The organism is Rhizobium sp. NPDC090275, assembly GCF_044772225.1.
Classification (GTDB): domain Bacteria; phylum Pseudomonadota; class Alphaproteobacteria; order Rhizobiales; family Rhizobiaceae; genus Rhizobium.
In genome coordinates, this window is the sequence record NZ_JBIVYL010000005.1 from 331,768 (window position 1) to 386,936 (window position 55,169).

The following is a 55,169-nucleotide window of genomic DNA, read 5'->3' on the forward strand; positions in this document are numbered from 1 at the left end:
CGCCAAAAGACACGACGGCCGGGCGGACCAAACGGAAGTCGCCGACCAGCGTCCGCATCTTACGCATGCTGATCGCGGCCCTGCTTCTGGCGTTCGCCGTCTGGATTCCGGTCGAGATATGGAGCCGCTATCACCTGCCGCAGCCTGACGAGCCCACGAATGCGGAGCCCGCTCCGGCGCAAGGCGGTGGCGGACAGTCCGGCACCGAGGCACCGACGCCCGCCGGGCGCGCAAACGCGCCGCAGACAAACGCGCAGTAGGCGGGCCGACGCTTGCCCAAGCTTTCGGGCAAATGACGGGGTTGTATTTGTTCTGGACATTGCCGGCGCAGTTTTCGATAAGAAAGCGCACAGGCCGGTTGTCCTGCGCCGTTCGCGGCGCCTGCACCCGGATTGGATAGGGTGGAATCGATGGCGAAGACAGATATTGCACGGCGCGTTTACAACCACGCTTGGAAACTCGACCCGATCGTCCGCAGCCTGATCGATACGGACTTCTACAAGCTGTTGATGCTGCAGATGATCTGGAAGCTCTATCCCGACGTCAACGCCACCTTCACCGTCATCAACCGCACCAAGCGGGTGCTGCTTGCCGAAGAGATCGACGAGGGGGAACTGCGCGCGCAGCTCGACCACGCGCGCACGCTTCGGCTCTCCAAGAAAGAGATGATCTGGCTGGCGGGTAACAGCTTCTATGGCCGCGCGCAGATCTTCGAGCCGGAGTTCCTGGCCTGGCTCTCGCATTTCCAGCTGCCGGAATACGAGCTGTCGAAGCGCGACGGACAGTACAGGCTCGATTTCCACGGCTCGTGGAAAGAGACCACGATGTGGGAAATTCCCGCACTCGCTATTATCAACGAGCTGCGCTCGCGCTCAGCGCTACGCGCGCTCGGGCCGTTTACGCTCGATGTGCTCTACGCCCGCGCCAAGGCGCGCATGTGGGAGAAGGTCGAGCGGCTGCGCGAACTGCCGGGCCTGCGCATTTCCGATTTCGGAACGCGGCGGCGCCACAGCTTCCTGTGGCAGCGCTGGTGCGTCGAGGCCCTGAAGGAAGGCATCGGCGCCGGCTTTACCGGCACCAGCAACGTGCTGCTCGCCATGGACAACGACCTCGAAGCCGTCGGCACCAACGCGCATGAGCTGCCGATGGTGGCGGCCGCGCTTGCCGAGACCGATGATGAGCTGCGCAACGCGCCCTACAAGGTGCTGCGCGACTGGAACAAGCTTTACGGCGGCAACCTTCTGATCGTGCTGCCCGATGCCTTCGGCACCGCCGCATTCCTGCGCGACGCGCCGGAATGGGTGGCGGACTGGACGGGTTTCCGCCCCGACAGCGCGCCCCCGATCGAAGGCGGCGAGAAGATCATCGAATGGTGGAAGAAGATGGGGCGCGACCCCCGGCAGAAGATGCTGATCTTCTCCGACGGCATGGATGTCGATGCGATCATCGACACCTACAAGCATTTCGAGGGCCGCGTGCGCATGAGCTTCGGCTGGGGCACCAACCTCACCAACGACTTCGCCGGCTGCGCGCCGACCGAGATCTCCGGCCTCAACCCGATCTCGATCGTCTGCAAGGTCAGCGACGCCAACGGCCGCCCGGCCGTCAAGCTCTCCGACAACCCGCAGAAGGCGACCGGCGAGCCTGAGGAAGTGCAGCGCTACCTGAAGTTCTTCGGCACCGAGGATCTGGTCGATCAGGCCGTTCTGGTCTGAAACGCGTTACAACGCATGTGTTTGAGACAAGGGAACGGCCACGTGATCTCGTGACAGCGACGTGACGTCAATCTGCCGCCCGACCCCGTTCTTAAGTTAACGGCAGTCGCGTTCCGACGCTGCGTTTACAGCATATTGGCGGATACGCAAGGCGGCAGGCCGTGCTTGCCTCGTGATCCCGATCATTCGAGCCGACCGGGCGCCCGCTTTTGGGCGCCCGTAGCCACCTTACTTGACGACGAGGATCGCCTTGCCGCGGACTCTGTCGTAGAGGTCGATGATATCCTGGTTGAACATGCGCACGCAGCCGGAAGAGGCGTTCTTGCCGATCGAGCGCCATTCCGGCGAGCCGTGGATGCGATAGAGCGTGTCCTGGCCATCCTGGAAGATATAGAGCGCGCGGGCGCCGAGCGGATTGCTGAGCCCCGGCGGCATGCCCTCTTTCCACTCGCTGAGCTTCGGATTGCGGCCGATCATCGACGGCGTCGGCGTCCAGGTCGGCCATTTGCGCTTCCACTGGATCACCGCCCGCCCTTTCCAGGCGCGGCCCTGCGCGCCGAGGCTCACGCCATAGCGGATCGCCCGGTCGTTCTTCAGGATGAAATAGAGGAACTTGGTCTCGGTATCGACGACGATCGAGCCCGCCGGCTCGTCGCTGTGATAATCGACCTCCTGGCGCAGATAGCGCGGATCGACCTCTGAATAGCTGATGGCCGGGAGACGATAGTTGCTGTCATCGAGATCGGCATAGATCAGCGGATAATCCGGCCTGTCGACCGGGCGCTCCGGCTGCGAAACGACGGCCTCGGCGACAGGTGCCGCGGCCTCGACGGCCGGCGGCTTGGGCATGGCGACGTCGACCGGTTGGGAGGGAAGCTGCGTGCAGGCCGCAAGCAGCGAAACGCCGGCCGCCGCGACAAGCGACCGAAGAATGGAGAGGCTATGCAATTTCAGGGTATCCAATGCGAGAGGTAAGCTGTGATCCCTCTCCCTGGCCGGGCATCGGTGACCAAATTGTGTTCGCTGGGGCAAATATAGAAGAGCTTGGGAGCTTCGGCGCGGGCCTGTTGGCGGAATGCAACACGGGGCGTGAAGCGCGTTACATAGGGCGCAGAAAGCCAGCTTTGACTAGCCGATCACACGTCAATGGGGAGACGGAGATAGCAGCATCGATTTCCGAGGAAATGGCGGACAAGGTGGGATTCGAACCCACGGTACGCTTTCACGTACACACGCGTTCCAGGCGTGCGCCTTAAACCACTCGGCCACCTGTCCTGCTGCTTGATTTGGCACCCTTCGGCGCAAATCGTTGGAACGGCGCGATATATACCGAGGAATTTTCAGGGATCAACCTAAATCTAACAGTTTTTTGACTTCTTCCAGCAAAAGTGCCGGAATGCGGTCCATTGCGGTTCCGGCGGCAGGGCACTAGTGTCTTGATGTCTTGGAGAATGGGCGCAACTGGCCGGGCCAAATCCGGCGGATCGGTGGCGGAGAGTGTAATGCGTTTCCTTTTGCGTTTGGCGAGCCTGATCGCGCTGGCGGTTGCGGTGATTGCCGGAACGATCGACAGCATCCAGTCCGTGGCGGCATCCTCGGTCGTCATCACGCCGATGGGCGATGCCTGGCAGGACATGAGCGCATCCTCCTTCGAGGCGCTGCAATCGACCATCGCCTACTATATCCATCCCCGCTTCTACACGATCGCCTTCCAGTGGCTGATGATGCAGCCGGCTTTCGCGGTGTTTCTCGTGCTATCGCTCCTCCTGTGGATGGCCGGGTACAAGAAACCGCCGGTGGCCGGCCGTTTCGCGGCTTAGGCCAAGACGCCGGTCTCAAGCGTACTTGCCCGCATTTATGCTACCTGACGTGGCGGTGAATGCCCTTTGGCGGCCATGCGCGCATGATGCGGACACGAGGTTCAGCGCGGTTGGAGGTGCATGGCGGCGTCTCAAATGACTAGAAAAATCGCATTTTAGCGGTGCTTTTGCGTAAAAAACGATTGCACTGGCCGGTTTTTACGCAATGTCGGCAATTTTTTACCAGCCGAAAAATTTCTCGTGAATTTTCATTGGAGCCATGCAAGGATGCGCGAAGCCAGGCCTCCGGGGGGAGGTCGGTGGTTCCGCAGACATGCCTGAAAACGGGCTTGCGGGAGGACCCCTAACAAATAGCAACAACAGGGCTGCACAATGAAAAAATCCCTTCTGACCGTCCTTGCCGTGGCTGCCATGTCCACGACGGCGCTCGCTGCCGACGTCAAGCCGGCACTGGTCTACGGCACCGGCGGAAAGTTCGACAAGTCGTTCAACGAAGCCGCCTACAATGGCGCCGAGAAGTTCAAGAAGGAAACCGGTATCGCCTACCGCGACTTCGAGCCGACCGGCGACACGCAGGGCGAACAGGCCATCCGCAACTTCGCCAGCCGCGGCTTCAACCCGGTTGTAGCAGTCTCCTTCGCCTGGACCTCGGCGATCGAGAAAGTTGCCGCCGAATTCCCGGACACCAAGTTCATCATCGTTGATGCCGTTGTCGACAAGCCGAACGTCCGCTCGGTCGTCTACAAGGAAGAAGAAGGTTCGTACCTCGTCGGCGTTCTCGCCGGCATGGCATCGAAGACCGGCAAGGTCGGCTTCGTCGGCGGCATGGACATTCCGCTTATCCGCAAGTTCGAGTGCGGCTACGAGCAGGGCGCACGCGCCGCCAACGCCAAGATGGAAGTGTTCCAGAACATGACCGGCACGACGGGTGCTGCATGGAACGACCCGGTTCGCGGCGGTGAGCTCACCAAGAACCAGATCGACCAGGGCGCTGACGTGATCTACGCAGCAGCCGGTGCAACCGGTCTCGGCGTTCTGCAGACCGCCGCCGACAACAAGAAGTTCTCGATCGGCGTCGATTCGAACCAGAACCACCTGCATCCGGGCTCGGTCCTGACCTCGATGGTCAAGCGCGTCGACCTCGCCGTCTACAACGCCTACACCGACACCAAGGCCGACAAGTTCACCGGCGGCGTGCAGTCGCTCGGCGTCAAGGAAGACGGCGTTGCTGCTGCCATCGACGACAACAACAAGGCGCTGATCACGCCTGAAATGCTGGCCGCCGTCGAAAAGGCCAAGGCAGACATCATCGCGGGCACCGTCAAGGTTCACGATTACACCTCGGACAACGCCTGCCCGAAGTGATCCGCGCCTGAAATTGGGCGTATGGCGGAATTGATTTTCGCCATACGCCCTTTTCGTATCTGGAGCCTGCTGTGACTGACACGCCCGCTATCGAACTTGTGGGCATCGACAAGAAATTCGGTGCCGTCCACGCCAACAAAGACATCAACCTCACCGTCGCCAAGGGATCGATCCACGGCATCATCGGGGAAAACGGAGCCGGAAAATCGACGCTGATGTCGATCATCTACGGCTTCTACCACGCCGATCAGGGCGAGATCCGGGTCAACGGCCAGGCCGTGACGATCAAGGACAGCCAGACGGCGATCGCAACCGGTATCGGCATGGTGCACCAGCACTTCATGCTGGTCGACAATTTCACGGTGCTCGAGAACATCATGCTCGGCGCCGAGGGCGGAGCGCTGCTCGCCAGAGGCGTAGCGTCTGCACGCGCCGAGCTGAAGCGGCTGGAAAAGGAATACGGCCTCGAGGTCAACCCGGATGCGCTGATCGAGCAGCTCCCCGTCGGCCTGCAGCAGCGCGTCGAAATCCTGAAAGCCATGTATCGCGGCGCCGAGATCCTCATCCTCGACGAGCCCACGGGCGTTCTGACGCCGGCTGAGGCCGACCACCTGTTCCGCATCCTCAAAGTGCTGCGCGACCAGGGCAAGACGGTCATTCTCATCACCCACAAGCTGCGCGAGATCATGGCGATCACGGATACGGTGTCCGTCATGCGCCGCGGCGAGATGGTGGCGACCCGCAAGACCGCCGAGACGACGGTCGAGGAACTGGCCGAGCTGATGGTGGGCCGGCGCGTGCTCCTTCGCGTGCAGAAGGGCGAGGCCAATCCCGGCAAGGTCATCCTGTCGGTGCGCAATCTGACGGTGAAGGACGACCGCGGCGTGGTCATGGTCGACAACGTGTCGTTCGACGTACGCGCCGGCGAGATCGTCGGCGTGGCGGGCGTGGCCGGCAACGGGCAGTCGGAGCTTCTCGAAGCCATCGCGGGCATCCGCAAGCCGCATTCGGGCGAGATCCTGCTCGACGGGCAGCCGATCGACAAGGCCGATCCGGCGCGGCTGCGCGAGCTCGGCCTCGCACACATCCCCGAGGACCGCCACCACATGGGCCTCGTGCTGAAGTTCGAGGAATACGAAAATTCGGTGCTCGGCTATCACCGCAAACCTGAATACAGCAAGGGCCCGCTGCTCGATCTCGAAGCGATCCGCAAGGATGCGATGGAAAAGATCGAGAAATACGACATCCGGCCGCCGAACCCACGGCTGAAGACCGCCAACCTCTCCGGCGGCAACCAGCAGAAGATCGTCGTCGCCCGCGAAATCGAGCGCGACCCGACGGCGCTGATCATCGGCCAGCCGACGCGCGGCGTCGACATCGGCGCAATCGAATTCATTCACCGCCGGATCATCGAGATGCGCGACGCGGGCAAGGCGATCCTGCTCGTCTCCGTCGAGCTCGACGAAATCCGCGCCCTTTCAGACCGTATCCTTGTCATGTTCGCCGGCCATGTCGTCGGCGAGAAGACGCCCGATGCCGGTGAACAGACCCTCGGCCTGATGATGGCCGGCATTGCCGCGTGAGGCCTTGATGAGCACTGCTTCCACTCCCCTACCCCGCTGGATCAACTACGGCCTCATCCCGATCCTGAACCTTCTCACCGCCTTCCTGATATCAGGCTTCGTCGTCTGGCTGATCGGCGAAAGCCCGATCGGGGCGCTGCAGCTTCTCATCGAAGGCGCGCTCGGGAGCGGCGAAGGCATCGGCTTTACGCTGTACTATGCCACCAGCTTCATCTTCACCGGCCTTTCGGTGGCGGTCGCCATCCATGCCGGGCTGTTCAACATCGGCTCCGAGGGACAGGCCTATCTCGGCGGTCTCGGCTGCGCGCTTGTGGCGCTGGCGCTCGACAAGTTCGTGCCGTGGTACGTGACCATGCCCGTGGCCGTGATCGGCGCCGGCCTGTTCGGTGCGGCCTGGGCCTTCATTCCGGCCTGGCTGCAGGCCAAGCGCGGCAGCCATATCGTCATCACCACGATCATGTTCAACTATATCGGCGCGGCGCTGATGGTCTATCTGCTCGTCCACGTGCTGATCGTGCCGGGCAAGATGGCGCCCGAGACCCGCACCTTCCTCGAAGGCGGTCAGTTGCCGAAGCTCGGCTGGATCATGGACATGTTCGGCGCCAAGCTGGGTGCGGCACCCTTCAACGTCTCCTTCATCATCGCGCTGGTGGCGGCTTACTTCGTCTGGCTGCTGATCTGGCGCACCAAGCTCGGCTTCGAGATGCGCACGCTCGGCGTCAGCCCGAGTGCGGCGGCCTATGCCGGCATTCCCTATGCGCGCATCGTCATCATCGCCATGCTGCTTTCGGGCGCGCTGGCGGGCATGATGGCGCTCAATCCCGTCATGGGCTCATCGGCCCGCCTGCAGGTCGAGTTCGTCGGCGGCGCCGGCTTCGTCGGCATCGCGGTGTCGCTGATGGGGCGCAACCATCCTGTCGGCATCGTGCTCTCGGCCATCCTGTTCGGTATTCTCTACCAGGGTGGCGACTGGATCTCGTTCGAGATGCCCAACATCACCCGTGAGATGATCCTCGTGATCCAGGGTCTGGTGATCCTGTTTGCCGGCGCGCTTGAATACATGTACCGGCCGGCGATGGTGCGTCTCTACCAACAGTTCAAGCGGGCGTAAGGAGCGCGACGATGGAATATTACGACATCTTCATCAGCGTTCTGAGCTCCACCATTCGCCTGTCGATCCCACTGATCTTCACGGCGCTGGCGGGCCTGTTTTCCGAACGCGCCGGCGTCTTCGACATCGGGCTCGAGGGCAAGATGCTGGGCTCGGCGTTTGCCGCCGCCTGTGTCGCCTACCTCACCGATTCCGCCTGGGCGGGACTTTGCGCCGGTATCGTCTGCTCGGTCGCGCTGAGCTTCGTGCACGGCTTTGCCTCGATCACCAATCGAGGCAATCAGATCATCTCCGGCGTCGCGATCAACTTCTTCGTGGCCGGTATCACCATCGTGCTCGGCCAGGCCTGGTTCGGCCAGGGCGGGCGCACGCCGCAGTTGGCCGGCGACGCGCGCTTTACGCCGATCACGCTTCCGGGCGCTGATGCGGTGCGCGAGGTGCCGATCCTTGGGCCGCTCTATGCCAACGTGATCTCCGGCAACAATATCCTGACCTACCTCGCCTTCCTGGCGGTGCCGCTCTCGTGGTGGATCCTCTACCGCACGCGCTTCGGTCTTCGTCTGCGCGCCGTCGGTGAAAATCCAGGTGCTGTCGATACCGCCGGCATTTCGGTCAGCTGGCTGCGCTATCGCGCCGTCATCTGCGCCGGCATTCTCTGCGGCTTCTCCGGCACCTATCTGGCGATCGCGCAATCGGCCGCCTTCATCAAGGACATGTCGGCAGGCAAAGGCTATATCGCGCTCGCCGCACTCGTCTTCGCCAAGTGGAAGCCGGTGCCTGTCATGTTCGCCTGCCTCCTCTTCGGCTTCCTCGATGCGCTTGGGAATTTCATGCAGGGCAAGCCGATCCCCGGGATCGGCGAGGTGCCGGTGCAGATCTTCCAGGCCCTGCCCTATATCCTCACCTGCGTGCTGCTCGCGGGCTTCATCGGCAAAGCCATCCCGCCGAAGGCCGGCGGCACCCCCTATGTCAAGGAGCGCTAAGACCATGTCCCACGACCTCTTCGAAGCCGCCCGCGGCGCCATGGCATTCGCCCACGCGCCCTATTCGAAATTCCCCGTAGGTGCTGCGATCCGCGCCGAGGACGGCAAGGTCTATACCGGCGCCAATATCGAGAACCTCTCCTTCCCGCAGGGTTGGTGCGCGGAGCCGACGGCCATCAGCGCCATGATCATGGGCGGGGCGAAGAAGATCGTCGAGATGGCCGTGATCGCCGAGAAGCTGCCGCTCTGCCCGCCTTGCGGCGGCTGCCGGCAGAAGATCTCGGAATTCGCCTCCAAGGACACGAAGATTTATCTCTGCGACGAAGCCGGCGTGCAGAAGACCATGACCATGGACGAACTGCTTCCCTTCAGCTTCGAGACCGAACTCTGATGCAGGCGGCGCTCGACCTGCTGAAGGCGCGTCTCGGCGGGCTTTCGCCGCGCTACGGCGTGATCCTCGGCTCCGGGCTCGGCTCGCTGGTGGCGGAGCTCAAGGATGCGGTTCGGATACCCTATCAGGATGTGCCGGGCTTTCCCGTCAGCGCCGTCTCAGGCCATGCAGGCGAGGTCGTGGCCGGCACGCTTGGTGGCGTGCCTGTCATCATGCTGTCGGGGCGTGTGCACTTCTACGAGAAGGGCGACGCCAACGCCATGCGGCGGCCGATCGAGGTGTTGAAGGCGCTCGGCGTCGAAGCGCTGATCCTGACGAACTCGGCGGGATCGCTGCGCGAGGATCTGGCGCCGGGATCGGTGATGCAGATCACCGACCATATCAACTATTCCGGCATCAACCCGCTGATCGGCGAGGAGAGCGACCGCCGCTTCGTGGGCATGACGAATGCCTATGATACCGAGCTTGCTGACGCGATGCGGCGGGCGGCGGAGACGACGGGAACGGCGCTATCGCAGGGCGTCTACATGTGGTTCTCCGGCCCGAGCTTCGAGACGCCGGCGGAGATCCGCATGGCGCGCATTCTCGGCGCCGATGCCGTGGGCATGTCGACCGTGCCTGAAGTGATCATCGCGCGAATGCTCGACATGAGGGTTGCGGCTGCTTCCGTTATCACCAACTATGGGGCCGGAATGACCGGTTCGGAACTGAGCCACGACGAAACCAAGGAGATGGCGCCCATCGGCGGTGCCCGTCTTGCCGCCATCCTGAAAGAGATGATCGCGGCTGGAGGAAATGACGCATGAGCAATCACTCGCTGAAGGAAACGGCGGCCGTGGCGCTGTCGTTGCTTGATCTCACCAACCTCAAGGACGACTGCACGGAAGCGCAGATCGAGGCCTTGTGCGCACGCGCGCAGACGCCCTACGGCAATAGCGCCGCGATCTGCATCTGGCCGCGCTTCGTCGCGCATGCGCGCTCGATCCTCGGCAGCGGCCATCCCGTGAAGATCGCCACCGTCGTCAACTTCCCCTCGGGCGACATGGAGGTCGCCGACGTGGCGGCGGAAACGCGCGAAGCGATCGCCGACGGCGCCGACGAGATCGACCTCGTCATTCCCTATCGCAAGTTCATCGCCGGCAGCGGCCGGGCGGTTACCGACATGGTGGCAGCCGTGCGCGCCGAATGCGGCGAGGCGGTGCTGTTGAAGGTGATCCTCGAGACCGGCGAGATCAAGGATGCGGCGATGATCCGCCGCGCCTCGGAGCTGGCTATCGAGGCAGGCGCCGATTTCATCAAGACCTCGACCGGCAAGGTGTCCGTCAACGCCACGCTTGAAGCCGCCGACATCATGCTGCGCGCCATTCGCCAGAGTGGTCGCAAGGTCGGCTTCAAGCCGGCGGGCGGCATTGCCTCTGTGGCGGATGCGGCGCTCTATCTGAGCCTTGCCGAGACGATCATGGCGCCCGACTGGCCGATGCCCTCGACGTTCCGCTTCGGTGCTTCGGGCGTGCTCGACGATATCCTCGCGGTTCTCTCAGGCACGCAATCGGCACCGGCGACCGCCGCGAGCTACTGAGATGATCCCGCAGGAGATCATTCGCCGCAAGCGCGACGGCGCGGTGCTGTCCGATGAGGATATCCAGGCGTTCATCGCAGCCCTTGCGGCGGGCAAGCTCTCCGAGGGGCAGGTCGGCGCCTTTGCCATGGCCGTGTGGTTCAAGGGGATGCGCCGCGAGGAGACCGTTTCGCTTACCATGGCGATGGCGCGCTCCGGCGACATGCTCGACTGGAGCGATCTGGACCGCCCGATCGCCGACAAGCATTCGACCGGCGGCGTCGGCGACAATGTCTCGCTGATGCTGGCGCCGATCGCGGCGGCCTGCGGGCTGGCGGTGCCGATGATCTCGGGGCGCGGGCTCGGCCATACCGGCGGGACGCTCGACAAGCTGGAATCCATATCAGGCTATACGGTTACCCCTGATGCCGTGCTGTTTCGCAAGGTGGTGCGTGAGGCGGGCTGCGCCATCATCGGCCAGACGGCGGCGCTGGCGCCTGCTGACGGCAAGCTCTACGCGGTGCGCGACGTGACGGCGACCGTCGATTCCATTCCGCTGATCACCGCCTCGATCCTGTCGAAGAAGCTGGCCGCCGGGCTGCAGACGCTGGTGCTGGACGTCAAGGTCGGCAACGGCGCCTTCATGGCCTCATCCGAGGAGGCCGAGCAACTGGCGCGGTCGCTGGTCGAGGTCGCGAATGGAGCCGGGCTGAAGACGTCGGCTGTCATCACCGACATGAACCAGCCGCTGGCAGATGCCGTCGGCAACGCGCTGGAGATCCGCAACGCGATCGCGTTCCTCGCGGGCGAGAAGAGCGGCACGCGGCTGGAGACGGTGGTTCTCGCCTTCGCGGCCGAGATGCTCGTCCAGTCGGGTGTCGCATCCTCGCGTGAGGGTGGCGAGGCGCGGGCGGCCGAGGCGCTGTCATCTGGTAAGGCGGCGGAGATATTCGGGCGTATGGCGCATATGCTGGGCGGGCCGTCCGACCTTCTGGAGAAGCCTGACAGCCATCTGCCGGCTGCCCCAGCCATCCGGCATGTCGTGGCCAAGCGCAACGGCTGGCTTGCTGCCTGCAACAGCAGGGATATCGGGATGAGCCTGATCGATCTCGGTGGCGGGCGGCGGCATCCGGATGACCGGATCGACCATCGGGTCGGGTTCAGCGATATCCTGCCGCTCGGCACGCGCGTCGAGCGCGGCGAGCCGATCGCCTTCGTGCATGCGGCGAGCGGTGATGCGGCGGAGATAGCGGCTGCGGCGTTTCAGGCGAACTACGTGATCGGCGACAGCGCGCCGGCGCTGCCACCAGTCATTTCATCGCGCTTCTGATCGATTACTGCTTCATGCTGAGCGAGCCGTCGGCGACCGCATAGGAGGCGAGCTTCTTCAGGAAGCTCATGCCGACAAGCGTCGAGGACAGGGCCTCGTCCTTGAGGACGAAAGCCTCGACATCGCGCACGCGGATGCCGCCGATCTCGACGCGGTCGAGCATGATATGCGCGGCCTTGGTCTGGCCGTTGGCGGTGTTGACCGAATAGCGGAAATCGAGCTGGTTGGCGGTGTAGCCGAGACGGCGGGCCATGGTCTCGTTGAGTGCGACATAGGTGGCGCCGGTGTCGATCAGGCCGGAGACCGACTTGCCGTTGATGCGGAAATCGCCGGTGTAGTGGCCCTGCTGATCGGCCTGCAGGCGCATGCTGGTGCCATTGCCTGAGATTGCGGTCGTGGGGGTGGGATCGATCGCGCCGGAGACGAAATTGGCGGAGATCGGGCCTTCCGGGCGCGTAGGCGTGCTTCCGATGAAGGAAGGAACCTGTGTGGCAAGCACCGCGGCGATGCCTGCGAATATGACTGTACGCAAGAGCATGGAAACAGAAATCCTTCCTGTATAAACCGTGCATCATGCGCGGCCGTATCTTTAGCAGCTAAGCCACAATTGCTGAAAAGTTGCTAACGGCGGAAGGAGATAAGGCCTGGAAACATAGTCCAGGCCCCATGTAACATTTCAAATGGTAAACGGCTCGTTAATTACTTCGTGCCGTACATGCGGTCGCCGGCATCGCCGAGGCCGGGCATGATATAGCCCTTCTCGTTGAGATGGCTGTCGATCGAAGCCGTGTAGATCTTCACGTCGGGATGGGCCTCCTGGAAGTTCTTGATGCCCTCGGGGGCGGCAAGCAGGCAGAGGAAGCGGATGTTGGTCGCGCCGCGTTCCTTCAGCTTGTGAATGGCGGCGATCGAGGAATTGCCGGTCGCTAGCATCGGATCGACGACGATCATCAGGCGTTCGTCGAGCGCTTCGGGCGCCTTGAAATAGTATTCCACCGGCTGCAGCGTGTCGTGATCGCGGTACATGCCGATATGCGAGACGCGGGCGGAGGGGACCAGCTCCAGCATGCCTTCGAGCAGGCCGTTGCCGGCGCGCAGGATCGACACGAAGACCAGCTTCTTGCCTTCGAGGATTGGCGATTCCATCGTCTGCATCGGCGTTTCGATGGTTGCCATCGTCAGCTCGAGATCGCGCGTCACCTCGTAACACAGCAAGGTGGAGATTTCGCGCAACAGCCGGCGGAAGCTGCCCGTCGACGTTTCCTTGCGCCGCATGATGGTGAGTTTGTGCTGCACGAGCGGATGATCGATGACCGTTACGCCGTTCATGGCCGAGCCCTTTCTTTGGCTGTTCTTATAGCATGTTTCTTCCACGGAATTTGTCTCCGCCGCAAGAGCGGAGGGCAAATTGCCCCTATGATCCCCAATCTGGGATCCCCAATCCGGCCCCGATCGGGACGGATCAGAGCCTGCCCAGAAGCTCACTACGGGTGGCTTCGTCGACGAAGGCGGCCTCGATGCCGGTGCGGGTGATCGCATCGATCTCGGCGTCGCTGAAGCCGAAGACGGAGGAAGCGAGCTCGTATTCCCGCTCGAGCGAGGTGTGGAAGAAGGGCGGATCGTCGGAGCTGATGGTGACGCGCACGCCTTCATCTTTCAGCGCCCGCAGCGGGTGCGACTGGAAATCCGGGAAGACCTTGAGCGCGATGTTCGAGCCCGGGCAGACCTCCAGCACCGTGCCGAGATCGACCAGCCGCTTGACGAGATCTAAGTCCTCGATAGCGCGCACGCCGTGGCCGATACGGGCCGGGCGAACGGCATCGAGCGCATCGGCGACGCTGAAGGCGCCGCAAACCTCGCCGGCGTGTATGGTGAGGCCGAGGCCGGCGTCGCGGGCGATGTCGAAGGCGCGGGCATAATCCGCCACGCGGCCCATGCGCTCCTCGCCCGCGAGGTTGAAGCCGGTGATAAGAGGGTTGCGGGCGCTTGCGGCATATTCGGCGGCGCCGATGACGCTCTCGGGACCGAAGTGGCGTTCGCCGGTGACGATCAGCCGCGCCTCGATGCCCGATGCTGCCTTGGCGCGGCGGATGCCCTCGCACACGCCTGCGATATAAGCGTCGGCGCCGAGGCCGATGCGCTTGCCGTGATCGGGCGAGACGATGAGCTCGCTGTAGATCGTGCCGATCGCGGCGAGTTCGGCCAGATAGGTTTCGGTCAGCAACGCATAGTCCTCGTCGGTCTTGTAGACCTCGGAGATCTTGTCGTAGCACTCGAGGAAGCTTGCGAAATCATGCCAGACATAGGCGCCGTCCTTCAGATAGGCGCTGATGTCGATGTTGTACTTGCGGGCCTGCGCCAAAGTGAGCGCCGGGGGCGCGGCACCCTCCAGATGACAGTGCAGCTCGACCTTCTTCAAATGTGACGTCAAAGAAAACTCCTCCCGTGCGGGCCGGCGGGGATACGCAGGTGCTGCGCGATGGTCTCGCCGATATCGGCGTAGCTCGAACGAATGCCGAGATTGCGCGGGCGATGGCCGGGACCGTAGGCGATGATGGGAACCCGCTCGCGGGTGTGGTCGGTGCCGCGCCAGGTCGGGTCGCAGCCGTGATCAGCGGTAATGATGACGAGATCGCCGGGCTTCAGCTTGCCGCCGACTTTCGACAGGCGCGCGTCGAAGGCCTCGAGAGCCGCGGCATAGCCCGGCACGTCGCGGCGGTGGCCGTAGAGCATGTCGAAATCGACGAAATTGGTGAAGACGAGATCGCCATCCTCGGCGACATCCATGGCTTCCAGCGTCGCGTCCATCAGCGCCGCATTGCCGTTGGCCTTGACGACACGCGACACGCCCTGGTGGGCGAAGATATCGCCGACCTTGCCGACGGCATGGACGGTGCGGCCTTCCTTCACCAACCTGTCGAGCAGAGTCGGTTCGGGCGGCGGCACGGAGAAATCGCGGCGGTTGCCGGTGCGCTCGAAGCTCGTCCTGGTTTCGCCGACGAAGGGGCGCGCAATGACGCGGCCGATGTTTTCGCGGTCGAGAAGGGCGCGGGCGATGGCGCAGAAGGTCATCAGCCGCTCGAGGCCGAAATGCTTCTCGTGGGCGGCGACCTGGAAGACGGAGTCAGACGAGGTGTAGCAGATCGGCTTGCCGGTGCGGATGTGTTCCTCGCCGTAGCGGGCAATGATGTCGGTGCCGGACGCGTGGCAATTGCCGAGGATGCCGGGCACTTCGGCGGCGCGGCACAAGGCTTCAACCAATTCGGGCGCGAAGGCATCGCCCTCGGTCGGGAAGTAGCCCCAGTCGAAATTGACGGGCGTGCCAGCGATCTCCCAATGGCCTGATGGCGTGTCCTTGCCGCGGGAGACCTCGTTGGCCGAGCCGAAGCTGGCGTAGACCTTCTCGGCCATCGGCATGCCCACGGGGACCTTGCCGGATGCCGCCTTGGCGAGATGCAGGAGGCCGAGCGCGGACAGGTTCGGCAGCTTCAGCGGTCCCGATCTCAGGCCCTCGCGGTCGCCCAGGCCGGCGGCACAGAATTCGGCGATATGGCCGAGCGTATCCGCCCCCTCGTCACCATAGGCGGCCGCATCCGGCGCGCCACCGACGCCGAAGGAATCCATCACGAATAGAAAGGCACGCGGCATGTTTCACCCGACACTAAAAAGCTGGCGCGCCGGATTGCCGGCCGCAGGGTCACAAGCCTTATAACGGAGACGGGAGGATGGCAAATGCGAGCGCGGCGCGGCCGTGCTCAGCAGTCGCTGCAGAGCACGTTGTCGCCCTGGCGCTGCCGGTAATAATAGGTGCGGCTGATGGTGAGAGTGCTGTTGTTCGGCATGAGATTGGGCGCGAAGAGGAACAGCTTGTAGGGTATGGACAGCTCTGAGCGGACGAGGAAGCTGTTGGCCTTCTTCAGATCGGTCGGCACGGTCACGGCGGAATTGACCGTGTAGGGGCGGCTGTTGTCCTGCGCCCAGGACCATTTGACGGTTGGGTTGGCGGCAGCATCGATCTGGATGCCTGTTATCTTCAAGCTCAGCGTCGTTCCGGCATTGTAAGGCACGAAGATCGCGGCTGCGGCATTGGGCATGTCCGCGAGCCAGGACTTCGTCACGGTCTGCTGCTGGGTGACGATATCCGCCACGGTGGCGGCTGCACGCGAGGCGCGCTTGCTGACGCTGAGACCGATGGTGATCTCGAAGGCGCCGACATAGAGCATCACGAGGATCGGGAAGAGAATGGCGAACTCGATCGCACCCATACCATCGCGGTCACCCGCGAAGCGACGAGAAAGGGCCTTTAGCTTGGTGATTGCGCTGCGGATCCTCATCACGGGTATTGCTCGTTCTGGAACGCGGCGGTTGCGACAATCAGGAAGTAGGCCGAGGATCCGTCGGATGGCCTGACATTAGAGATGTAAGGGCGGATGAGATCGCCGATGACCTGCCATTTGTAATAGGCCCGCACCATGTTGATGGTCCCGGCACCGCCAGGCGCGTATTGAAGCGCCGATGTGTCGAGATCCGAAAAGGTGGCCGTCGATTTCTTCGGGATGGTGGTCGGAATGGCCGCAAAGGTAGAAAACTTCTGGACATCGACGAATAGTTTGCTCGGCGTAGCCGCCTCCGTCGAAGAGCAGGTGATCAGGATCGAGATTTCCTTGCAGAAGGCGGTGCGAAATGCCGTGCGGTCGGTATTGGCAGCCGTGATCTGGCCGGTCCGGATCTTGCGGCTCATCGTATCGACAGCGTTGGACACGAGCTCTTCGCCAGCGAATGCAATGAACGTCTCGATGATCGCGAAGACCACCATGAAATAGGGAATGGCAAGAAGCGCGAATTCGATCGCCGCGGCGCCGTCACGCGAGCGCCTGAAAGCGGCAATGGACCACCGCCGCCTGCATTCGCGCCGATCCGTCCGTTCCGCTGTTTGATCCAATTCCGTCATGGCCTGCATCCGACACAGCTTCGATCACGCACTTTTAAGTGCCGAACGTTGATTTTCCGTTTCAAGCCGGTTCAGAAATTTAACAACAAGTAAAAGAGAACTGTTTGCTCAAGGCCCAGCCGTGGCGGCGCCGGCGCCCGCTGCCGCCGTCGTGTCGCTGTGCTGTTCGCAGTTCGGCGTGCACGAGAGCACCGTGCGCTCGGTCTGGCGGAATACGCGCACCGTGTTGGCTTCATCGATGGAGACGAGAATGCTCTGGTCGAGGATGGCGTTGCCGTCTGCGTCGAGCAGGACGAGATTGGTGCTGCCGAAGCTGCGGCCCGTGAGCACGATGGTCTTGGCGTCGGCGACCGTCGCATCCGCCACCTTGGCATTGCCGACGATGACCTTGCTGACGGGACGATCAAGCTTCAGCACGCGCGCCTGATCCATGTAGACCCTGAGCATCTGCTGCTGTTGGGCGAACGCGGGTGCGCAAGCCGCGGCGGCGGCAAGAACACTGGCAAGGACTAGCCTTATGCCGCTCAATGACATCTGGATTCTCTCACGATCACGACGCTAACTTACCGAGAGCATAGAAAAAAATGGTGCATGAAACCTTAATACCGGAGTGATCCCGTCCATAACGAGACGTTAACGCGTCCCGACCAGTACTGAAATGAGGCAAACTGCTTCCATGAGCGCGGATCAGGTAACGGCTTGAGGCGCCGCCCCATCAGAAATCCCTTATTCAGCAGTAACTTCCGCATGATATTTAAATTTCTACGGAACTACTGAAACGATTACTTACCATAGCGGCTGACTGCTTCTCATTTACACATTGGTAACCCATTTTTTTAAGCCGATTGAAAGAGCGGTTCGTTAGGTTGTGCTCATCCGATCAACGGCAAACAGTTGGCGGACGTGCTGAACATCAACTGGAGTTAGGAGTTATCATGACCAAGCTTGTAAGCCGTTTTCTGAAAGACGAATCCGGCGCGACCGCAATTGAATACGGCCTGATCGCAGCGCTCATTTCCGTAGCGCTCATCACCGGCGCATCGGCGCTCGGCAGCAAACTGAACATCATGTTCAACAACCTGTCGAACACGATCTCTTCCAAGACCCCGACCTGATATCGCCTTCGGCGACACGATATACGCCAGACCTTAACGGGTCTGGCGCTAAACATAGGCTCACGCGAACACGCGGTGGGCCTTTTGTATTAAGGATCGATAGCAGAATGATCGCAGCTTCCGTCTTTGTGATATTCCCGCTGTGCCTCGCAATCGCGGCATTTTCCGATCTGTTCACGATGACGATCCCGAACAGGATCTCCATCATTCTCATTGCGTCTTTCTTCGCCATCGCGCTTTTGACCGGCATGCCGCTTGCCCAGGTCGGCAACCATGCCGCCGGTGCGCTTGCCGTATTCGTCGTCTGCTTCATCCTTTTCGCCACCAACACAATGGGCGGCGGCGACGCCAAGCTCCTGACGGCATCCGCACTCTGGTTCGGCCTCAACCCAGCCATTATCGAGTTTCTGGGCTATGTCGGCATCTTCGGTGGCTTGATCACCTTGATCATCGTGATGATCCGGATGCAGGCGAACACGATTCTCGCGATCGGTCTCCCTGTTCCAAACTCCATTCTCATGGCCAAGAAGATCCCATACGGCATCGCAATCGCGATCGGCGGTTTTCTTGCATTTCCGTCTTCGCCGCTGTTCATGAGCGCGCTGCAGGGCCTGAAATAAAGGCGCTTAAGCGCTTGTTAACCTAAGATCGAAGTCTTTCGTTAACTATAATTACACCAATTGGAGCCAATTCTCCGGAACGAATATTTCGATTCCCTGGGGAACGCTGATGAAACCCGCCCGCATATTGATCCTTGGAGTGGCCGTCGTCGCCGCCGGTCTGGCCGGCGTTCTGGCGATGAGCCTTGCCGGCCGTGGCGGATCGGTCGTGACCCAGGTCCAGCAGGTGGTCGAGAAGGAACCGACCGTCAACGTGCTGGTCTCCAGCGCCAATCTTCCCGTCGGCGCACGGCTCGACGACAAGGCGGCGCACTGGATGGCCTGGCCACAGGGTGGCGTCGTACAAGGTTTCATCACCGAAACCGACAAGCCGGATGCGATCAAGGACCTGCAGGGCGCCGTCGTGCGCATGCCGATCTTCGAAGGTGAGCCGATCCGCGCGGAAAAGATCGCCGATTCCAACAGCCGCATCATGTCGTCGCTGCTGCCCTCGGGCAAGCGGGCCGTCGCAACCGAGATCTCGGTCGCGACGGGCGCCGGCGGCTTCATTCTGCCGAACGACCGCGTCGACGTGATCATGGTGCGCAAGGAGAAGACCGGCGACAAGTATCTGACCGAGACCGTGCTCAATAACGTGCGCGTACTCGCGATCGACCAGCAGGTTCAGGAAAAGGACGATGGCTCCAAGGCCGTGGTCGGTACGACCGCGACGCTGGAACTGACACCCGACCAGACCAAGGTTCTGGCGGTTGCCCAGCAGATGGCCGACCGCCTCTCGCTGGCACTGCGCTCGGTCGCCGACGCCCGCGAGCCGGATACCAAGGCCGCCGACTACCTGCTCAGCGGCGACAACGGTAGCTCCATCGTTCAGGTCATCAAGTCAGGCGCCATCGTCACCGACAGCGCGCCTTCGAAAGCCGAGTAGAGGAAACGGATATGGGCAACTCAACACGGCACATGAAACATCTGATGGCAGGCTGCCTGTCGTTGACGATCGGCTTTACCGGCGTCGCGCCGGGCTTTCTCGCGCCTATCATCGGTGTCAGCACCGCACAGGCGGCCGCCGACGGCATGGTCAACATCACGCAGACTGGCCCCGGCGCACATCGCAGCCTCAAGCTCGGCCTGAAAAAGGCTATTGTCATCGACCTTCCCGTCGATGCGCACGATATTCTCGTCTCCGACCCTGAAATGGCCGATGCGGTGACGCGTTCCTCGCGGCGCATCTACCTCTTCGGCAAGACGGTCGGGCAGACCAACATCTTCATCTTCGGCGCCGATGGCCAGCAGATCGTCAGCCTCGATATCGCGATCGAACGCGACGTCAGCGGCCTGCAGAACAACCTGCGCCGTTTCATTCCCGATTCCAACATCAACGTCGAGATCGTCTCCGATAACATCGTGCTGACCGGCACAGTGCGCACGCCGCAGGACGCAGCGCAGGCGGCTGATCTGGCCGGCGTCTTCCTGAAGGGCGGTGAGGCGACGACGCGCACGGAGACGGCCAGCAGCCAGAGCGGCGGCGACGGATCGGTTGCTCTGTTTGCGGAAAACCGCCAGCAGTCGCAGGTGATCAACCTGCTGCAGATCGAGGGTGAAGACCAGGTCACGCTGAAGGTGACCATCGCCGAGGTTCGCCGCGAGATTCTGAAGCAGATCGGCTTCGACAATCTGGTCTCCAACTCCGGCGGCCTCAGCGTTGCTCAGCTTGGCGCTCCCAGCAGCAGCGCCTCGACCGCAACGCTCGGCGGCGGACTGGCGGCGCTGTTCAAGAGCTCGATCGGCAAATACGATATTTCGACCTACCTGAGCGCACTGGAACAGGCGAAAGTCGTGAAGACGCTGGCAGAGCCGACGCTGACCGCCATTTCCGGACAAGCGGCAACGTTCAACTCCGGTGGTCAGGTTCTCTACTCGACGACCGACAACGACGGCAACGTCACCGTCACCCCCTATAATTACGGTATCAGCCTTGCCTTCAAGCCTGTTGTGCTTTCTTCGGGCCGCATCAGCCTGGAGATCAAGACCAACGTGTCTGAACCGGCACCTTCGGTCAGCGGTTCGGCACCGACCTACCAGCGCCGTTCGGCCGAGACATCCGTCGAACTCCCCTCCGGCGGCTCGATCGCATTGGCGGGCCTCATCCGCGACAACGTCGCGCAGACTTCGAACGGAACGCCCGGCGCCAACAAGATTCCGTTGCTCGGCACCCTGTTTCGCCAGCGCACGGTCGAGCGCGACGAGACCGAGCTCGTCATCATCGCAACGCCTTATCTCGTGCGTCCCGTCGCCCGCAATCAGCTGAACCGGCCTGACGACAATTTCAGCCCGGAGAACGACGGCGCAGCATTCTTCATGAACCGCGTCAACAAGGTCTATGGCGGCAAGACGCCGGTCGCCGACGCCCAGTTCCACGGTTCAATCGGGTTCATCTACAAATGAGCGAAGCGGGATCAGCAATGGCACAACACAGAGACACGCCTATGGCCAAGATCAAGACCAGCGCCCGCCGCCGCGGCTTTTCGACACCGCTTATCGCAGCCGCCGCAATCGCGGCCGCCCTGCTTTCGGGCTGCGCCTCGCGCGACGACCTGACGACGGGCGGCATTCCGGATGATTACCGCCAGCGCCATCCGATCGTGGTGACGGAAGCCGAACAGTCGGTGGACATCCCTGTCGCCTCGACAGACCGCCGGCTCAACACCGCGCAGCGAGACATGATCCGCGGCTTCGCGCAGAACTACGGCTCGCGCGCCACCGGCCCGGTCTACCTGCTGACGCCCGAGGGATCGCCGAACTCCAACGCGGCTCGCCAGCTGCGTGGCCAGGTGCGCGCCGAACTCTCCGCACGCGGCATCGCGAGCTCGAAAATCGTCAACAGCTCCTACGTGACGCTCGACGCCAAGGACGCGGCGCCGATCCGGCTGACCTTCGTGGGCACGACCGCAATGACCTCGCAGTGCGGCCAGTGGCCCAAGGACATGATCAACGACTTCAGCAACCAGAACTACTATAATTTCGGCTGCGCGACCCAGAACAACCTCGCGGCACAGATCGCCAATCCTGAGGATCTCGTCGCGCCGCGCGGCATGACGCCGATCGATGCGACACGCCGCAACGCCGCCATCAAGGAATATCGCGAACGCACCTCGAACATCGAAGACTCCACCAGCAACAATGCTGCCGGCAGCTTCTGATCAGGTCAGGATTGACGATGAGCACGGTTGAATACGACATCACGAACACCGCCGACCTCCAGCAAGCCGAAGAGGCCATGCGCATGGGCGAGTTGGACAACATGCGCCCGCTTCCGCGCATCTCTGTCCACGCCTTTTGCGAGAGCGAAGAACTGCAGCGGGTGATGGAACGCTGCGGCAACGACCGTCGCCTGTCGAAGGTCAGTCTGCGCATCACCAGCGGCGGCATCGCGGCCGCGGCCAACATGTTTGCCAGCGCGCCGACGCCGAACCTTATCATTCTCGAAACACGCGCCAGCAGCGCCGGCCTGCTCAACGAACTCGCGCCGCTGGCAGCGGTCTGCGACCCCTCGACCAAGGTCATCATCGTCGGGTACCACAACGATATCGCGCTCTATCGCGAGCTGATCCGCAACGGCATCTCCGAATATATCGTCCAGCCGGTTGCGATGCCCGACATCATGACGGCGATGGCGACGATCTTCGTCGATCCCGATGCCGAGCCATTGGGGCGCAGCATCGCCTTCATCGGCGCCAAGGGCGGCGTCGGCTCATCCACCATCGCGCATAACTGCGCCTTCGGTATTTCACGGCTGTTTTCGACCGAGACGATCCTCGCCGATCTCGACCTGCCATACGGAACCGCCAATATCGACTTCGACCAGGACCCGACGCAGGGGATTGCCGAAGCGGTCTATGCCCCGGAGCGGCTGGACGAGATGTTCCTCGATCGCCTGCTGACGAAGTGCTCGGAGAATCTCTCCCTGCTCGCGGCACCGTCGATCCTCGACCGCGCCTATGATTTCGACGGACACGCTTTCCAGCCGGTCATGGAAGTGCTGCAGCGCAGTGCGCCGGTGACCGTTCTCGACATCCCGCACGCCTGGTCGGAGTGGACCCGCTCGGTGCTGGCTGCCGCCGATGAGGTGGTTATCTGCGCATCGCCAGATCTCGCCAATCTGCGCAACACGAAGAACCTGATCGACGCGCTGCGCAAGATGCGGCCGAACGACAAGGCGCCGCACCTCGTTCTCAACCAGGTGGGCATGCCGAAGCGTCCCGAGATCAGCCCGTCGGATTTCTGCGAGCCGCTCGAATGCGAGCCCGTCGCCATCATCCCGTTCGACAGCAACCTGTTCGGAACGGCTGCCAATAGCGGCCGGATGATCTCGGAGATGGATCCGAAATCGCCGACGGCCGAGACCTTCTCGCAGCTGTCGCACATCGTTACCGGGCGCATCGCTGTCAAGAAGGCGAGGAAGAGCAGTCTTCTCAGCCTCCTGAAACGCAAGTAGCCCACCAGAAGTGGAATAAGGCATGTTCGGAAAACGCGGAAACGAAGGATCTGGTAAGGCGGGCGGCACGATCGCGCCACCGCCGCCTGTTGCTGCGCCTTCCTCGTCGTCGGCGCCTGCCGTCTTCGTCGAGCCGCAGCGCGAGCAGACCCGCCAGCAGGTGGCGCCGCCGCCGATGCAGACGCCGCAGCGCAAGCGCCCTGCCCGCACCGACGAATATTACGACACCAAGGCGCAGGTCTTCTCGGCGCTGATCGACACGATCGACCTGTCGCAGCTCGCCAAGCTCGATGGCGAGAGCGCGCGCGAGGAAATCCGCGATATCGTCAACGATATCATCACGATCAAGAACTTCGCGATGTCGATCTCCGAGCAGGAAGAGCTGCTCGACGATATCTGCAACGACGTTCTCGGCTATGGTCCGCTGGAACCGCTCCTGGCGCGCGACGACATCGCCGACATCATGGTCAACGGCTCCGGCAAGACCTTCATCGAAGTGGGCGGCAAGACGCTGGAATCGGAAGTGCGCTTCCGCGACAACGCGCAGCTGCTTTCGATCTGCCAGCGTATCGTCAGCCAGGTCGGCCGCCGCGTCGATGAATCGAGCCCGATCTGCGACGCCCGTCTTCCCGACGGCTCACGCGTCAACGTCATCGCGCCGCCGCTCGCCATCGACGGTCCGGCGCTCACCATTCGTAAGTTCAAGAAGGACAAGCTGACGCTCGACCAGCTGGTGCGCTTCGGGGCGATCACGCCCGAGGGCGCGACGCTGCTGCAGATCATCGGCCGCGTCCGCTGCAACATCGTCATCTCCGGCGGTACCGGCTCGGGCAAGACGACGCTTCTGAACTGCCTCACCAACTATATCGATCGCGACGAGCGCGTCATCACCTGCGAGGACACGGCCGAACTGCAGCTGCAGCAGCCGCATGTGGTGCGTCTGGAAACCCGCCCGCCGAATATCGAAGGCGAAGGCGAGATCACCATGCGCGATCTCGTCAAGAACTGCCTGCGTATGCGCCCCGAACGCATCATCGTCGGCGAAGTGCGCGGACCCGAGGTTTTCGACCTCCTGCAGGCGATGAACACCGGCCACGACGGCTCGATGGGCACGATCCACTCCAACTCGCCGCGCGAATGCCTGAGCCGTATCGAATCAATGATCGCCATGGGCGGCTATTCGCTGCCGGCCAAGACCGTTCGCGAGATCATCTCGAACTCGGTCGACGTCATCGTCCAGGCCGCGCGTCTTCGCGACGGCTCGCGCCGTATCACGCAGATCACCGAGGTGATCGGCATGGAAGGCGACGTGATCATCACCCAGGATCTGATGCGCTACGAGATCGAGGGCGAAGACGCGGCCGGAAAGATCATCGGCCGGCACAAGTCGACCGGTATCGGCAAGCCGAATTTCTGGGATCGCGCCCGCTACTACAACGAAGAGAAGCGGCTCGCCGCGGCGCTCGACGAAATGGAAGAGAAGTCGAAGGATTAAGATTATGTTCGGTTTCGATCCGATCGTGCTGGGTATCGTGCTGCTCGTGGCCATTTCGGCCGGCGCGGTATGTTACGGCCTGCTCTTTTCGCGGATGGAAACCGAAAAGAAGGCGGCAAGCCGCGTCAGCCGCGTGGCATCCGCCGAACTCGACAAGCAGAACGTCAAGGCCGCACGCGACCGTGTCCAGGAAATGTCGAAGCGCCGCAAGTCGATGCAGGACAACCTGAAGGATCTTGAGAAGCGGCAGCAGGAAAACGCCAAGAAAAAGCTGACGCTGAAATCACGGCTGACGCAGGCCGGCCTCTCGATCACACCCAGCCGCTTCTACATGTTCAGCGGCATTTTCGGCTTTATCCTGATGTTCGTCGCGTTCCTGGCCGGCGCCCCCACCATGGTGGTGCTCGGGCTGCCTGTTGTGGCGGGGCTCGGGCTGCCGCGCTGGATCCTCGGCTTCCTGATCAAGCGCCGCCAGAACAAGTTCCTCGACGAGTTCCCGAACGCGCTCGATGTTATCGTGCGATCGATCAAATCCGGCCTGCCGCTCAACGACGCGATCCGCCTGATCGCCAACGAGGGCAAGGAACCGGTCAAGGGCGAGTTCCGGCGCGTGGTCGAATCCCAGCAGGTGGGTCTCAGCGTGCCCGATGCCTGCACGCGCATGGGCAACCACATGCCGCTGCAGGAAGTGAACTTCTTCGCGATCGTTATCGCCATCCAATCTCAGGCGGGCGGCAACCTCTCCGAAGCGATCGGCAACCTCGCAAAGGTGCTGCGCGAGCGCAAGAAGATGAAGGCCAAGGTCAAGGCGCTCTCAATGGAAGCCAAGGCGTCCGCGGTCATCATCGGCGCGCTGCCGTTCATCGTCGCGACGCTCGTTTACCTGACGTCACCGCAATACATGATGGTTCTCTTCACCGACCCGCGCGGTCACCTGATCATGGGCGCTTCGGCGGTGTGGATGTCGATCGGCATCTTCGTCATGCGCAACATGGTCAATTTCGATATCTAACAGAGGCAATGCGATGTCGTCCGATCTTGCGAGTTCCCTGACCGACCCCTCGATGCTGATCGCGGTGCTGGTGGCGCTGGCGGTGTTCGCGACGCTCTACACGCTCGCCATCCCCTTCTTCGAGCGCGGCGATCTCAACCAGCGCATGAAGGCGGTATCGACGGAGCGCGAACAGATGCGCGCCCGCGAACGCGCGCGAATGAATGCCGAGACGACGGGCAAGGCTTCGCTGCGCACACAGAACAACCGTTCGGTTCGCCAGATTGTCGAGCGCTTCAACCTGCGCGAGGCGCTGGTCGACGAAAACACCATGAACAAGCTGAAGGCCGCCGGCTATCGCTCGGAAAACGCGCTCAACATGTTCCTGGTGGCGCGTTTCCTCTTGCCCTTCTGCTTTTTCGCGCTTGCCATTTTCTGGGTGTTCGGCCTCGATCACCTCGCCGACAAGCCAACGCCGATCCGCTTCCTCGCAACGCTCTTCTTCGCCTATCTCGGCTTCTACGCACCGAATATCTTCATCTCCAACAAGATGAAAAAGCGGCAGCATTCGATCAAGCGTGCTTGGCCGGATGCGCTGGACCTGATGCTGATCTGCGTCGAATCCGGTATCTCGATCGAAGCCGCGATGCGGCGCGTGTCCGAAGAACTCGGCGAGGCCTCTCCGCCGCTCGCGGAAGAAATGGTGCTGACGACGGCAGAGCTTTCCTTCCTGCCGGATCGCCGCATGGCGCTCGAAAATCTCGGTACGCGAACGCAGATCCCGATCGTGCAGTCGGTCGTGCAGGCGCTGATGCAGGCCGACCGCTACGGGACGCCGATCTCGCAGGCGCTGCGCGTCCTTGCGCAGGAAGGCCGCGACGAGCGCATGAACGAGGCGGAGAAGAAGGCCGCCGCATTGCCGCCGAAGCTGACCGTGCCAATGATCCTGTTCTTCCTGCCGGTTCTGGTCGCCGTCATTCTCGGACCGGCCGGCATCCAGGTCGCAGACCGGTTCTAAGCGCATCGATCGTCAGCCGGCGTTTCCACACCACCGATTTTTAGGATGGACCGTTATGCGGGGTCGTGTGACATTGGATCACGTCACCCCCATCCACGGACCATCGCCATGTCGTAGCTCAGCGTCTTTCTCAGCATTCTCGCAACGCTCTCGATCGGCGCGATGAGCCCCGGGCCCAGCTTCGTTCTCGTTTCCAGGATCGCCGTGTCGCGCTCGCGCATCGACGGGCTTGCGGCGGCCGTCGGCATGGGTCTCGGCGGGGTGTTGTTCAGCATCCTGGCTCTGGCGGGGTTGACCGCCCTGCTCTCGCAGTTCGGCTGGCTCTATCTGGCGCTGAAGATCATGGGCGGGCTCTATCTCGCCTATATCGCCTACAGGATCTGGCGCGGCGCCGGGGAGCCGCTTGAGATCGGCGAGACGACCGCCGCCAGCCGCGCCATCGGCCGCAGCTTCATGACGGCGTTCCTGACGCAGGTCAGCAATCCGAAGACGATCGTCGTCTATGCCAGCATTTTCGCGGCTCTCTTGCCGAAGACCATTCCGCTGGAATTGTTCGTGGCGATCCCGCTCGGCGTCTTTGCCGTCGAGGCCGGGTGGTACACGATCGTGGCGCTGGCTTTCTCGGCCCGGCACCCGCGCCGGATCTATCTCGCCGCGAAGAAGTGGATCGACCGCGCGGCCGGCGCCGTCATGGCCGGACTTGGCCTGCAGCTTGTCGTGTCAGGCCTGAGCGGCCGTTAGACTGGTCAGTTGGCGCTGCTTGCTTCGGTGCCGACATCCTTGGCGGCGAGCTTCTGCCAGGAATTCTGCTGCGACATCATCGAGCGGAGATAGGCGACGTTGGCATCGGCCTGCTGCGGCGAGAGTTCGCCGCGGGCGATCTTTTCAGCTTCCGGGAAGCGGCCCTGCAGGCCGACGACGAGCGCGAGATTCTGGCGCACGCGGCTATCGGCCGTCGGCTGGCTTGCTGCCTGGCGCAGATAGGTTTCGGCGGTCCTGAGATCACGGGTCAGCACGTAGGACATGCCGAGATTGGAGAGGATCGACGGCTCGCCCGGCTGCAGATCGAGCGCGTCGCGATAGCGCTGGCGCGCCTCGCTCGAACGGCCGAGCTGATCGAGGATGGCGCCCTGCGCGGAGACGAGCTTCCAATCAGGACGGTCGGCCGTCTGGGCGCGGCCGATGGTGTCAAGCGCCTGCTGCAACTGCCCGGCGGCGGCCTGCGCCTTGCCGTAGGCAGCAAGCACGTTGCGATCCTGCGGATTGGCGATCGCCACCTGCTGCATGACGGCGAGCGCCTGGGCGTCCCTGCCCTGCATGCGCAGGAGATTGGCGTAGTTGACGCCGTTGACGGGATCGCGCGGGTTCTTCTCGTAGGCCTGGCCGACGCGATCGGTGGCGGAGCGCACTTCCTGATCGTTCATCGTCTCGACCGGCTTGTTCAGCGCGACCGGGATCGAGCCCGTCGTCATCTTGTCCTTGGTGGTGTTGCAGCCGGCCAGCATCAGGGCCAGCATCGCGATTGCCGCACACTGGAGAAGACGGGTTTTCGAATAAGTGTCGACCAAAGCAGTCATCGCGGTTTCCTGAAATCAGAAATCGGCGCCTGACCTAAAAGCGGAACAGGGAAAGGCTTTGACGCAATCTACGCTCAAGCAATAGTCTGTTAACCCTAACGGAACGTTAAGATGCGATTCCCGGACGCCCCCGAAGGATAAACAATGCCGCCGTTCCAGTTCATAGAGAGACCGACCCCCTTCAGTAGCAAGGGCGGCTCGACCCTGCCGATCTTCGCCGTCACACCGGCGCATATCGAAACCGGGACGATCGATCCGATCGCGCTCGATTGGGCGAAAAAGGCGGGTTACAAGGCGGAAAGCGGCTCGCTGTTGCTGATCCCGACGGCGGAAGGCCATCTCGGCGGTGCGCTGTTCGGCCTCGGCACCAATCCTTCCGAACACCCCTATATCACCGGCAAGCTGGCGCGCGCGCTGCCGGCGGGCGACTGGCATATCGAGACGGCGCCGCTGACGGCCAACCGGCTGGCGCTCGGCTTCGGCCTCGGGAGCTACCGTTTCGACCGCTACAAATCCGAAAAGCAACCGGCCGGCACGCTGATGATCCCGCGCGATGCGGATGCCGCCGATATCAAGCGGCAACTGGCCGGCGTGTTCCTTGCGCGCGACCTGATCAATACCCCCACCAACGACATGGGTCCGAACGAGCTGGAAGCGGCGTTCCGCGGGCTTGCGGCGCATTACAAGGCGGAGATCTCGGTGATCTCGGGCGACGATCTCCGTCATAATTTCCCTCTCGTGCACACGGTCGGCCGCGCCAGCGCCGACGCGCCGCGCCTGATGGAACTGCGCTGGGGCAAGAAGGGCCATCGCAAGATCACGCTCGTCGGCAAGGGCGTGTGCTTCGACACCGGCGGTCTCGACATCAAGCCCGCCTCCTCCATGCTTCTGATGAAGAAGGACATGGGGGGTGCTGCCAACGTCATGGGCCTGGCGCTGATGATCATGGATGCCAAGCTGAAGGTTGACCTCCGCGTCGTCATTCCCGTGGTCGAGAACTCGATCTCGTCGAACGCCTTCCGCCCTGGCGACATCTACAAGAGCCGCAAGGGCTTGACGGTGCAGATCGACAACACCGATGCCGAGGGTCGGCTGATCCTCGCCGACGCGCTTGCTTATGCCGACGAGGAAGAGCCCGACCTGATGATCGACATGGCGACGCTGACGGGGGCAGCGCGCGTGGCGCTCGGACCCGACCTGCCGCCCTTCTTCACCGACGATACGGATCTCGCCCGCGACCTGATGGAATCGAGTATCGAGACCGACGATCCGCTGTGGCGGTTGCCGCTCTATGCCGGCTACGAAAAGGACATCCGCGCCAAGTTCGCCGACATCACCAATGCACCGGCAGGCGGCATGGCGGGCGCGATCACGGCGGCGCTGTTCCTCAAGCGCTTCGTCAGCCATGCCAAGAGCTGGGCGCATTTCGACATTTACGGCTGGGCGCCTTCGGAGCGTCCGCACTCGCCCGGCGGCGGCGAGGCGCAGGCGATCCGGGCGCTTTACCACCACATCCGCGAGAGCGTTCGTTAGAGCGCGTCGCGATCGTTAAAATTTTATTCACCCTGTGGGGCGGCAGATCAGCCGCCCCATTGCGTTGTGCGGATACGTGCCGGAAAATGGAACGCAGGCGTAACGAATGCGGGAGGGGCCGTGCCGATCGAATTGACCGCATCGCAGGCGCTCGGGCTTTGGCATGGCGTCTCGCTCGACCAGGTTCGCCACGACGACCGCGATTTGACATTGCGCCAGATGGCGATCCTGCTGCATATCTATCTCGTGCCGCCGCCGCATACCGTGCGCGGGCTGGCCGCCGAGCTCAACGTTACCAAACCGGTCATCACCCGCGCGCTCGATACGATGGGCGAGATGGGGTTGGTGGACCGGGTGCGCGATGACAGCGACCGGCGCAACGTGCTGATCAAGCGTACCGTGGGCGGCGCGCTTTACCTGGAAAAACTGGGCGACCGTGTGCGCGAGCACGGGCGCCGGCTGTGACTTTGAGGACAAGACCATGACCACGCTCGACCGCCGCCTTCACGCCTTCAGGGAAGACCTCGCCGAGCGCGGGCTGGAAGGGCAGGTCACGGCGCAGCGCTTTACCGACGGGACGCCGGCGCGCATTGCAGTGCCGGTCGTGGGGCTAAGGCCGCGACCTGACGCGACCGTTGGTATCGACACCGAGCTCTTGTTCGGCGAGGACGTGACCGTGCTCGACCGCGCCGAGGGATGGTGCTGGATCAAGGCGCGGTCGGACAATTACGTCGGCTATCTGCCCGAGAGCGCGGTGAGCGATAAGGGGCCCGGGCCGACCCATATCGTCACCGTTCAGCGCACCTTCCTCTATCGCGAGCCGGAGCTGCGCAAACCCTATAACGACATTCTTTCGATGGGCAGCCGCGTCGCCGTTGCCGGCACCGCCGAGGCGCGCGGCAACCACTATGTGACGCTGGAAGACGGCACGGCGATCTTCGCCAAGCATGTGCAGCCGATCGGCGCGCTTGACGGCGAGGACTATGTCGATATCGCCGCCCGCTTTGTCGAAACGCCCTATCTCTGGGGCGGACGCTCAGGGCTCGGGATCGACTGCTCCGGCCTGGTGCAGCTTTCCATGCTGATGACCGGCCGCGCCGCGCCGCGCGATACCGACATGCAGGCGGCTGGACTGGGCGCACCGATTGCGCGCGAGGAGCTGCGGCGCGGCGACCTGGTGTTCTGGAAGGGGCATGTGGCGATCATGGAGGATGCGGAAACAATCCTGCACGCGACCGGCCACACCATGACGGTGGTACGCGAGAATTTCGAAGAGGCCGTCCAGCGCATCGGCTGGCTCTACGAGCAGCCCAACGGCTACCGCCGCCCGATCATGTAACCGGCGGCTTCGGCCATACGGTGACGCCGCCGGACCAGGTCTCGAAGGCCTTGGACAATCGCAGGACCCTCATGTCGTCGAAGCGGGGGCCGACGATCTGCAGGCCGATCGGCATGCCGGATCGGGAAAAGCCGCAATTGATCGACGAGGCCGGCTGCTCCGACATGTTCCAAGGGACGGTGAAGGCGATGTGCTCGAAGGGGCGGGCCGGATCATTGGTCGGCGAGGCCCATTCGGCCGGATAGGAGACGATGGGATTGGTCGGCGAGAGTACCGCATCGACCGTCTCGAACAGCGCGCCGCAGGCCTTGCGCATCTCGATCGTCTGGTTGAAGCCCTTCACGGCGGCCACGCCGCTGACATCGGCTCCGCCCTTGGCCCAGCTGTAGATATAGGGAAGGATGCTCTCCCGGCGCTCCTCGCTCAGCCCCTCGATATCGCCCCAGAAGCGGGCACGCCAGAAATTGTCGAGACCATCGAGCATCGCCCGCGACAGCACCGGGCCGACCGGCACGATGACGGCGCCGGCTTTCTCGAACTGTTTCGCCGCCGCAACGACCGCCGCCTTCACTTCGTCCTCGGCATCGAGGCCGCAGCCGGCGTCGAGCATCAGGCCGATGCGCATGCCTGAAAGATCGATGTCGAGATCGGTCCAGTCGATGTCGTTTGGCGGCAGGCTGGTGCCGTCGCGCCAGTCCGGTCGCGACAGCGTTGCCATGGCGAGCGTCGCATCATCGACCGTACGCGTCATCGGCCCGGCGCAGCGGCCGACATAATAGGGATCGACCGGGATGCGGCCGTGGCTGGGCTTGAAGCCGAAGGTGCCGGTCCAGCCGGCCGGAAGCCGCACGGAGCCGCCGATATCGGTACCGATATGCAATGGGCCATAGCCGGCTGCCGCCGCCGCCGAGGCGCCGGCGCTGGAGCCGCCGGGGTTCTGGCTGACATCCCACGGGTTGCGGCTGAGCGGGTGGAAGCTCGACAGGCCGGACGAGAGCATGCCGTAATCGGGGCATGTCGTCTTGGCGAAGATGATGGCGCCATCCTCGCGCATGCGGGCGGCGATGGGGGCGTCGTCGAGCGCCGGCGTCAGCTCCACGGCCCTGGTGCCGAGCGGGACGGGCTGGCCTTTCGTGGCAATAAGCTCCTTCAGCGTGACCGGAATGCCATCGAGCGGGCCGAGCGTCTCGCCCTTCGCCCAACGTTCGGTGGAGGCCTTGGCCTGCGCGCGGGCGGCGTCGGGGTCGTAGAGATAGAGCGCGGCGATGTGCGGCTCCCAGGCGGCGATATGCGGCTCCAGCGCCAGCCAGTATTCCAGCGGAGACAGGTTCTTCGTCGCAAAGTGCCGCTTCAGGTCTCGGATACTCAGGTCGATCTCGGTCATGGCGCGGTCTTTCAAAATGACATCATAAAATCAGCGGCTGGCCTCACGGGGATCGAGCAGATCGCGCAGGCCGTCGCCCAGCATGTTGAAGCCGAGGACGGAGAGCGCGATGGCAAGGCCGGGGAGGATGGCGAGCCAGGGGGCAAGGGCAAGATAGGTCTGCGCATCGGCCAGCATCCGCCCCCAGCTCGGCGCCGGCGGGGCAAGGCCGAGACCGAGGAAGCTGAGGCCCGCTTCGGTAAGCACGGCGAGACCAAGCTGGATGGTCACCTGGACGATGAGCTGGCTCATGATATTGGGCAGCACGTGGCGCAGCGAGATCGCCAGCCGGGTATTGCCAAGCGCGCGGGCGGCAAGCACGTAGTCGCGGCTCCAGGCCTGCAGCGCGCTCGCCAGCGCAACGCGGGCGAAGACCGGAATGAGGAAGGTGGCGATGGCAGCGATCGCCGTCAGCCGGCCGCCGCCGAGGAAGGCGCCGAGCATCATCGCCGAGAGAATCGGCGGGAGCGCGAAGATGACGTCGCAGACGCGCATCAGAAGCGTTTCGAAGATGCCGCGAAAGGCGGCCGCGGCAAGGCCGGCGATTGTGCCGAGCGTGCCGCCGATGGCGACGGCGACGATCGCGATCGAGAGCGAATTCCAAGTGCCGACCATCAGCATGGAGAGCACGTCGCGGCCGAGCTGATCGGTGCCGAGAAGGCCGAAGCCGAGCGGTGGCTGCAGCTTGTGGATGATCTGCATCTTGGCTGGCGGCAGCGGCGTCCAGACGAGCGACACGAGCGCGACGGCCACGAGGCACGCGACGATCGCGGCGCCAATGATGAGGTTGACGCGCTTGACGCCGCGCATGCGGCGGCGGCCGATATTTGTTGCGGTGGAGACCAGGGGCGCCATCTTAGATCCCCTTTCTCAAACGCGGGTCGATCGCGAGATAGGAGAGATCGACCAGGAAATTCATGAGGATGACGAGGCCGGCGAAGAAGAGCACCACATCCTGCATGACGACGATATCGCGCTGCGACAGCGCCTGGTAGGCGAGACGGCCGAGGCCGGGGAGATTGAAGACATTCTCGACCAGCACGGCGCCGGCCACCAGGAAGGTGGCTTGCAGGCCGAGGATGGTTAGGATCGGCACCAGCGCATTGGGCACCGAATGGCGCCAGAGCACGGTGGCTGCCGACAGGCCCTTGGCACGGGCGGTGCGGGTGAAATCCTCGTGCAGCGTGTCCAGCACCGCCGAGCGGGTGACGCGCGTGAGCACCCCCGCCTGCGGCAATGCCAGCGCGACCGCCGGCATCAGCAAGGCCTTCAGCGCCGGCCAGACACCCGCGCTCCAGCCCGGAAACCCTCCCGCCGGCATCAGCCCGAGCGTGGTCGAAAACAGGATGATCAACAGCAGCGCCACCCAGAAGGCCGGCACGGCGATGCTGACCTGCGAGAAGACCGCCGCGACCCCATCGACAATGCCGCCGCGCCTGGAGGCTGCGGTTACGCCAAGGGGGATCGCGATCGCCACGGAGAGCAGGATGGCGATGAGGGCGAGCGGCAGGGTGACGGCGAGGCGCTCGAGGATGAGGCCGGCGACAGGGACGCCGTAGGTGTAGGAGCGCCCGAGATCGCCGGTGAAGACGCCTGCCAGCCACTCGACGTAGCGGATCAGGAGCGAGCGGTCGAGGCCGAGTTCGTGACGCAGCGCGGCCAGCGTTTCGGGCGAGGCCGAGGTGCCGAGCATGATCGAGGCCGGGTCGCCGGGCAGCATGTCCATGACGGCGAAGATCAGCAGCGAGACCACGAGCAGCGTGAGCACGAGACCGGCGACGCGACGGAGCACGAGGGCGATCATGCGGCGGGCCTTGGGGTGGAGAGATCGGTGCGTTTGCTCCCGGCGTGCGGAGCCCCCTCATCCGACCCTTCGGGCCACTGACCGGGGTCGAGCCGCTGGTCTCGACCCGTCCGTCGGCCCCCCGTTGGGGAGAAGGGAAGAGGGAGTGAGTGGCCACCACCGAGTCTCTTCTCCCCAGCGGGGAGAAGGTGGCGGCAGCCGGATGAGGGGGCTGCAGGCTCGGCGGGCGCGATACCCCCCTCTGCCCTGCCGGGCATCTCCCCCACAAGGGGGGAGATCGAATCGTTGCGATCGCATCGCTGAACGTTGAGGTGGGAACGAGCGGGTGCGTCTAGCCAATCTCCCCCCTTGTGGGGGAGATGCCCGGCAGGGCAGAGGGGGGTAACCTGGGCGGGGCGATGATGTTTACGCTCAGCGTCCGTGGCCCCCTCATCCGACCCTTCGGGCCACCTTCTCCCCGGCGGGGCGAAGGGAAGAGGGAGCGAGCGGCTCGCTACGAGTCTCTTCTCCCCAACGGGGAGAAGGTGCCGGCAGGCGGATGAGGGGGCCGCAGGCTCGGTGCTTACCGTCAGCGTATCCCTTCCCCCCACCAACACAAACCCTCCTGCCACCTACTCGTCCCAGGAGACGTTGGTGAGCACGTTCGACGGGATCGGCTCGTTTTCCCAGAGGCCTTTCAGCTTCTTGTCCCAGACGCCGAGCTTGGGCATGACAAAGAGGAAGAGCGCGGGGACGTCGTCGGCGAGGATGGTTTGTGCCTGCCCGTAGATCTTGGCCTGCGCGGCCGGATCGGTGGTTTCCTGGACCTTCTTCATCAGCGCGTTGAAATCAGGGTTCTTGTAGTTGAAGTAGTAGGGATCGCGGGCATAGATGTCGATGTCCATCGGCTCGGCATGGGCGACGATGGTCATCTGGTAGGCGCGGTCTTTCATCACGTCCTGGACCCACTTGGCCGGAAATTCAGTGGGCTCGATGGTCATGGTCACGCCGATTTCGGCGAGCATGGCCTGCATGACCTCGGCGCTGCGCGGCGCATAGGCCATCTGCGGCGACTTGATGGTGAAGGTGAAACCATCGGGATAGCCGGCTTCAGCGAGCAAAGCCTTGGCCTTTTCGGGATCGTAGGGGAGCTTCGCCGTCAGGTCGACATAGCCGGGGTCATTCGGCGTGTAGTGGCTGCCGATCGGGGTGCCCAAGCCGGACCAGGCGCCGTCGATCACCGTCTTGCGGTCGATCGCCATCATCAACGCCTGGCGCACGCGCTTGTCGTTGAAGGGCTTTTCGGCATTGTTCATGCCGGCCACGACCTTGAGCTCGGTGTTGCCGATCTTGGTCGTTAGCCTGGCATCGCCGTCGAAGGAGGACATCAGCTCGGGTGCTGCGAATTCGGGGATGGCGTCGACGTCGCCGGATTTCAGCGCGGCTGCCTGCGCCTGCGGATCGGCGATGAAGCGGAAGGTGACCTTGTCGAGCGCGACCGACACGTCCTTGTTCCAATAGCCGGCATTCTTTTCCAGCTCGACCTTGTCGCCCTTGGCCCAGCTGACGAACTTGAAGGGGCCGGTGCCGACAGGCTTGGTCTTGTCGTCGGCCGCCGAGTTCGGCGCCACCATGACGGAGGCCGGCCAGCCGAGCCAGTAGAGCAGGCTGCCGGTAGGCTCGGAGAGATGCAGCACCAGTGTCGCGGCATCGGGCGTATCGATCGAGGCGATGGAGGCGAAGAAGCGCTTCTGCGGATTGACGGAATCCTTGCCGCGGGCGCGATCGAGCGCGAACTTGGCGGAAGCGGAATCGAAGGCCTGCCCGTCATGGAAGGTGACGCCTTCGCGCAGCTTGAACGTATAGGTCAGTCCGTCCGGCGAAATCTCCCAGCTTTTCGCCAGCTGCGGCTGAACCTTGCCGGCCTCGTCGATCGTCACCAGACCCTCGAAAACATTCTGCCAGGTGACCTGACCGATGGCGACGGGGGCGGCGATCGTCGGGTCGAGGCCTGTCGGTTCGATGGTCATGCCGAGGCTGAGCGTGGTCTTGGCGGCTTCAGCCGGCGTCAGGCTCAGCATCACCAGGCCGGCCGAGACGGCGGCCCCAAGCGAAAGACGACGAACGAGGCGCGCGGAGGGCGCGAGCGAAAGCTTGATCATCATGTCCCCTTCATGGCCGCCGCTTGCTGCAACTGGCCGATTGCCGATAGAGTGTCATTGCGCCTGTGCACACACAATGACGATTTTGTGTGCTCAGTGTAGCCGAAAGAGCTACACAGGAATTTCCCGCTCGATGCAAGCCCAAGACCGTTTGTTGGCGGCCGGGCAACCGCTCAGCCCTTGCCGACAGGGCCGCCGGCGCGCTCGCGCATGAAGCGCTCGATGAAGTCGAGGAGCTTGGAAGCGGCAAACGAAAGCTGGCGATCGGGCGCGACGCAGAGATCGACATGGGTGCGGATGGCGCTTCTCGGCGCCAGCGGCACGGCACGCAGCTGGCCGGCCTCGATCTCGCGGCGCACCGTCAGCGCCGGTAGCAGCGTGGCGGCGGCGCCGCTCAGCACCAGTTCCTTCAACATCTCCAGCGAACTGGTGACGAAGACGGCATCGAAGCTCAGCCCCGCCTTCTCGAACAGCGCGTCGAAGGCCTGGCGGAAGCCGAAGGACTGGTCGGGCAGCGCCAATGGATAGTCGGCTATATCCTTGAGGCTGACCTCCAGCCGCTCGGCTGCCGGATGGTCTGTCGCGACGATGAGATCGTAGGCGATCTCGGAGCGCAGGCGGACCTTGGTGCCGGATACGGCCGGCGCAAACAGGGTGACGGCGATATCCGCCTCGCCGCCATTGACGGCTTCGACGGCCTGGCGGGCGCTGGAGATGGTGACCTCGAAATGCAGCTTGGGATATTTGAGGCTGAATTCGGCCAGCGCCGGCGCCAGGAGATTGGCGACGGTGGCGCCATTGGCGTGGATGGCGACGCGGCCGGCCTGCAGGCCCTTCAGGTCCTCGATCAGCTGACCGACATGATCGAGCTCGCGCAGTGTGCGACCGGCGCGGGCGGCGAGCAGCTCGCCGGCGGCGGTCAGCTTGACGCCGCGGGCGCTGCGCTCGACCAACGGCGCGCCGAAATGATATTCAAGGTTTTCGATCTGGCGGCTGATGGCCGTCGGTGCGACGTTCAGGTTTTCGGCGGCCTGGCGCATCGAGCTGGTGCGCACCAGCTCGTCGAAATACATCAGGGCGCGTATCTGCATCTCACCGTCTCCGCATTCGGACCAATGCCATCCTCTAATCCATCACAGGCGATCGGGATAGCGGTCTCGCCACGCCGCCTGCGCGCCGTCGACCGGAAGCGCCGTCGCCTCGTGGACGCCGCGGGCGATGGCGCGGGCCATCACAAGCGTGGCGAGGTGGCAGAGTTCCAGGAATTCGGGCAGGCCGCCGAGTGGCTTGGCGCCGGTGGCGGCGGAGAAGATGGTGTCGCCATCAAGCGGCAGATGTGCCGGCAATAGCGCCCGGGCGAAGCCGTCATGGCCCATGACAGCGAGGCGATGGGCTTGCGCCTTCGTCAGCACGGCGTCGGTGACGATGGCGCCGATGGTGGTGGCGGTGGTGTTCATGCCCTTGAGGCGCATGGCGGTATCGCGCGCGTCGATCGCTTGCGGCAGGCCGAGGCCGCCGAATTCATTGTCGTCCTCGAAAGGCGCCGACCAGAAATGCGGCCCCTCGCCCACCGTGGCGGAACCGAGCGCATTGACGGCGACGATGGCGGCGATCGTGTGGCCAGCCGACGAGCGGGCGCTGGCGGAGCCGACGCCGCCCTTGAAGGTGGCGGTGGTGGCGCCGGTGCCGGCGCCGACCGTTCCGAGCGCGAAAGAACCCTTCGCGGCGGCGCGGAAGGCTTCGTAGCCGAGATCGCGATAGGGTGATTGCAGGCCCCAATCCTTGTCGCCGCCGTTCAGGAGGTCCATCAGGATCGCCTGCGGAACGATGGGCACGCGCTGGTTTCCAACCGGAAAGCCGCGACCCATGGCGCGCAGGCCGGCCTGGACGCCACCGGCGGCATCGAGCCCGAAGGCGGAGCCGCCTGACAGCACGAAGGCATCGACCTCGGTCACGGTCATCGACGGGTCGAGCAGCGCGGTATCGCGGCCGCCGGGCGCACCGCCGAGCACGACGCCGGAGGCCACCGCCGGCCGATCGAAAACGATGGCAGTGACGCCGGAGCCGAGCGCCAGATCCGTGGCGTGGCCGACGGAGAGGCCTTCGATATCGGTGAGCAGATTGAGCAAGTGCTGCGTCCTCTTCGTCAGTGGGCTTCTCGCCGGTGGGCGATCAGCAGGAGGCGATAGGACGATATGGGAGGGCAAAAAACAAGACCGGCCCCGCTTCAGGCGGGACCGGTCAGATATCCTCGAATTGTTTTCGCCCGGCCGTTTCAAGCCGGCATCGAACCATGCCTTCAGGCATGGATGGGTTTGGGATGACGGCGGGTCATCAGATCGTGGATCGCGTGCTTGACCTCGGCCGGCGAGCTGAAGTGCTGCTCGTCGAGATCGTGGACGTGATACTTCACGGCGATGAATTTCAGCCGGTTTTCATCCGGAATGACGATGCCAACGGGCACGCCTGCGTATTCGATAACTTCTTTTTTCATGCATAGAACTCCTGCCGCGCGGAGTGCGTCGGCGATGGCGAATTGACTTGTCTTTTACCGTTTAAGGGGGGACGAAGGTCACATTCGACAGTTCGGGCGGGAGAGAGCGCCCGGACGGTCATTGCCAAGCACCGAGCGCATCAGGAGCGTGGCAAGAATTTCAAAGTCGTTCATGTCTCATTCCTTTCTTCTGCGTCGTGCTTGCTTCGGGCCCCGGGCATGCCGGGACCGGCGGTTGGTGTTCCGTATAATCTACCTTATTTGTAGAGAATACATAACGAACTGTCGGAAACATATTCCGAAACGTGTCAAAATGTCGGCGATTAGGAAAATATCATTCCGCCAAATCCGAATTCACGAGAAGACCATTAGCAGGTCTTTGTGCACTTGGTATGACGATACGGAACTCTCCGTCGCTCGCAGCCAGAGATAGGGAGTGCGTCTGATTCCGGCAATGGGGCTTTTGATTAAAAGTCTGTAAGCCTCGAAATGACCGAAATGGTTAATGCCCGCAGGCGGCGATTAACGCTTGAAAGTCAGGTGGATCGTGCCACTGAGCGCGGTTTCGGATTTGACCGTGTAGCCCGCTTCCAGACCACGCAAATCATCCCACAGGCAAATGCCGCGACCCAAAAGGATCGGCGTGATCGCGACATGAAGCTGATCGACGAGACCAGCTTTCAGAAAATCGCGCGCGACCGTCGGCCCGCCGCCGACGCGCACATCCTTGCCGTTGGCAGCCTTCGTCGCCTGCGCCAGCGCATCGACGGGGTTGGTATTGAGGAAGTGGAACGTCGTGCCGCCGGCCATCTCGATCGACGGGCGCTCCCTGTGCGTGAGGACAAAGACCGGACAACCGAAGGGCGGCTCGTCGCCCCACCATCCGCGCCAGTCCGGATCATCGGGAAAATTGTGCAGGCCAAACATGCCGGCGCCCATGATCTCGGCGCCGATATTTTCGAAATAGGCCCGCGCGTAGTCATCGTCGAGGCCGGTGGTGCCGCTGCCGCTTGTGTCCTTGAAGACGCGCTCCTGGAAAGTCCGCGTGGCCATGTAAGCGCCGACGAGCCGTGGCCAGTCCTCGCCGAACGGGACTTCTGATGTCTGGTCGGTCGTCGTGGCGAAACCATCCAGCGAGATCATGAGATCGATACGGACTGCCATCGTGCTATCCTCCTCACAGGTCAGATACTAAGGTCACTACCTTTGTATCAGATCAAATTACTAAGGCAAGTACCTTTCTAATATTGACCCGCAATCCGGCCTGCCGTAAAAAACGACATGCCCTATCACTCGACCCCGCTCGATCTCGCCTTTCACGCTCTGAGCGACCCCACGCGCCGCGCGGTCGTCTCGCGGCTGGCCGAGGGCGAGGTATCGGTCAGCATCCTGGCGGAGCCCTTCGACATGGCCCTGCCCTCCTTCGTCCAGCATCTGAAGGTGCTTGAAGATTGCGGGCTGATCGCCAGCGAGAAGCGCGGTCGCAGCCGCTGGTGCCGCCTTGTGCAGGCCCGGTTCGACGAGGCGGCCGATTGGATGGCATCCGAGCGGCTGCGCTGGAGCCAGCGGCTGGATCGTTTGGAGACTTATCTCGACAATACGCAAGATGAAGTGGGAGGAGATTGAATCATATGGCAGATCCGTTTGGCAGCTGGTCGATGGACCGGGAAATCGTGCTGGTGAAGGTCATCAATCATCCCCGCCACAGGGTCTTCGCGGCCTGGATGGACCCCAATGCTTTGGCGCAATGGTATGGTCCCGCCGGACTTGCGATCGAGAGCATCGAGGCCGATATCCGCGAAGGCGGCGTGTGGCGGTTCGACATGGTGGGCATGTTCGAAGGCCGGGAGCAGCGCTTCCCCAATCTCATGCGCTTTCTCGAAATCGTGCCCAACGAGCGGATCGTCATGGACTACGGCACGCCCGAGCCTGAAGACCCGGATCGGTTCAGGGTCACCGTGACCTTCGACGAGCAGACCGACGGCAAGACGGTGCTCACCATGCGCCAGCTGCATCCCACCCGCGCGCGGCGCCAGTTCGTCATCGGCTTTGGCGCCGTCGAATACGGGCTGCAGACGCTGGATGGTCTGGTGGCCTGGCTGGATGGCCAGGCAGGCGGTGAGGCGGCCGAGTAAGGCCGCTTACCAGCCCTCGGACAGTACCTTTTCCAGCATGTCGGAGAAGAAATCGGCGCTTTCGGCGGCAAGGCAGAGCGGCGGCTTGATCTTCAACACGTTGAGGTGATCGCCGGTCGGCTGCATGATGACGCCGAGTTCGAGCAGGCGCGCGCAGATCGCCGCCGTCTCCTCGGTCGCCGGCTCCAGCGTTTCGCGGTCGCGGACGAACTCGACGCCGAGATAGAGCCCCATGCCATGCACCGCGCCGATGAGCGGATGGTGATCCATCAGCGCCACAAGCCTGCCCTTCAGCCGATCGCCGATTTCGCGGGCGTTCTGCTGCAGCGCCTCGTCGGCCATGATGTCGAGCACGGTAATGCCAACCACGGAGCTGACCGGGCTGCCGCCGGCGGAGGAGAAGAAATAGCCCTCCTTTTCCAGCGAATCGGCAATGGCCCGCGTGGTGATGACGGCGCCGAGCGGGTGGCCGTTGCCCATGCCCTTGGCGACCGTGATGATATCGGGCACCACCTTCTGCTCTTCGAAGCCCCAGAAATGATGGCCGAGCCGGCCATAGCCGACCTGCACCTCATCGGCGATGCAGACGCCGCCACGGGCGCGCACCTGGCCGTAGACGGCGGCGAGATAGCCATGCGGCAGCGCGATGCCGCCGGCATTGCCATAGACCGGTTCGGCGATGAAGCCCGCCAGCCGCTCGCCGCTGGCGTCGATCAGTTCCAGCGCGGCAAGGACGCTCTGCAGATAGTCGCCGGTCGAATCGGGACCTCGGAACTCGCCACGATAGGTGTTGGGCGCGGCGACGGGATGGACCCAATCGGGCCGCGTCGTCAGCGCCTGCGGATTGTCGGCGATCGAGGTGGAGACGGCATCGCTTGCCACCGACCAGCCGTGATAGGCCTCCAAGAGGCTCAGCATGTTGCGCGCGCCGGTATGGGCCCAGGCGAGCCGCAGCGCCAGATCGTTGGCCTCCGACCCCGAATTGACCAGGAAGACGGTGTCGAGCCCTTCGGGCGCGAGGGCCGCCAGCCGTTCGGAGAGATCGGCGACGGCGGCATAGTGAAAGCGTGAATTGGTGTTCAGCCGCAGCCATTGCTCGCCGACGGCGTCCGCCAGGCGCGGATGGCCGTGGCCGAGAATGGTGACGTTGTTGACCATGTCGAGACAGGCGCGGCCCTCGACATCGAACATGTGCTCCTTCCAGCCACGCTCGATGCGCGGCGGGGTCTCGTAATAATGCTTCTGGGCGGCGGCGAAATGGGCCGTGCGGACGGCAAGGATTTGCGCGTCGGCAGGCTTCGGCGCCTCGACGCCCTTGCCCAACAAGGCTGCCGGCGACGGGCAGAGCGCCGACCAGGCGAAGACTTCAGCGGGCGTGCAGAAGAGCGGCGGCTCGGCGCCCTTCAGCGTCGAGAGCTGCACGCGCAAGCCGCCGAGCGAACCCTGCTCGCCGGAGACCACGCCGATTGCCTGGCCAGCTTCGAGCTCGGCGCCATCCTCGACCGAGGGGTCGAGACCGTCGAGATGAAGGCTGATATCGGCACCCTCAAGCACGAGATGGTGGTTCTGCCAGCTGATGCGCCCCGAGAACGGGGACGCGATCGTGTTGCCGGCGGCCAGGCAGATATCGGCGTGCAGGGCGTAGGTGGCGGACGGCCTGGCGCTCAGCAGGCGGGCACGCGACAGCCTGTATTCGCCGTAGCGGGTGGCGGCGGCATCGGCCTCGGAGGCGGCGCGGGCGAGCAGGCGCCAGTCCATATCGCCCTGGCCCCAATTGCCGGCGGCGAAATGCTGGCTTTCGACGCCGAGATCGACATAGAGCATGTTCTGGAGATCGAGATCGGGCAGCAGCGGATGCCAGTGCTCGGTCGCAACAGCGGGAAGCTCAATGCCCGCCGTTTTCAGGATCGCCGTCTCCATGAGATCGAAGGGGACGGCGATGGCGGTATCGAATATGCGCTGCTCGAGCACGAGGTTGGCGCGGACATATTCGTTGTCGGGGTCGATGGAGATCTGCTGCTCGCTGCTCGCCACCAGGATGACGGCGCGGGCGACGACCAATGGCCAGAGTGCCCTGAGCTCCTCTTCCTTCAGCGGATAGACTTCGTGGTAAGCCTTGACGGCGGGCAGCACGAAGAAGGGGTCGCCATCGGCCTGATGCAGCAGCGAGGCGCAGGTGACGGCGAGATCGCCGACCAGCCAGCCACGGATGATATCCCCGAAATCGATGACGCCATCCGGGATGAGGCGACCTTTTTCGTCGCGGCGGCTGACGACATTGTCGCCGGTGACGTCATGGTGGACGGCCTGCAGGCGCAGCGCCGGCGCGAAGGGCTGCACCCGGCGAACGGCGGCGACCATGTTCTTGGCGATACGGTCGCGCGCGGCACCATCTGTGATCGCCGACAAGAGCTGAACGGCGACCGGGCCGGCGCGGCGCAGGTCCCATTGCAGGTTGCGGTCGAGGCCGGGGTGGTCGAAATCGGCCAGCGACCGGGCAAGATTGGCGCAGAGCGCACCCAGCGCCGCCACGGATTGTTTGGGGAGATATGAAGGCTTGGTGAGGCCCTCGCCTTCGAGATATTCCAGCAGGCGCACCTGATAGGTCTGGTCGCGGACGACGACGGCGACGATGTCCTGGCCATCGGTGGAGGCGACCACGCGCGGCACGCGCGGCGCGCCCTCGATGCCGGCGAGGTGTCGGATCGCGGCATTCTGCGCCTCGAGCTCGATCGTCTCGTAGATCATGTGGCAGATCTTCAGGACGTAGGTCTGATCGCCGGTATCGACACGGTAGTTGCGGTCCTGCTGGCTTCCGAGTTCGCTGAGCTGGCCAGACAGACCGTAACGCGACTGCAGGATGTCTCCGGCTTCCTCTGCCGTCACATCCGGACGCGGAAGCTCGAGACGCTGAGCGAGCGTTTCATCGGTCATGGCATTCCCCCACCGCACGATTCGATCCTGCACAATAAGCAGATAATCGACAGCTTGCTATCGGCAAGCAAGGGATCAGGCGTCATCTCAAGTAATTAGAGGACGCCCGATAGCTGTGTCAGCCCATGCGCTCGGAGGCATAGCTGCCCGGGCTTGCCGGGAAGACCACGGTGCGGTTGCCGTTCAGGAACACGCGGTGGTGGATATGGGCGTGGATGGCGCGGGCGAGCACCTGGCTCTCGACATCGCGACCGATCGAGACGTAATCGTCAGCCGACTGCGCATGGGTGATGCGCGCGGTGTCCTGCTCGATGATCGGGCCTTCATCGAGGTCGGCGGTGACGTAATGCGCGGTGGCGCCGATCAGCTTCACGCCGCGCTCATAGGCCTGCTTGTAGGGGTTTGCGCCCTTGAAAGACGGCAGGAAGGAGTGGTGGATGTTGATGATGCGGCCGGACATCTTCTTGCACATGGCATCCGAGAGCACCTGCATGTAGCGGGCGAGCACGACGAGTTCGGTGCCGGTCGATTCGACGATCTGCATGATCTGCGCTTCGGCCTCGGGCTTGTTTTCCTTCGTCACCTTGATGTGGTGGAAAGGGATGTCGTGATTGACCACGACCTTCTGATAATCGAAGTGGTTGGACACCACGCCGACGATATCGATCGGCAGCGCGCCGATCTTCCAGCGGTAGAGCAGGTCGTTCAGGCAGTGACCGAAACGCGAGACCATCAGCAGCACCTTCATGCGCTGGTCGCCGTCGTGGATTTCCGAGGTCATCTCGAACTTCTCGGCGATCGGCTGGAAGCCTTCGCGAATGGCCGCAAGCGTCGCGCCCTCTTCCGAGATGAAGCTGACGCGGGTGAAGAACATGCCTGTCGACAGGTCATCGAACTGCGAGCTGTCGATGATGTTGCAGCCCTTGTCGGCCAGATAGGTCGAAATCGCCGCCACGATGCCGCGTGTCGATTTGCAGGCTACCGTCAATACATATTGCGTCATGCGTCATATTCCTTGTTTAGCCATTGGCCTTGTTCAAGCGTCGGCCTTGTTTAGGCGGCATCGACCGTTGAGCCTGCTTAGATCAAAGCGACATGGCCGATCAAGCACGACGCTCACGCCGCTGCACCAAGTTTATCGAGAAGAGCGGCCTCAATGACCGGAACATCCCATCGACCGTCAGCTTACGGCGTTTCCTATCGGAGTCCGTTCACTTTGCGTCGTGGAACCGCGAATCCCCGCCGTGGCCTTGGTGCCCTCGTTGAATTTGAGGAAGCCGACGAGAAGCCAGCCGAGGCCGGCGGTCTTCATGGAAAAGATCGCGGTCGAGCCGATCATCAGGTTCAGAAACATGAAGAGCGACAGGGAATGGCAAAGCCGCTTCTGGTTCGGCGTCTGGCCGGCCGGATAGAAGGAGACGAAGAGCCAGAAGAGGATGAGGCCGAAGACGGTGGCGCCGTAGGTGATGTAGACGTAGCCGCTGTCGACGAAGGTGGTGGCCTTGTCGAGCTCAAGCCCCATCGTCGCCGGCAGATCCATGGCGATGATGTTTCTGATCGTGCCGCTGATGCGGCCGACGAAGTCGTCGTCATGGGCGTTCGGCTTGAAGGCGTGGATGATGAAGCCGACCATGACGATCCCGGGCATCATCAGGAAATTGAAGATCTTCGGGATGAAGGGATAGATGACATAGCCGGCGGCGCTGACGATGGCGAAGATCAGCATGGTGCGGGTATCGTTGGTCACCAGGATGAGCACGATCGTGGTGATGAAAATCAGGCGATCGAACAGCGTGATGCGATTGGCGAAGCTCACGAGATAGATGACCATGACGCCGCAGAAATTGGCGAGCGACACCTGTTCGAGAAAGATCGAGGAGGAGCGGTGGTCGATCAGGCCGAACGAAAACCGCCCTTCGAAGCCGAGCGCGCCGCGAAACAGGCCGGCGTCGCTATAGGTGGCGGGGGGCACGCCGCGGGTGTTCTGGAAGTACTCGGCCGGATGGACCAGTGCCACATAGGCAGGCGTCGAGATGATCTCGCAAACCAGCACGGCCAGAACCGTAACGCAGCAGATCTTGAAGGCGAGCCGCAACGTTCGCTCGTTGCTCCAGCGGCCGAGCACGGTGAAGGCGAAGATGATCAGGACGTTGCGCAGATGATCGATATAGCCGGCCTTGTTGATGACCATCACATAGACAGTCAGCACGATGGTGGCGAGGAGATAGCCGAGAGGAATGATATCCTCCTCGAATATTCCCTTCTTCAAGATGTAACCGAAGCTGTAGGCGAGGATCAGGATCTCGCTCATCACCACGGCGGTCGGCGTCAGCGGCATGATGTTGTGATTGATGAAGGCGAGGATGGCGTTGTAGGTGACGCCGAGCACGCTGACAGCCAGGATGCTGTAATCGATCGGCTCCTTAACGGTCGTGTCCTTGCCTACCATAGCCTCAATCCACCAGCGTCTTGCACTTGGCCTTGTCGGCGGGCGGCGCCTTGATGGCGTTTTCCAGCGCCGTCATCTGCTGGCGATCCTTGCCGTTGCGCGGCTGGACGTTCAGCGTCTCGGTCTCCGGCCACCAGTCGCCAGCCACCCAATAGGTCCAGCCGAGCCAGACATCGGGGTTTGCCTGCATGTGATTGAGCACGCGGCCGAGGCCTGCCACGCAGGCCTTGTCCTGCGACACGCCGAACTCGCCGAGGAAGACGCGCGTGTTGTTCTTCTTCGCCCAGTCGGTCATCGCGGTGACTGCGTTGAGCGCGCTGTCGTTGCCGCTGCATTCGGCGTGCATGCCCGATGAATCCTCATCGAAATACTGATGCACCTCGTAAGCGTAATTCTTGCGCGGGTCGCGAACGCCAAGCATGACCGTGCCGTTGGCGCCACCCGGCGCATCCGCCTGCCAGGAATGGGCGCCGGTGAAGCGGGTTCCGGGAACGAGGATCAGATTGTTCGCCCCCGTCGCGCGGATCGTGCGGATCGCGGCATTGGCGGCCTTCAGCCAGGCATCGGCGCCGATGTCGTAAGGCTCGTTCATCAGGCCGAAGATCACATCTTCCTGATTGGAGAATTCGATCGCCAGCCGCGCCCAGAATTCCGCGAAGGCGGTATCGGTGACCGGCGGGGTGCCGATCATCACCTTGTCGTAATGGGCATAATTGTGCGGATCGAGAATGACGGTCAGGTGCTGCTTGCGCAGAAGCTCGACCGCTTCCTTCAGCCGCTGCAGCTCGGCCTCGTCGAGCGGCTTTCCAAGCTGAGGCTGCAGGCGCTCCCAGAGGAAGGGAAGGCGCACCGTGTTGAAGCCTTTCCTGGCGAAATAGGCGATGGTTTCCTCGGATGGATAGGCATAGGCCTTGAAAACCTCGCCGCCGCGCTCGCCGAATTCAGCGCCCGAGAGGTTGATGCCCTGCAGGCATGTGCCCTGCGCGCTGGCGCCACCGGCCTGGAGCAAGATCGTTGCCAGGACGGCCGCCGCAAGGCGCCGCCGGGGGGAGGATTTGTTGCTCATTGATACCGCTTCCAGGCTTCAGCCGATCATTCGTCTTAATGCTCTCCCGGCATCTTAACGGTCCGTTAGCTAAGGATTTCTAAAGTCGAGCCCACGTCGCCCGTATTTTAGAGGCGAGCAACGAGCGCGCGCATGAACCAGTCTGACAGGAACAAGGTTGGCCGGCTGCCACAATGGCGCAGCTATGAGCCGCCGAATACCGAGCCCAACCGGACCGGCACGCCCGGACCGGTGCTGCGCCCGTCCGACTTCGTGCCCGCCAAGCCCGCGCCTTCCTCGCTGATCACCGACACCGCCCCGCAAGAGCCAGTATCGCAAAGCCGATCGAGACCGGTACCGCCGGCTGCCGAGCCCGCGCGGACGCCTGAGCGCGACAACACGATCCAGCCGAGCGCCGACGCTGCGCCTCGATCCGCCAACACCGTCGCGCGCGAGGCGGCACCAGCGCCCCTTGCGACGCCGGTGACGGGGCCTGTCGCTGCACCCGTGATCGCGCCCGCCGTCGTCCAAGTGCCGGAACAAAGCGGACCGTTGCTCGACACCCGCTCGGCGATACAGGCGATCTGGAACAAGCGCCTTCTCATTCTTGGCCTCTCCGTGCTTGGCGCGGTTGCCGGCGCCGTCGTGCTGCCGATGTCGACGCAGAAATTCACGGCCAACACGACGCTCTACTTCGATCCGCGCCAAATCGGCCTCAACGATCCCAGCACGCAGGCCTCCGGCCCCTCGCCCGAGATGATCTCGGCGATGATCGACAGCCAGGTGCAGATCCTGAGTTCCGGTAACGTGATGCGCCGCGTCGCCGATGCGATGAAGCTAGACCAGGATCCGGAATTCAACGCCGGCCGGGCCGATAGCGCCGCCGTCATCAGCGCGCTGCAGAAGGCGCTGGTCATCACCCGCCAGAGCTCCACCTATGTGGTCTCCATGGACGTCACCACGAAAAACGCCGAGAAATCGGCGCGGCTGGCAAACCAGGTCGTGGCCTCCTTCCTGCAGGAAGAAGACGGCGCAAGCTCGGGCCTCTACCAGGATACCTCGACCACGCTCGACAACCGCCTGACCGACCTTCGCCAGAAGGTGCAGGAGGCCGAGCAGGCGGTGGAGACTTACCGTGCCGACAACGACATGGCCTCGACGCAGAACGGGCTGATCTCCGACCAGCGCCTGGCCTCGCTCAATACGCTGCTGGTGACCGCGCAGGACAAGACGATCCAGGCCAAGGCGCGCGCGGACGCGGCGGCCAACTTGCGCTTCGAGGACGTGGTCGGCGGCACATCGCAGGGCGGCGGCGTTTCGACGGCGCTTGCGACTCTGCGCCAGCAATATTCGACGCAGGCCGCCATGGTGAGCAGCCTTGAGAGCCAGATGGGCACGCGCCACCCGCGCCTGCAGGCGGCGCGCTCGTCGCTGAACAGCATTTCCGACCAGATCCGCGGCGAGCTGCAGCGACTGGCGAGCACGGCGCAGGGCGAATACCAGCAGGCGAAGAAGGCCGAGGACGCGGTCTCCAAGGAGCTGTCGGTTCAAAAGGCCCTGCAGGTGAACACCTCCGACAAGCAGGTCGAGCTCAACGAATTGCAGCGCAAGGCGACCGCCGCGCGCGATATCTACGAGACCGTACTGAAGCGCTCGGGCCAGACCAGCGAAGAGCAGAGCCTGTCGCGCAGCAATGTGCGGGTGATCTCGCAGGCCGAGCCGCCGCTGAAAGCCAACGGACCGGGGAAGACGGCGCTCCTGATTGCCGGCGTCATCGGCGGGTTCTTCGCCGGCTTCCTCCTCGGCGCGGGCTTTGCCATCCTCGCCAGCCTCTTCGCCCACCCGACGTTTCGCGGCTATTTCCGCAAGCCGGCCTAGGCTCGCATGAGGTCACGTTTGCGGGAGCAACGCGTGCTTCCGCTTGATGCACTCTAATGGCATGCTTACATCCAAGGCATTGATAGAGAGACCGGCAAACGGCCGGAGGGAATTGATGCGGCTTGGTAATTTCGAAAAAATCGTTCTTGTGGCGCTGACGCTGTCGAGCGGCGTTCTTCCCGCGCCGGCGTTTTCGACCGACTGGGGCCGCGCCGGCCAGGGCCGGGTGCAATCGGCCTATCCCTATCCCAACCTGCCCGGCGTCAAGGCGCCGACCGACCCTTCGCTGGAGCCGAAACTGACCTGCCGGACCGAGACGCAATTCGTGCGCCGGCGCTATGACGAGATCTTCCGCACCGGCGGCATGCCGATGACCGTCTATGTGTGCGATCGAGATGGCGTGATTTCCACCGGCAGCCAGGTGCCGCTGCGCGGCCACTACCAGCCCGTCCGCTAAGCGGGCCTTTTCCCCTCCTCATCAGGTTTCAGCTCGCACCCACGACGCTTTTTAAGCGATGCGGCCTTGCTAGGTCTTCGAAATATTTCCAAGGTCCGGTAACAACTGCATGTGCCCGTTCGTAGAGGATGATGTCGGGTGAATTATTCGGCGCGTGAAGAGGAATGGGCAGACTGGATGCGCCGCGCGCTTGATGGCGACGCGCAGGCCTATCAGCGCTTTCTTCTGGCGGTAACGCCTCATTTGCGCGCCATGGCCCGGCGACGTTGCGAACAGTTCGGCGCGCCGGCAAGCGAGGCGGAAGACGTGGTGCAGGAAGTGCTGCTTGCGGTGCACCTGAAGCGCGGCACCTGGGATCCGGCGCGGCCGATCGGCCCGTGGCTGTCGGCGATCGTGCGCAACAAGCTGATCGACAGCCTGCGCCGGCGCGGACGGCATCTGAGCGTGCCGATCGAGGATGTGATGGAAACGGTTGCCAGCGACGATGAGGCAGCGGACGCCATGGACCGGCTGGACGCCATCCACCTCTTGGAACGGCTGAAGGATCCGCAGCGCGACATCGTTCGCTCGATCTCGATCGGCGGCGCGGGCATCCGGGAGACGGCGGAGCGGCTGAAGATGAGCGAGGGTGCGGTGCGTGTTTCGCTGCACCGGGCGCTGAAGAAACTTGCCGCCTTTTATCGCGGCGAGACGGACGATCGGAGTGGACGTGTTGAAGACGAATGAGCTGATCAGCCTGTTGACCGAGGATGCCCCTGTCCGGATGCGGCTGGGGCGCGCGCTGAAGACTGCGCTCGTTTCAGGCGTTGTCGTTTCCGCGCTGATCCTGGTGTTCGCGATCGGCATCCGCCACGACATTGCAAGCATGATGGGGACCACCCGCGTGCTCTTCAAGGTGAGCCTGATGCTGGTGCTCGCCATTCTCGCATCGACGATCGTGTTTCGCATCGGCCGCCCTGACGTTCCCGTCAGCGCCGCGTCATGGGCGCTGTTGGCGCCGACAGGCGTGCTTGCGGCTGCCGTCCTGATCGAACTCCAGGTGTTGCCGCGAGAGCTTTGGGAACCGCAGATGATGGGGCACAATGCGGCCTACTGCCTGGCGCTCATCCCGCTTCTGTCGATCGCGCCGCTTTTGGGCTTCATCCTGGCGCTTCGGGCCGGTGCGCCGCGCCGACCGGCGCTTGCGGGCGCTGCAGCGGGGCTTGCCGCCAGCGCGATCGCGTCAGCGCTCTACGCCTGGCATTGCGTCGACGACAGCCCGCTCTTCGTCGCCACCTGGTACACGATCGCGATTGCGCTCGTCACCGCCATCGGCGCCGCACTCGGCCGTCGTTACCTCAGATGGTGATGATCAAACGGCGGCCCGAACGACCACTCTGCATGCGGGATTGCTAACCGCTATTGGCGACGTCACCATCGACCGCCTGCTGCTGTGTCGCCTTCGGCCCGACCGGCTGCGCCACGTCGTCGATCCGGTGCCTGGTGCCATAGCCTATGATGGCGCAGGCGACGATGACGACCATCAGCAGACAGGCAAGCACGCCCGTCAGATCGACCCTCAGCATGGAACCGCGGCCGCTAGTGGTATCGGAAGAAGACGTCACGTTGGTCATGCGGCACCCGGTCCCTCGAATACTATCGATGAATATCGTCACCCTCCCAGCGGGACGAGCTAAGCATCATTCGAAGAGGATGGAAAGAGATTGGGGCTTATCTAAGGGATCGGTCGCGCGATAATACTTGGCAGAGTTGCATGAAAACATGACTACGCGGACAGAGGTAGAAATAGGCTTATCGGCACTTGCGATGAGGCAGTAACAAGTGGCCCGGCGTACACGCTATGCGCTTGAATGAAACGCAGGAGCAAGCTAAGGCGGTAAGACTCTTATAAATATCGGGACATTCGAAGCCATGTTCTTTACTCGCATCGGAAAAGTTGTTGCCCATCTTGTTTTCTGGCTTGGGCTCTTCCGCGTCTCCTCGGCTTTGTTGATCGCCTTCACTTCCCCTGACATGGAAACGAATGCGGCGTTCTCCCGGCGCTATCTCGGGACGGCGACGAGTGGCGAGGCGCTTTCCGACAAAATCTTCCTTTACATCATCGCGGCCATCATTCTCGGCGTTGTTTGTGAGATCAGCGCAAGGCGGGCGAAAGTTGGCATTGATGCATGAGGAACAATTTTTGCCGACTTAAAAAATGTATCGGCGGTCTTCCGAAGCGCCCTTTGGAGGGCGCTTTTGAGCATTTCAAGACAAGCCCCGTGAGGGCTTCCGGTGAACCGGAAAGCGTATCGAAGATACTTGCTAAGTCTTGAAATAGTTGAGAAATCCGAGTTTCTCAAAAATGGAATGGTGCCCAGAAGAGGACTCGAACCTCCACACCCTTTCGGGTACCAGCACCTGAAGCTGGCGCGTCTACCAATTCCGCCATCTGGGCGACGGAGAGCCATGTACGGGGGTGGCCCGTTGGTGTCAACAGGTTTTTGAAGTTTTTCTGACACCACGCAAAAAAGTCTTGGGCCAAGGCCGGGAAAGGTGGGTTTTTGGGCGATCGGGGATTTCGGGCGATGCCAAGAAAGGGCGGGCGCACTATATGTGCCTCAGGGAAAAGGATGGTGCGATGCGCGTTTTTCAGAAATTTCCGGTTGCTGTGATTCTATCCGTGATGCCGTTCAACCAGATTTCGGCCATGCCGATGACGTCTGCTCCCGAAATGACGGGCAATCGCGATATCATCCGCGTGCAGACCATGTGCGATTCTCGCGGCTGCTTCACCTTCGGCCAGAGGCAGTCGTTCACGCCATCCTACATACAGCCGAACTACAGGCCGCCGACCGCGACCGGGCCGACCTATTATCGTCCGCGCGCGGCGGGGCCGGCGCCGAAATATTACGATCCGCAGCCGCCGACGCGCTACCAGCCATCGCAGCCACAGGCGCGGACAGCGCGGCCGAACACGCCCGATCGCAACTTCCATGTCGATTGGTGCCGCAACCAGTATCGCAGCTACAATCCGAGGACCGATCGCTTCGTGACCTATGAGGGGATCTACAAGACCTGCAACTCGCCTTACGATTAGGAGCGAGCTGAGCCTGCCGGGCGCGGCTCAGCTTTCCCTCGACGCCCGGTCGGTGTGGCCGAGGTCTCGGTCGGGGTCGATGATATCGCGGATGCGCTGCTTCAGCTCCTTGGGGCCGGGAAAGCCGCCGTCGCGCTTGCGCTCCCAGATAAGTTCATCATCGACGCGGATCTCGAAATTGCCGCCGGTGCCGGGGATGAGCGCCACTTCGCTGAGGCTGTCGGTGAAGGTTTGCAGCAGCTCCTGCGCCATCCAGCCGGCGCGCAGCAGCCAGTTGCACTGGGTGCAGTAGAGGATGGTCACGCGGGCTTTCTTCTCAGACATGGGGCTTTCCGTCAGGCTTTCGGGCATACTGTTCCAGTTGTGCGGAGCTTACGAAGTGGCCGGTTGGCGCGCAACGGATATTGCAATGCGCGATGGCTTGGTGTTCTTCCTCTCGTCGACAGCAAGACAGGAGATGCCGATGCGGGTTGCCATCATCGAGAACATGAAGAACACGCCGCTGGGTTCGCTCGGCATCGCGCTTGCCGAAGCCAATGCCGCGCTCGACATCTACCAGCCCTATCTCGACGGCCGGCTGCCGCAGAGCATCTTCGAGCATGACGCGCTTGTCGTTCTCGGCGGCGAGCAGGACGCTCTCGACGATGCGAACTACCCCTATCTGCCCGCGCTGGCGCGGCTGATGCAGCGCTTTTGCGAGGCAGGCAAGGCGGTGATGGGCATCTGCCTGGGATCGCAGATCCTGGCGCGCGCCTATGGCGCGGAAAACCATCTTGGCCGGCAGCTGGAGTTTGGCTGGAAACCCGTCGAGATGACCGACGAGGGCAAGGCCGATCCGCTGCTTTCCGGTCTCGATGCCGATTTCACCACCTTCGAGTGGCACAGCGACACGTTCACGCTGCCTGAGGGCGCCTGCCTGCTGGCGACCAGCCCGCTCGTGCGCAACCAGGCCTTCCGGCTTGGCCGGGCGACTTATGGTACACAGTTTCATTTCGAGGCCAGCCGCGCGGTGGTCGAGGGGTGGAAGACGGGCTTCGAGGCGACGATCGAGCGGATGGAGCCCGGCTGGCTGAAGCGTCACCCCGATTTCGCTCCCGTGGATGGCGCTGCAGCCGATGCCAGCGGCCTTGCGATCGCGCGCAACTGGGTTGCGATGATCGAGGTCGCGACGGCGAAGGAACCGGTCGCCGTCGGCGCCTGAGGAGACGCGAGCGCCGGCAACAATCCGCCGGCCTTCGTCAACCGGCTTGAATCAACCCGCTTTCAGGTCCGGGCTCGCGTCGCCGCCCGTAAGCTCCGGCATCAGGTCGGCGATCTTGACCACCTTACCGCTGCGCGCGCTCGACAGCGCGGCGATCCCCGTCAGCACCGACATGGCGCCGGCGCGGGTGCCGGCGCGCTGGCCGAGGCGGTCTTCCATGCCAGGCTTGAAGATCATGTTGCGCATACGGTCGTCGCCGCCGTAATGGCCGCCGGAGAAATGCGGCACGACGATGCGCTCGACCGGCTCCCTGCCCTTCGGAAAGTTGCGGATCAAGAGGATCGTATCCTCATCCGGCGCTTCCCATGGCTGCTTTTCAAACTGGCGCAACTCGATCCGCCCCTCGGTGCCGTTAAAGGCGATGTGGTGGCCTTCGATCGGCTGGAACGTGTTCAGCGAATAGGAAACGTGGACGTTGTTCCTGTAGCGCAGGCTGACGACCATGGTGTCGGGGATGTCGATATCTTCGCGATAGACGCAGCCATCGCGGAAATAGCCGTCGATTTCGGAGGGGTCTTCATAGAGCGCGTCGAGGAAGGGATCGGCCTCAAGATCGAGGTAGTAATCGCATTCCCCGGTGTGCGGACAGAGCTTGCAGCGCGGGCCGCGGAATGGGCCCTTGCGGCCGTAGTTCTGCAGGTCGGCGAAGGAGGTGACGGCCTCCGGATCGCTGTCGAGATACCAGTTGAGCAAATCGAAGTGGTGGGTCGCCTTGTGGACGAAGAGGCTGCCGGAATTTTCCGTATAGGCGTGCCAGCGGCGGAAGTAATCGGCGCCGTGCTTCGTATCCAGGTACCAATGGAAATCGACGGAGGTGACGCGGCCGATCTCGCCTGAGGAGAGCAGCTCCTTGATTTTGGCGGCCGTCGGCGCGTAGCGGTAGTTGAAGGAGACGTCGACGCGCTTGCCGCTGCGCTTTTCGGCATCGAGGATGCGGCGGATCTTGTCGACGGCTGTGGTCATCGGCTTTTCGGTGATGACGTCGATGCCGGCTTCGAGCGCGCGTACGACGATGTCGTCATGGGTGTAATCGGGCGTGCAGACGATGACCATGTCGACCTCATGCTCGGCGAGCATGGCGT

At 63.1% G+C, this 55,169-nt stretch carries 57 protein-coding genes and 2 tRNA genes (2 of these 59 only partly in view); 33 read left to right on the forward strand and 26 right to left on the reverse strand.

Going from position 1 to position 55,169, the window contains the following annotated elements; translation table 11 throughout:
• Together ACIQUB_RS15480 and pncB are read left to right on the forward strand one after the other, a co-directional pair.
• Positions 1-260, forward strand: partial view of a hypothetical protein gene (locus tag ACIQUB_RS15480; RefSeq protein WP_113239457.1) — the 3' portion only. The gene continues 52 nt to the left of window position 1, outside the view; only the last 260 of its 312 coding nucleotides appear in the window; its start codon lies off the left edge, out of view; the stop codon is at positions 258-260.
• Positions 261-410: 150 nt separating this feature from the next.
• Positions 411-1,715 carry a nicotinate phosphoribosyltransferase gene (gene pncB, locus ACIQUB_RS15485; protein WP_018899205.1) on the forward strand — a complete coding sequence of 435 codons (1,305 nt, stop codon included), beginning with the start codon at positions 411-413 and terminating at the stop codon, positions 1,713-1,715.
• Positions 1,716-1,943: 228 nt separating this feature from the next.
• Here pncB and ACIQUB_RS15490 read toward each other — a convergent pair whose 3' ends face one another.
• Both ACIQUB_RS15490 and ACIQUB_RS15495 read right to left on the reverse strand, forming a co-directional pair.
• The gene (locus tag ACIQUB_RS15490) at positions 1,944-2,663 is read right to left on the reverse strand and encodes a L,D-transpeptidase (RefSeq protein WP_402930499.1); all 720 of its coding nucleotides are present in this window, start codon (positions 2,661-2,663) and stop codon (positions 1,944-1,946) included.
• Positions 2,664-2,900: 237 nt separating this feature from the next.
• A tRNA-Ser gene (locus ACIQUB_RS15495) sits at positions 2,901-2,990 on the reverse strand.
• 227 nt (positions 2,991-3,217) lie between these two features.
• Between ACIQUB_RS15495 and ACIQUB_RS15500 the strand changes: the two genes are divergently transcribed.
• The 9 genes from ACIQUB_RS15500 (at position 3,218) to deoA (ending at position 11,856) form a co-directional block, all read left to right on the forward strand.
• Entirely contained in the window at positions 3,218-3,535 is a 318-nt protein-coding gene (locus tag ACIQUB_RS15500; RefSeq protein ID WP_018899203.1) for a hypothetical protein, read from the forward strand.
• A gap of 372 nt (positions 3,536-3,907) precedes the next feature.
• On the forward strand, positions 3,908-4,900 hold the full coding sequence (locus tag ACIQUB_RS15505; RefSeq protein WP_018899202.1) for a BMP family protein: 993 nt from the start codon (positions 3,908-3,910) through the stop codon (positions 4,898-4,900).
• Between the two features lie 71 nt (positions 4,901-4,971).
• The gene (locus ACIQUB_RS15510) at positions 4,972-6,483 is read left to right on the forward strand and encodes an ABC transporter ATP-binding protein (RefSeq protein WP_402930502.1); all 1,512 of its coding nucleotides are present in this window, start codon (positions 4,972-4,974) and stop codon (positions 6,481-6,483) included.
• 7 nt (positions 6,484-6,490) lie between these two features.
• Positions 6,491-7,594, forward strand: coding sequence for an ABC transporter permease (locus ACIQUB_RS15515; RefSeq protein ID WP_018899200.1), 1,104 nt, complete (start codon positions 6,491-6,493; stop codon positions 7,592-7,594).
• A gap of 11 nt (positions 7,595-7,605) precedes the next feature.
• Positions 7,606-8,577, forward strand: a complete 972-nt coding sequence (locus tag ACIQUB_RS15520) for an ABC transporter permease (protein ID WP_113239459.1) — start codon at positions 7,606-7,608, stop codon at positions 8,575-8,577.
• A 4-nt stretch (positions 8,578-8,581) separates the two neighbouring features.
• Entirely contained in the window at positions 8,582-8,968 is a 387-nt protein-coding gene (locus tag ACIQUB_RS15525; RefSeq protein ID WP_018899198.1) for a cytidine deaminase, read from the forward strand.
• Positions 8,968-9,774, forward strand: a complete 807-nt coding sequence (locus ACIQUB_RS15530) for a purine-nucleoside phosphorylase (RefSeq protein WP_113239460.1) — start codon at positions 8,968-8,970, stop codon at positions 9,772-9,774. The genes ACIQUB_RS15525 and ACIQUB_RS15530 overlap by 1 nt, the downstream gene beginning before the upstream one ends.
• The gene (deoC, locus tag ACIQUB_RS15535; RefSeq protein ID WP_018899196.1) at positions 9,771-10,547 is read left to right on the forward strand and encodes a deoxyribose-phosphate aldolase; all 777 of its coding nucleotides are present in this window, start codon (positions 9,771-9,773) and stop codon (positions 10,545-10,547) included. The genes ACIQUB_RS15530 and deoC overlap by 4 nt, the downstream gene beginning before the upstream one ends.
• 1 nt (position 10,548) lies before the next feature.
• Complete coding sequence (gene deoA / locus ACIQUB_RS15540; RefSeq protein ID WP_402930505.1) at positions 10,549-11,856, forward strand: thymidine phosphorylase; 1,308 nt, start codon at positions 10,549-10,551, stop codon at positions 11,854-11,856.
• A 4-nt stretch (positions 11,857-11,860) separates the two neighbouring features.
• On the opposite strand, the gene ACIQUB_RS15545 is transcribed toward deoA, so the two are convergent.
• The 7 genes from ACIQUB_RS15545 to ACIQUB_RS15575 form a co-directional block, all read right to left on the reverse strand.
• The gene (locus ACIQUB_RS15545) at positions 11,861-12,394 is read right to left on the reverse strand and encodes a TIGR02281 family clan AA aspartic protease (protein WP_113239462.1); all 534 of its coding nucleotides are present in this window, start codon (positions 12,392-12,394) and stop codon (positions 11,861-11,863) included.
• A 161-nt stretch (positions 12,395-12,555) separates the two neighbouring features.
• Complete coding sequence (gene upp / locus ACIQUB_RS15550) at positions 12,556-13,185, reverse strand: uracil phosphoribosyltransferase (protein ID WP_047506686.1); 630 nt, start codon at positions 13,183-13,185, stop codon at positions 12,556-12,558.
• A 133-nt stretch (positions 13,186-13,318) separates the two neighbouring features.
• Positions 13,319-14,287, reverse strand: coding sequence for an adenosine deaminase (locus ACIQUB_RS15555; RefSeq protein ID WP_113239463.1), 969 nt, complete (start codon positions 14,285-14,287; stop codon positions 13,319-13,321).
• Entirely contained in the window at positions 14,284-15,504 is a 1,221-nt protein-coding gene (locus ACIQUB_RS15560; protein WP_402930508.1) for a phosphopentomutase, read from the reverse strand. The genes ACIQUB_RS15555 and ACIQUB_RS15560 overlap by 4 nt, the downstream gene beginning before the upstream one ends.
• Positions 15,505-15,611: 107 nt before the next feature.
• Positions 15,612-16,190, reverse strand: a complete 579-nt coding sequence (locus tag ACIQUB_RS15565) for a TadE/TadG family type IV pilus assembly protein (RefSeq protein WP_113239465.1) — start codon at positions 16,188-16,190, stop codon at positions 15,612-15,614.
• Positions 16,190-16,807, reverse strand: coding sequence for a TadE/TadG family type IV pilus assembly protein (locus tag ACIQUB_RS15570; protein ID WP_113239485.1), 618 nt, complete (start codon positions 16,805-16,807; stop codon positions 16,190-16,192). Before ACIQUB_RS15570 ends, ACIQUB_RS15565 begins: the two co-directional genes overlap by 1 nt.
• Before the next feature lie 108 nt (positions 16,808-16,915).
• A complete protein-coding gene (locus tag ACIQUB_RS15575; RefSeq protein WP_113239466.1) occupies positions 16,916-17,341 on the reverse strand; it encodes a pilus assembly protein N-terminal domain-containing protein in 426 nt (141 codons plus the stop codon).
• 401 nt (positions 17,342-17,742) lie between these two features.
• Between ACIQUB_RS15575 and ACIQUB_RS15580 the strand changes: the two genes are divergently transcribed.
• The 10 genes from ACIQUB_RS15580 (at position 17,743) to ACIQUB_RS15625 (ending at position 27,279) form a co-directional block, all read left to right on the forward strand.
• The gene (locus tag ACIQUB_RS15580) at positions 17,743-17,922 is read left to right on the forward strand and encodes a Flp family type IVb pilin (protein WP_056816236.1); all 180 of its coding nucleotides are present in this window, start codon (positions 17,743-17,745) and stop codon (positions 17,920-17,922) included.
• A 107-nt stretch (positions 17,923-18,029) separates the two neighbouring features.
• Positions 18,030-18,542: a prepilin peptidase gene (locus ACIQUB_RS15585; RefSeq protein ID WP_113239467.1), complete on the forward strand. Its 513-nt coding sequence runs from the start codon at positions 18,030-18,032 to the stop codon at positions 18,540-18,542.
• Positions 18,543-18,651: 109 nt separating this feature from the next.
• Positions 18,652-19,467, forward strand: coding sequence for a Flp pilus assembly protein CpaB (gene cpaB / locus ACIQUB_RS15590; RefSeq protein WP_113239468.1), 816 nt, complete (start codon positions 18,652-18,654; stop codon positions 19,465-19,467).
• 11 nt (positions 19,468-19,478) lie between these two features.
• Complete coding sequence (locus tag ACIQUB_RS15595; RefSeq protein ID WP_113239469.1) at positions 19,479-20,984, forward strand: type II and III secretion system protein family protein; 1,506 nt, start codon at positions 19,479-19,481, stop codon at positions 20,982-20,984.
• A 17-nt stretch (positions 20,985-21,001) separates the two neighbouring features.
• The gene (locus tag ACIQUB_RS15600) at positions 21,002-21,739 is read left to right on the forward strand and encodes a CpaD family pilus assembly protein (RefSeq protein ID WP_113239470.1); all 738 of its coding nucleotides are present in this window, start codon (positions 21,002-21,004) and stop codon (positions 21,737-21,739) included.
• Positions 21,740-21,756: 17 nt separating this feature from the next.
• Positions 21,757-23,034 (forward strand): CpaE family protein, encoded by a 1,278-nt coding sequence (locus ACIQUB_RS15605; protein ID WP_113239471.1) that lies wholly within the window; start codon positions 21,757-21,759, stop codon positions 23,032-23,034.
• Positions 23,035-23,056: 22 nt separating this feature from the next.
• Entirely contained in the window at positions 23,057-24,529 is a 1,473-nt protein-coding gene (locus ACIQUB_RS15610) for a CpaF family protein (protein ID WP_113239472.1), read from the forward strand.
• 4 nt (positions 24,530-24,533) lie between these two features.
• A complete protein-coding gene (locus ACIQUB_RS15615; protein WP_113239473.1) occupies positions 24,534-25,541 on the forward strand; it encodes a type II secretion system F family protein in 1,008 nt (335 codons plus the stop codon).
• 13 nt (positions 25,542-25,554) lie between these two features.
• Entirely contained in the window at positions 25,555-26,538 is a 984-nt protein-coding gene (locus ACIQUB_RS15620; protein WP_113239474.1) for a type II secretion system F family protein, read from the forward strand.
• A 162-nt stretch (positions 26,539-26,700) separates the two neighbouring features.
• The gene (locus ACIQUB_RS15625; protein ID WP_113239475.1) at positions 26,701-27,279 is read left to right on the forward strand and encodes a LysE family translocator; all 579 of its coding nucleotides are present in this window, start codon (positions 26,701-26,703) and stop codon (positions 27,277-27,279) included.
• Positions 27,280-27,284: 5 nt separating this feature from the next.
• Here ACIQUB_RS15625 and ACIQUB_RS15630 read toward each other — a convergent pair whose 3' ends face one another.
• Positions 27,285-28,115, reverse strand: coding sequence for a tetratricopeptide repeat protein (locus ACIQUB_RS15630; protein WP_113239476.1), 831 nt, complete (start codon positions 28,113-28,115; stop codon positions 27,285-27,287).
• A 144-nt stretch (positions 28,116-28,259) separates the two neighbouring features.
• On the opposite strand from ACIQUB_RS15630, the gene ACIQUB_RS15635 reads away from it, so the two are divergent.
• From ACIQUB_RS15635 to ACIQUB_RS15645, 3 genes are all read left to right on the forward strand, one after another.
• Positions 28,260-29,648 (forward strand): M17 family metallopeptidase, encoded by a 1,389-nt coding sequence (locus ACIQUB_RS15635; protein WP_113239477.1) that lies wholly within the window; start codon positions 28,260-28,262, stop codon positions 29,646-29,648.
• A 120-nt stretch (positions 29,649-29,768) separates the two neighbouring features.
• Positions 29,769-30,113, forward strand: coding sequence for a helix-turn-helix domain-containing protein (locus ACIQUB_RS15640; RefSeq protein ID WP_018899175.1), 345 nt, complete (start codon positions 29,769-29,771; stop codon positions 30,111-30,113).
• 16 nt (positions 30,114-30,129) lie between these two features.
• Complete coding sequence (locus ACIQUB_RS15645; RefSeq protein WP_113239486.1) at positions 30,130-30,987, forward strand: NlpC/P60 family protein; 858 nt, start codon at positions 30,130-30,132, stop codon at positions 30,985-30,987.
• Here the strand turns inward: ACIQUB_RS15645 and ACIQUB_RS15650 are convergent.
• The 8 genes from ACIQUB_RS15650 to ACIQUB_RS15685 form a co-directional block, all read right to left on the reverse strand.
• Positions 30,980-32,371, reverse strand: a complete 1,392-nt coding sequence (locus ACIQUB_RS15650; RefSeq protein WP_402930515.1) for an amidase — start codon at positions 32,369-32,371, stop codon at positions 30,980-30,982. The genes ACIQUB_RS15645 and ACIQUB_RS15650 overlap by 8 nt on opposite strands.
• A 30-nt stretch (positions 32,372-32,401) precedes the next feature.
• Positions 32,402-33,265 carry an ABC transporter permease gene (locus ACIQUB_RS15655; RefSeq protein WP_113239479.1) on the reverse strand — a complete coding sequence of 288 codons (864 nt, stop codon included), beginning with the start codon at positions 33,263-33,265 and terminating at the stop codon, positions 32,402-32,404.
• A 1-nt stretch (position 33,266) separates the two neighbouring features.
• Positions 33,267-34,214, reverse strand: a complete 948-nt coding sequence (locus ACIQUB_RS15660) for an ABC transporter permease (protein ID WP_113239480.1) — start codon at positions 34,212-34,214, stop codon at positions 33,267-33,269.
• 611 nt (positions 34,215-34,825) lie between these two features.
• Positions 34,826-36,355 carry an ABC transporter substrate-binding protein gene (locus tag ACIQUB_RS15665; protein ID WP_402930518.1) on the reverse strand — a complete coding sequence of 510 codons (1,530 nt, stop codon included), beginning with the start codon at positions 36,353-36,355 and terminating at the stop codon, positions 34,826-34,828.
• A gap of 173 nt (positions 36,356-36,528) precedes the next feature.
• Positions 36,529-37,446, reverse strand: a complete 918-nt coding sequence (locus tag ACIQUB_RS15670; protein WP_113237467.1) for a LysR family transcriptional regulator — start codon at positions 37,444-37,446, stop codon at positions 36,529-36,531.
• A gap of 42 nt (positions 37,447-37,488) precedes the next feature.
• Positions 37,489-38,484: a P1 family peptidase gene (locus ACIQUB_RS15675; protein ID WP_113237466.1), complete on the reverse strand. Its 996-nt coding sequence runs from the start codon at positions 38,482-38,484 to the stop codon at positions 37,489-37,491.
• Between the two features lie 170 nt (positions 38,485-38,654).
• Positions 38,655-38,849 carry a hypothetical protein gene (locus ACIQUB_RS15680; protein WP_018899167.1) on the reverse strand — a complete coding sequence of 65 codons (195 nt, stop codon included), beginning with the start codon at positions 38,847-38,849 and terminating at the stop codon, positions 38,655-38,657.
• Positions 38,850-39,371: 522 nt separating this feature from the next.
• On the reverse strand, positions 39,372-40,013 hold the full coding sequence (locus ACIQUB_RS15685; RefSeq protein ID WP_113237465.1) for a dihydrofolate reductase family protein: 642 nt from the start codon (positions 40,011-40,013) through the stop codon (positions 39,372-39,374).
• Positions 40,014-40,130: 117 nt separating this feature from the next.
• Here ACIQUB_RS15685 and ACIQUB_RS15690 point away from each other — a divergent pair, with 117 nt between their 5' ends.
• Both ACIQUB_RS15690 and ACIQUB_RS15695 read left to right on the forward strand, forming a co-directional pair.
• Positions 40,131-40,475, forward strand: coding sequence for a helix-turn-helix transcriptional regulator (locus ACIQUB_RS15690; RefSeq protein ID WP_018899165.1), 345 nt, complete (start codon positions 40,131-40,133; stop codon positions 40,473-40,475).
• Positions 40,476-40,480: 5 nt separating this feature from the next.
• Positions 40,481-40,984: an SRPBCC family protein gene (locus tag ACIQUB_RS15695; RefSeq protein WP_113237464.1), complete on the forward strand. Its 504-nt coding sequence runs from the start codon at positions 40,481-40,483 to the stop codon at positions 40,982-40,984.
• Positions 40,985-40,990: 6 nt separating this feature from the next.
• Here the strand turns inward: ACIQUB_RS15695 and ACIQUB_RS15700 are convergent, their stop codons facing one another.
• The 4 genes from ACIQUB_RS15700 to ACIQUB_RS15715 form a co-directional block, all read right to left on the reverse strand.
• Positions 40,991-43,918, reverse strand: a complete 2,928-nt coding sequence (locus ACIQUB_RS15700) for an aminotransferase (protein ID WP_402930519.1) — start codon at positions 43,916-43,918, stop codon at positions 40,991-40,993.
• A gap of 118 nt (positions 43,919-44,036) precedes the next feature.
• Complete coding sequence (purU, locus tag ACIQUB_RS15705) at positions 44,037-44,921, reverse strand: formyltetrahydrofolate deformylase (protein WP_113237462.1); 885 nt, start codon at positions 44,919-44,921, stop codon at positions 44,037-44,039.
• A 177-nt stretch (positions 44,922-45,098) separates the two neighbouring features.
• The gene (locus tag ACIQUB_RS15710; protein WP_113237461.1) at positions 45,099-46,367 is read right to left on the reverse strand and encodes a hypothetical protein; all 1,269 of its coding nucleotides are present in this window, start codon (positions 46,365-46,367) and stop codon (positions 45,099-45,101) included.
• A 4-nt stretch (positions 46,368-46,371) separates the two neighbouring features.
• The gene (locus tag ACIQUB_RS15715) at positions 46,372-47,433 is read right to left on the reverse strand and encodes a glycoside hydrolase family 5 protein (protein WP_113237460.1); all 1,062 of its coding nucleotides are present in this window, start codon (positions 47,431-47,433) and stop codon (positions 46,372-46,374) included.
• Between the two features lie 132 nt (positions 47,434-47,565).
• Between ACIQUB_RS15715 and ACIQUB_RS15720 the strand changes: the two genes are divergently transcribed.
• The 4 genes from ACIQUB_RS15720 (at position 47,566) to ACIQUB_RS15735 (ending at position 51,095) form a co-directional block, all read left to right on the forward strand.
• Positions 47,566-49,290, forward strand: a complete 1,725-nt coding sequence (locus ACIQUB_RS15720; protein WP_113237459.1) for a GNVR domain-containing protein — start codon at positions 47,566-47,568, stop codon at positions 49,288-49,290.
• A 115-nt stretch (positions 49,291-49,405) separates the two neighbouring features.
• Positions 49,406-49,747, forward strand: coding sequence for a hypothetical protein (locus ACIQUB_RS15725; RefSeq protein ID WP_113237458.1), 342 nt, complete (start codon positions 49,406-49,408; stop codon positions 49,745-49,747).
• Between the two features lie 138 nt (positions 49,748-49,885).
• Complete coding sequence (locus ACIQUB_RS15730; protein ID WP_113237457.1) at positions 49,886-50,473, forward strand: sigma-70 family RNA polymerase sigma factor; 588 nt, start codon at positions 49,886-49,888, stop codon at positions 50,471-50,473.
• A complete protein-coding gene (locus tag ACIQUB_RS15735; protein WP_402930523.1) occupies positions 50,457-51,095 on the forward strand; it encodes an NrsF family protein in 639 nt (212 codons plus the stop codon). The genes ACIQUB_RS15730 and ACIQUB_RS15735 overlap by 17 nt, the downstream gene beginning before the upstream one ends.
• Positions 51,096-51,138: 43 nt before the next feature.
• On the opposite strand, the gene ACIQUB_RS15740 is transcribed toward ACIQUB_RS15735, so the two are convergent.
• Positions 51,139-51,360 carry a hypothetical protein gene (locus tag ACIQUB_RS15740; protein ID WP_113237455.1) on the reverse strand — a complete coding sequence of 74 codons (222 nt, stop codon included), beginning with the start codon at positions 51,358-51,360 and terminating at the stop codon, positions 51,139-51,141.
• 298 nt (positions 51,361-51,658) lie between these two features.
• On the opposite strand from ACIQUB_RS15740, the gene ACIQUB_RS15745 reads away from it, so the two are divergent.
• Positions 51,659-51,919, forward strand: a complete 261-nt coding sequence (locus ACIQUB_RS15745) for a hypothetical protein (protein WP_113237454.1) — start codon at positions 51,659-51,661, stop codon at positions 51,917-51,919.
• A gap of 178 nt (positions 51,920-52,097) precedes the next feature.
• Here ACIQUB_RS15745 and ACIQUB_RS15750 read toward each other — a convergent pair.
• A tRNA-Leu gene (locus tag ACIQUB_RS15750) sits at positions 52,098-52,184 on the reverse strand.
• Positions 52,185-52,367: 183 nt separating this feature from the next.
• On the opposite strand from ACIQUB_RS15750, the gene ACIQUB_RS15755 reads away from it, so the two are divergent.
• Positions 52,368-52,826, forward strand: a complete 459-nt coding sequence (locus tag ACIQUB_RS15755) for a BA14K family protein (RefSeq protein ID WP_113237453.1) — start codon at positions 52,368-52,370, stop codon at positions 52,824-52,826.
• 27 nt (positions 52,827-52,853) lie between these two features.
• Here ACIQUB_RS15755 and ACIQUB_RS15760 read toward each other — a convergent pair whose 3' ends face one another.
• The gene (locus ACIQUB_RS15760; RefSeq protein ID WP_113237452.1) at positions 52,854-53,150 is read right to left on the reverse strand and encodes a SelT/SelW/SelH family protein; all 297 of its coding nucleotides are present in this window, start codon (positions 53,148-53,150) and stop codon (positions 52,854-52,856) included.
• A 139-nt stretch (positions 53,151-53,289) separates the two neighbouring features.
• Here ACIQUB_RS15760 and ACIQUB_RS15765 point away from each other — a divergent pair, with 139 nt between their 5' ends.
• On the forward strand, positions 53,290-54,027 hold the full coding sequence (locus tag ACIQUB_RS15765) for a type 1 glutamine amidotransferase (protein ID WP_402930574.1): 738 nt from the start codon (positions 53,290-53,292) through the stop codon (positions 54,025-54,027).
• A 51-nt stretch (positions 54,028-54,078) separates the two neighbouring features.
• Here ACIQUB_RS15765 and ACIQUB_RS15770 read toward each other — a convergent pair whose 3' ends face one another.
• Positions 54,079-55,169: the 3' portion of a Gfo/Idh/MocA family protein gene (locus ACIQUB_RS15770; protein ID WP_113237451.1), read on the reverse strand. Its footprint extends 184 nt past the window's final position; the window shows 1,091 of its 1,275 coding nt (coding positions 185-1,275); the start codon falls outside the window, past its right edge; it ends in the stop codon at positions 54,079-54,081.

Excerpts from the sequence above, each read along its gene's own strand:
- pncB (WP_018899205.1), top strand. The coding sequence starts at position 411 with ATGGCGAAGACAGATATTGCACGGCGCGTTTACAACCACGCTTGGAAA.
- ACIQUB_RS15500 (WP_018899203.1), top strand. The coding sequence starts at position 3,218 with ATGCGTTTCCTTTTGCGTTTGGCGAGCCTGATCGCGCTGGCGGTTGCG.
- ACIQUB_RS15505 (WP_018899202.1), top strand. The coding sequence starts at position 3,908 with ATGAAAAAATCCCTTCTGACCGTCCTTGCCGTGGCTGCCATGTCCACG.
- ACIQUB_RS15515 (WP_018899200.1), top strand. The coding sequence starts at position 6,491 with ATGAGCACTGCTTCCACTCCCCTACCCCGCTGGATCAACTACGGCCTC.
- ACIQUB_RS15520 (WP_113239459.1), top strand. The coding sequence starts at position 7,606 with ATGGAATATTACGACATCTTCATCAGCGTTCTGAGCTCCACCATTCGC.
- ACIQUB_RS15525 (WP_018899198.1), top strand. The coding sequence starts at position 8,582 with ATGTCCCACGACCTCTTCGAAGCCGCCCGCGGCGCCATGGCATTCGCC.
- ACIQUB_RS15530 (WP_113239460.1), top strand. The coding sequence starts at position 8,968 with ATGCAGGCGGCGCTCGACCTGCTGAAGGCGCGTCTCGGCGGGCTTTCG.
- deoC (WP_018899196.1), top strand. The coding sequence starts at position 9,771 with ATGAGCAATCACTCGCTGAAGGAAACGGCGGCCGTGGCGCTGTCGTTG.
- deoA (WP_402930505.1), top strand. The coding sequence starts at position 10,549 with ATGATCCCGCAGGAGATCATTCGCCGCAAGCGCGACGGCGCGGTGCTG.
- ACIQUB_RS15545 (WP_113239462.1), bottom strand. The coding sequence starts at position 12,394 with ATGCTCTTGCGTACAGTCATATTCGCAGGCATCGCCGCGGTGCTTGCC.
- upp (WP_047506686.1), bottom strand. The coding sequence starts at position 13,185 with ATGAACGGCGTAACGGTCATCGATCATCCGCTCGTGCAGCACAAACTC.
- ACIQUB_RS15560 (WP_402930508.1), bottom strand. The coding sequence starts at position 15,504 with ATGCCGCGTGCCTTTCTATTCGTGATGGATTCCTTCGGCGTCGGTGGC.
- ACIQUB_RS15565 (WP_113239465.1), bottom strand. The coding sequence starts at position 16,190 with ATGAGGATCCGCAGCGCAATCACCAAGCTAAAGGCCCTTTCTCGTCGC.
- ACIQUB_RS15570 (WP_113239485.1), bottom strand. The coding sequence starts at position 16,807 with ATGACGGAATTGGATCAAACAGCGGAACGGACGGATCGGCGCGAATGC.
- ACIQUB_RS15575 (WP_113239466.1), bottom strand. The coding sequence starts at position 17,341 with ATGTCATTGAGCGGCATAAGGCTAGTCCTTGCCAGTGTTCTTGCCGCC.
- ACIQUB_RS15580 (WP_056816236.1), top strand. The coding sequence starts at position 17,743 with ATGACCAAGCTTGTAAGCCGTTTTCTGAAAGACGAATCCGGCGCGACC.
- ACIQUB_RS15585 (WP_113239467.1), top strand. The coding sequence starts at position 18,030 with ATGATCGCAGCTTCCGTCTTTGTGATATTCCCGCTGTGCCTCGCAATC.
- cpaB (WP_113239468.1), top strand. The coding sequence starts at position 18,652 with ATGAAACCCGCCCGCATATTGATCCTTGGAGTGGCCGTCGTCGCCGCC.
- ACIQUB_RS15595 (WP_113239469.1), top strand. The coding sequence starts at position 19,479 with ATGGGCAACTCAACACGGCACATGAAACATCTGATGGCAGGCTGCCTG.
- ACIQUB_RS15600 (WP_113239470.1), top strand. The coding sequence starts at position 21,002 with ATGGCACAACACAGAGACACGCCTATGGCCAAGATCAAGACCAGCGCC.
- ACIQUB_RS15605 (WP_113239471.1), top strand. The coding sequence starts at position 21,757 with ATGAGCACGGTTGAATACGACATCACGAACACCGCCGACCTCCAGCAA.
- ACIQUB_RS15610 (WP_113239472.1), top strand. The coding sequence starts at position 23,057 with ATGTTCGGAAAACGCGGAAACGAAGGATCTGGTAAGGCGGGCGGCACG.
- ACIQUB_RS15615 (WP_113239473.1), top strand. The coding sequence starts at position 24,534 with ATGTTCGGTTTCGATCCGATCGTGCTGGGTATCGTGCTGCTCGTGGCC.
- ACIQUB_RS15620 (WP_113239474.1), top strand. The coding sequence starts at position 25,555 with ATGTCGTCCGATCTTGCGAGTTCCCTGACCGACCCCTCGATGCTGATC.
- ACIQUB_RS15625 (WP_113239475.1), top strand. The coding sequence starts at position 26,701 with ATGAGCCCCGGGCCCAGCTTCGTTCTCGTTTCCAGGATCGCCGTGTCG.
- ACIQUB_RS15630 (WP_113239476.1), bottom strand. The coding sequence starts at position 28,115 with ATGACTGCTTTGGTCGACACTTATTCGAAAACCCGTCTTCTCCAGTGT.
- ACIQUB_RS15635 (WP_113239477.1), top strand. The coding sequence starts at position 28,260 with ATGCCGCCGTTCCAGTTCATAGAGAGACCGACCCCCTTCAGTAGCAAG.
- ACIQUB_RS15645 (WP_113239486.1), top strand. The coding sequence starts at position 30,130 with ATGACCACGCTCGACCGCCGCCTTCACGCCTTCAGGGAAGACCTCGCC.
- ACIQUB_RS15650 (WP_402930515.1), bottom strand. The coding sequence starts at position 32,371 with ATGACCGAGATCGACCTGAGTATCCGAGACCTGAAGCGGCACTTTGCG.
- ACIQUB_RS15655 (WP_113239479.1), bottom strand. The coding sequence starts at position 33,265 with ATGGCGCCCCTGGTCTCCACCGCAACAAATATCGGCCGCCGCCGCATG.
- ACIQUB_RS15660 (WP_113239480.1), bottom strand. The coding sequence starts at position 34,214 with ATGATCGCCCTCGTGCTCCGTCGCGTCGCCGGTCTCGTGCTCACGCTG.
- ACIQUB_RS15665 (WP_402930518.1), bottom strand. The coding sequence starts at position 36,355 with ATGATCAAGCTTTCGCTCGCGCCCTCCGCGCGCCTCGTTCGTCGTCTT.
- ACIQUB_RS15670 (WP_113237467.1), bottom strand. The coding sequence starts at position 37,446 with ATGCAGATACGCGCCCTGATGTATTTCGACGAGCTGGTGCGCACCAGC.
- ACIQUB_RS15680 (WP_018899167.1), bottom strand. The coding sequence starts at position 38,849 with ATGAAAAAAGAAGTTATCGAATACGCAGGCGTGCCCGTTGGCATCGTC.
- ACIQUB_RS15685 (WP_113237465.1), bottom strand. The coding sequence starts at position 40,013 with ATGGCAGTCCGTATCGATCTCATGATCTCGCTGGATGGTTTCGCCACG.
- ACIQUB_RS15690 (WP_018899165.1), top strand. The coding sequence starts at position 40,131 with ATGCCCTATCACTCGACCCCGCTCGATCTCGCCTTTCACGCTCTGAGC.
- ACIQUB_RS15695 (WP_113237464.1), top strand. The coding sequence starts at position 40,481 with ATGGCAGATCCGTTTGGCAGCTGGTCGATGGACCGGGAAATCGTGCTG.
- ACIQUB_RS15700 (WP_402930519.1), bottom strand. The coding sequence starts at position 43,918 with ATGACCGATGAAACGCTCGCTCAGCGTCTCGAGCTTCCGCGTCCGGAT.
- purU (WP_113237462.1), bottom strand. The coding sequence starts at position 44,921 with ATGACGCAATATGTATTGACGGTAGCCTGCAAATCGACACGCGGCATC.
- ACIQUB_RS15710 (WP_113237461.1), bottom strand. The coding sequence starts at position 46,367 with ATGGTAGGCAAGGACACGACCGTTAAGGAGCCGATCGATTACAGCATC.
- ACIQUB_RS15715 (WP_113237460.1), bottom strand. The coding sequence starts at position 47,433 with ATGAGCAACAAATCCTCCCCCCGGCGGCGCCTTGCGGCGGCCGTCCTG.
- ACIQUB_RS15720 (WP_113237459.1), top strand. The coding sequence starts at position 47,566 with ATGAACCAGTCTGACAGGAACAAGGTTGGCCGGCTGCCACAATGGCGC.
- ACIQUB_RS15725 (WP_113237458.1), top strand. The coding sequence starts at position 49,406 with ATGCGGCTTGGTAATTTCGAAAAAATCGTTCTTGTGGCGCTGACGCTG.
- ACIQUB_RS15740 (WP_113237455.1), bottom strand. The coding sequence starts at position 51,360 with ATGACCAACGTGACGTCTTCTTCCGATACCACTAGCGGCCGCGGTTCC.
- ACIQUB_RS15745 (WP_113237454.1), top strand. The coding sequence starts at position 51,659 with ATGTTCTTTACTCGCATCGGAAAAGTTGTTGCCCATCTTGTTTTCTGG.
- ACIQUB_RS15755 (WP_113237453.1), top strand. The coding sequence starts at position 52,368 with ATGCGCGTTTTTCAGAAATTTCCGGTTGCTGTGATTCTATCCGTGATG.
- ACIQUB_RS15760 (WP_113237452.1), bottom strand. The coding sequence starts at position 53,150 with ATGTCTGAGAAGAAAGCCCGCGTGACCATCCTCTACTGCACCCAGTGC.
- ACIQUB_RS15765 (WP_402930574.1), top strand. The coding sequence starts at position 53,290 with ATGCGGGTTGCCATCATCGAGAACATGAAGAACACGCCGCTGGGTTCG.